Raw genomic sequence first — 57,469 nt, 5'->3', positions numbered from 1 at the left:
TCAGCTCCGTCACGCGGTGCACATCCTCGTGGCCCATGCCCTGCGTGGGCTCGTCCAGCAGCATCAGTTCCGGTTCCATCCCCAGCGTGGTGGCGATCTCCAGTGCGCGCTTGCGGCCATAGGGCATGTCCGCCGTGATCGTGTCCGCGAAGTGCGTGAGATCGACCTCGGCCAGCAGTGCCATGGCACGGTCGTTCAGCTGATCCAGCGTGCGTTCGCTGCGCCAGAAATGAAACGTGGTGCCGAGCTGGCGCTGCAGGCCGATGCGCACGTTCTGCAGCACGGTGAGGTGAGGGAATACAGCCGAGATCTGGAACGAACGGATCACGCCCATGCGGGCGATTCCGGCTGGCTTGGCGGAAGTAATGTCCTTGCCGTTGAAAAAAATCTGGCCGGAGGTTGGCACCAGAAATTTCGTCAGCAGGTTGAAGCAGGTAGTCTTGCCGGCACCGTTCGGGCCGATCAAGGCGTGAATATGGCCACGTTGGACGCGCAGACTCACGTCATTAACAGCAGTGAAACCCTTGAACTCCTTGGTCAAATTCCTTGTTTCCAAGATGAAGTTTGACATCGCGTCTCCCTGAGGATTCTTTACATACTGCTAAAATTTTCGTCGATCATACCCAGAACAAATTTGCCTAACAATACCGTATAACTACCATAAACTTTTGTTGATCTGCTACTGAACCGAAGTAGATTTGTGCTTTGCGCAACAACACTAACATCTTTGAATTGCATTCTGAATGCATCATTTATATATTAAATATTAATATCACCGGGCAACTTGCAAACATGTATCGGCTGAATTATTGCAACGCAACATTACAGTGCAAATGGATTTGAAAATACAAAAAAGGCAATTTTCTACGGTTGCGCCATTTCGGCGACCAGCGCCTCGACCAAGCGTGCCGCACTGATCCGGCGTACCTTGGCCACGCCCGTGCCGCACCATAAAGACATCAATTCCGTATCGCCCCGTTTTCCCGCCTCGAAACGAATCGGGCCAGTCAGCGCGTTTTGTATCGGGTATGGCGGCAGCTGGTCTTCGACCGCTTCCATTTGCTGCATGAAGCGATTGACGAGACCCCGTGCGTAGCGGCCGGAGAATGCCCGCGTCAGGCGCGTCGGCGAAGTGCCGGCAAGGTGCAGCCGCTGCTTGTATGCCGGATGAATACCCGATTCGTCGGTCGCCAGGAACGCCGTTCCCATCTGGACTGCCGCGGCGCCGCGTTCCAGGCGCGCGCGGATATCCGCTCCCGTCATCACGTTGCCGGCCGAAATCACGGGAATCGTTACCTCGGCCACCACTGCCTGCAACAATGCGACCGCATCGAGGGTGGCGTCGCGCTGGTCGCCGATGAACGTGCCGCGGTGGCCCCCCGCCTCCGTTCCCGAAGCAATGACCGCGTCCGCGCCGACACCTTGCCAGGCCAGGGCTTCATCCACGCGGGTGACCGTCCCGATCACGAAGATGCCCGCGTCGTGCAGAGCCTGCACCTGCTCTGCGGAAAGAATACCGAACGTGAAACTGGCGGCGGCGGGCTTCAATTCCAGCAACGCTTCGAACTGGGCCGAGAAGTCCTCGCACCATTTGAACGGCAGCGCCAGCTCGGACCAGCCCAGCGATGACCATACGGGTTTCAGCAATTCCACTGCCCGCGCAACCTCGTCCGCACTGGGCTGCGGCGGGTCCTGGACGAAAAAGTTGAGAAGAAAAGGCTTGTCCGTCAGTTGCCGGATCTCCGCGACCTGGCGGCGGATCGCATCCGGCGCCAGCAGCGAACAGGCCAACGAGCCGAGCGCCCCGGCATTCGATACGGCAGCCACCAGCGCCGCGGTATTGCATCCGCCGGCCATCGGGCCCTGGATGATGGGATAGGTAAACAGGGACTGAAACGCCATGATCTCTCCTCAATCGCTTGTGGATAAGCTTATGGATATCCACAGGCATCGTTTGTGCGTAAACCGCGCGGCTGTGCGACCTCCCATTTTTGTCCAAAAACCGTTCCTCGGCCATACAAGGTTTACGCGTGTGGTTGTGCAGTCGGTAAACCCTTGATTTTGCTGAGCGACCGCTACTTATCCACAGAAACTGCAATCTGTTAACAACTACCACTAGCTTGTATACGTACTTATTCTTTATAAACCCGACGACGCTTCGCGCCTTCGGACCGGCTATGCAACAGGAAAAAATACTCTTCGGCAATGCAGAGCAAAGACAGTGCACTGCCAGGCAAAAACGCGAACGCGGGTTCACCGCGATGCAATGGCCGACCAGGGAAACCGGTTCGCTTCCTGCATGGCAGTTTCGATGGATGACTGGGCGCTGGTTTTTGCTGCTGGACGCCTTGCCGGCAGGTCTTCGAGGTGCGAAAACGAGGGGAAATCAGGGCTTCTGTGGATAAAGTGATGCATATCCACAGGATCGGATGTGCGTAAACTGCCTTGAAAGGTGCAGGCGGCTTTTTTGTTCAGAACTCATCCGGCTCGGATACAATCCTTATCCGAGCGGTTGCGGGACACGTAAACAGCTGATTTTGTGGATGTTAACAGCCTTATCCACAGAAGATTCCCGGTTTACTATCTACTACCAGCTTTTATATTTATTCTTGGTCTTGTAAACCAGTAGCTCAAAAGCAGGGAAAAGCGCTGTCCAGTATCCTGGAATCCATGTCGACAAACAAAACCAACAGTCAAATTCCAGGCAAGCACATTCGCCTGGGCATCATTTCCGCTTTGGCAGAAGAGCAGGAAGGCCTGATCCAGGCCATGGAAAACACTGAGCGGACCGTTCACGGCATGCGCGAATACACGGTGGGCAGCTTGTGGAACGTGGAAACCGTGGCCGTGCTGTCGCGCATCGGCAAGGTGGCCGCGGCCATGACGGCCACAATGCTTGTGGAAAGGTTCGGAGTTACCCACATCCTGTTCACCGGCGTGGCAGGCAGCGCCGATTTCAATGTGCGGGTTGGCGACGTCGTGATCGCGGAATCGCTGGTTCAGCACGACATGGATGCCGCGCCGCTGTTTCCCCGCTTCGAGGTGCCGCTGACAGGTCTTTCGCACTTGCCGAGCGACCTGGCCTTGAGTGGACGGCTCGCCGTCGCCGCGGGCAGCTTCCTGGAAGGCGAGAACGGCGCCACGCTGCACTGCGGCCTCATCGGTAGTGGCGACCAGTTCATCAACGACGGCGTGCGCCTGGCGGCCCTTAAAAACGCCTTGCCGGGGCTGTTGGCGGTGGAGATGGAAGGCGCCGCGGTGGCGCAGGTGTGTTTCGAGCTGGGCATTCCCTTCGCGGTCATCCGCACGATCTCGGACAATGCCAACGAAAATGCCGCGACCGACTTCATGGCCTTCGTGAAAAACGTCGCGTCACGTTATGCATTCGGCATCATTGAAAACTTCTGCCGGAGTCATGCCGGCTAGGCAAGCATCCGGGAACGCTTCAGGCGGCCCTGCAGGCAACGCGAGGCCGGTAACCGTCCAGGGCACGAACTGCGCCTGGCAACGCCGTCACGGGCCTTTAGAATCGTTTCTGGAGGCATTCGGAAGAGCGCTGAACAGGCACGACGAAAAAAATGGCGCCGAAGGCGCCATTCCTGTTTGCAAACCATGCAATGAACGCCGTTATGCGCCCAGGGTCATCAGGCTGGCATTGCCACCTGCCGCCGTCGTATTGACGCACAAGGCCCGTTCGGCAATCAGCCGCCACAGCGGGATCGCATTTTCCGGTGTCGTGTCGATGACGCCGACCACCGCGCCATCGCGCCCGGCCAGCGGCACCCTCACCTGCGCCGTCAGCGACGATTCCACCAGGGCGATCTGGAAGCTGTCCTTCAGCGCCTCCAGGTTGCCGACGACGTGCACCCGGTCCTGCACCGCGGGCGGCAGGTCGGCCGGCACCAGCGACGTCGCATGGGCCACGACCACGGCACGGTTGCCCGTCGCCAGCGTCGCGGCCAGCTGGTTGAGCAAGGCATCCTGGGTATCGGCAAAGCAGGCGATCGTGCCGCGCGCTTCGTAACGCAGCGTATTACGTTCTCCGGTCGGCCCCGGCAGGAGGATTTCCGTGCCCAGCGGCGTCGAGCGCACGTATTGTTCGGCCAGCGTGGCCAGTGCGTCCTTGCCCTTGGCCCGCAGCCACACGAGCAGCGCATCCACGCTCGGCGTCGATTGCCGCGCATGGGTCTGCACCGGCGCCGCGGCCCGCTGCAGCCGCTTCAGGTACAGCGGACCGCCCGCTTTCGGCCCGGTACCCGATTTCCCTTCGCCACCGAACGGCTGCACGCCGACGACGGCACCGACGATGTTGCGATTCACATAAATATTGCCGACATGTGCACGCGACGCGATGTAATCGATCGTCTCGTCGATACGGGAATGCACGCCCAGCGTCAGGCCGAAACCGCTGGCGTTGATCTGGTCGACCACCTTCGGCAAGTCGGCACGGCTGTAGCGGATCACGTGCATCACCGGCCCGAACACTTCTTTCGTCAGTTCGGCCAGCGAACGGATTTCCAGCACCGTCGGCGGCACGAAGGTGCCCTGCTCGCCTTCCGGCAATCCCAGCGAGAAATGCGCGACGCAGGTGCGCTTGGTCTGCTCGATGTGTGCCAGCAGGTTCTGCCGGGCTTCGGCATCGATGACGGGGCCGATATCGGTCACCAGCCGGTCCGGACTGCCGATCCTGAGTTCGCTCATGGCGCCCTTCAGCATGCGGATCGTCTTGTCGGCGATATCGTCCTGCAGGAACAGCACGCGCAGCGCGGAACAGCGCTGGCCGGCGCTGTCGAACGCGGACGAGATGGCATCCTGCACCACCTGCTCCGGCAGCGACGACGAATCGACGATCATCGCATTCTGCCCGCCGGTCTCGGCGATCAGCGGAATGTCGCAGTGTTCCACGACGGCGCGCTGCGCCAGCACGCGGTTGATCAGCTGCGCCACTTCCGTGGACCCGGTGAAGATCACGCCCTTGACACGGGCATCGCTGCACAGCGCGGCACCGACCACGTCGCCGCGGCCCGGCAGGAACTGCAGCGCGGCGCGGGGAATGCCGGCTTCGTGCAGCAGTTCGACGGCGCGGTGCGCGATCAGCGGCGTCTGCTCGGCCGGCTTGGCCAGCACCACGTTGCCGGCAGCCAGCGCGGCCGCCACCTGCCCGGTGAAGATCGCCAGCGGGAAGTTCCAGGGGCTGATGCAGGTGACCGGCCCCAGCGCCAGCGCATTGTGTTCGTGCCGGACCTGCTGCGCGTAGTAGCGCAGGAAATCGACCGCCTCGCGCACCTCGGCAATGGCGTTCGGCAGCGATTTGCCCGCTTCGCGGATCGCCAGCGCCATCAGTTCGAGCTTGTGGGTTTCATACAGGTCCGCCGCGCGCATCAGCGCGTCGGCGCGTGCCGACGGTTCCACCGTCTGCCAGTCCATTGCGGCACTGCTGGCGCTGGCCAGTGCCTGTTGCACGTCGGCCGCGGTCGCTTCGGTCACGTGGCCGACGATATCGCCGTGCTGCGCCGGGTTGCATACCGGCTGGGCCGGCTGATCCGCCTGCGCCGGGCCGGCCAGCAGCGGTGCCGCCATCCACGCACGCGGCTGGGCCAGCGCCTGCGACACGTCGCGCAGCACATCCTCGTTCGACAGGTCGATGCCTTCGGAATTGCTGCGCTCGGTCCCAAACATGTCGCGCGGCAGCGCGATGGCCGGATGCGGCGCACCGCCCTGCCGGCGCGCGCTCTCGAGCGGATCCTGGATCAGCGCATCGACGGGAATGCTCTCGTCGACGATCTGGCTGACGAACGACGAATTGGCGCCGTTTTCCAGCAGCCTGCGCACCAGGTAGGCCAGCAGTGTTTCATGGGTGCCGACCGGCGCATAGATGCGGCAGGCCTTGCCGAGCTTGTCCTTGCCCACGACCTGGTCGTACAGCGTCTCGCCCATGCCGTGCAGGCACTGGAATTCGTAGTCGTCGATGCCGTCGCGCTTTGCCCACGTGTAGATGGTCGACAGCGTCTGCGCATTGTGGGTGGCGAACTGCGGATAGATCACGTCGGTGGCGGCCAGCAGGCGCTGCGCGCAGGCCAGGTACGACACGTCCGTGTACACCTTGCGCGTGTACACCGGGTAGCCCGGCATGCCTTCCACCTGGGCACGCTTGACTTCGGCATCCCAGTACGCTCCCTTCACCAGCCGGACCATGAACTTGCGGCCGCTGCGGCGCGCCAGGTCGGCCAGGAAATCGATGACGAACGGGCAGCGCTTCTGGTACGCCTGGACGACGAAGCCGATGCCTTCGAAGCCGGCCAGGTCCGGGTCGTGCGCCAGCGCTTCCATCAGGTCCAGCGACAGTTCCAGGCGATCGGCCTCTTCCGCATCGATGTTCAGGCCGATGTCGTAGCCTTTGGCAAGCAGTACCAGTGCGCGCAGGCGCGGCAGCAGTTCCGCCATCACGCGCTCGCGCTGTGCCCGGCTGTAGCGCGGATGCAGCGCCGACAGCTTGACCGAGATGCCCGGGCCGTTGCGGATGCCGCGGCCATTCGCGGCACGGCCGATGGCATGGATCGCCTGCTCATAGCTGGCATAGTAATTCGCCGCATCGGCCTCCGTCAGCGCCGCCTCGCCCAGCATGTCGTACGAGTAGCGATAACCGCGCGCTTCGTTGTCGCGGCCATTGCGGATCGCCTCGTCGATCGTCTGCCCGGTCACGAACTGGTTGCCCAGCATGCGCATCGCCAGGTCGACGCCCTTGCGGATCAGCGGTTCGCCGCCCTTGGCGACCAGGCGCGTGATGGCCGAACCGAGCTTTTCCTCGCTCGACGAATTGACCAGCTTGCCCGTGACGAGCAGGCCCCAGGTCGCCGCGTTGACGAACAGCGACGGCGATTCGCCCAGGTGCTTGCGCCAGTCGCCCTTGCTGATCTTGTCCGCGATCAGGCGGTCGGCCGTGGCCCGGTCGGGAATGCGCAGCAGCGCCTCGGCCAGACACATCAGCGCCACTCCTTCGTCGGACGATAGCGAAAACTGGTGCATCAGCGCGTCCACGCCCGAGGCACGGGTACGCTTTTCACGTACCGCCGTCACCAGGCGGCGCGCCAGGGCCTGGGACTCCTGCGTGACATCGGCGCCACGGTCGCGCACCTGTGCCAGCAGCCAATGCACGGCGGTGCGCTCGTCGCGCCGGTAAGCCGCGGTGATCGCGGCGCGCAGCGGAGTCGGGTCGCGCAGGATTTCGGCCTGCAGGGCGCTGAAAGGAACTGGGGCATTCATGGGAAGCATCTTTATCGAAGGTTGAGGGGCCAGCGCCGACCTGTTAGCAAAACACGCCCGGCAAACGAGGTCTGCGGAGCGTGTTCTGGCGGCGCTTTTGGCCGGATCGGGTGGCTGTTGCCAATGATTCGATTGTATGCGGGATTCTTCTGGATTAATTCTGGTAATGCTGGGGGCTAGCCATACAACATTTTTGATGAGAGAATTTAACCAAATAAAATTAAAGGTGGGGATATACGATGCTGGACAAGATCAGTAAAAAAATCCTGATGGAATTGCAAAGTGACGGCCGTATCAGCAACGTGGAGCTGGCGGCACGCGTCAACCTGTCGCCGGCGGCCTGCCTGGAACGGGTGCGCAAGCTGCACGATTCAGGCTACATCCTGGGCTATACCGCCCAGCTGAACCCGCAATTGCTCGACGTCTCGCTGCTGGTGTTCATCGAAGTGGTGCTGGACCGCACGACGCCGGAAGTCTTCGATGCCTTCAAGCATAGCGTACAACTGATTCCCGAGGTGCTCGAATGCCATATGGTGGCCGGTGGTTTTGATTACCTGGTCAAGGCGCGGGTCAAAGACATGGCCGCGTACCGGGAGTTCCTGGGGAAAACATTGTTGCAAAAAGGCGTGCGCGAGACCCATACTTATGCGGTAATGGAAGAAGTCAAGAACACCAGCAAGTTGCCCATCAAATGAGCACGGCCCGTCTCCACGGCGCCGCGCCGGAGGAGACGAAATGCAGCGTGCAGCATTGCAACAAGCGGGATGGACCGTTGGCGCCGTCGCGGCTGGAGTCATACCCGCCTGGCTGATGTTCGGCACGGCGGGGCTGGGGCCGGCATTGATGGCGGCACTGATTGCCGCCATTGCCCTGCGGATTGCCCGCGTTGCCGCGGCCGGCGGCCGGGATGACGGCCCGCGCCGTTTTGCCGCCACCGTCGGCAACGAGATCGATGCCCTGATGATCGGTGCCGCCGAAACCTCCTATTTTGTCGATTCGATCAAGAAAAAGATCGGTGACGACGTCGACACCGCCGGCAGCATCGCTGCCGCCACTCGCCAGAACGCCGCCACGACCGGGCAGATCGCCGCCAATGCCGAGCGCGCCTCAGCGGTGGCGCACCGCGTGCGCGAGGAAACCGTGGCTGGCCGTGCCGAGGCGGACGATGGCCTGGCGCGCATTTCCGGCGCCAGCACGGCCGCGCGGACGGCGGCGGACACGATGGCCGCGCTGCGCGAGAAAGCCGGCCGCATCGCCGGTTTCACGGACGCGATTTCCGAGATATCCGCCCGCACCAACCTGCTGGCGCTGAATGCCGCGATCGAGGCGGCGCGCGCGGGCGAACAGGGGCGCGGCTTTGCCGTCGTGGCCGGCGAAGTGCGCCAGCTGGCCCAGCGCACCAAGGCGGCGACCGACGAGATCAGCCAGATGGTGCGGGCCATCAACGACGAGGCGCAAAGGGCCAGCACCGGCATGACATCGCTGGCCGAGGCCGTCACCGCGGCGGCCGGCAACGTGCGCACCGTGCACGGCCTGCTGGCGACGATCGAGCAATCGTCCGGCAGCGCGGAACAGGAAATCGATGAAATCGCCCGTGCCTCGCGCGAACAGGTGGCGACCGCCCAGGTGGTTGCCGATGCGATCGCGCGCATTCGCGACGGCATGCTGGCTACCGACCATGAACTGCCGCGCGTGGCGGCGTCGGCGATGGCGCTGGCCGACCGCGCGGAAATCATCGCCGGCGCGCTGGCCGAGGCGGACGTGCCTACTTCGCACGACGCGGTGCGCGCCGCGGCGCAGCGTGCCGCGGCCGAAGTGGGACGGATCTTCGAGGAAGCCATCGCCAAGGGCCAGATCACGCGCGAGGCCTTGTTCGACCGCCGCTACCAGCCGATCCCCGGCACCAATCCGGCCAAGTTCACGACGCGCTTCGACGCCTTTACCGACCGCGTGCTGCCGCCGCTGCAGGAAGGCTTGCTGGCCGCGATGCCGCACCTGGCGTACGCCGGCGCCGTCGACGCCGGCGGCTATTTCCCGACACACAACAAGAAATATTCGCAGCCGCTGACCGGCAATTACGACGTGGACATCGTCAACAACCGCACCAAACGCATCTTCACCGACCGCACGGGCCAGCGCTGCGGCAGCAATACGCGGCCGTTCCTGCTGCAGACGTACAAGCGCGATACCGGGGAAGTGATGCACGACCTGTCCGCGCCGATCCAGGTGCACGGCAGGCACTGGGGTGGTTTCCGGATCGGCTACAGGTCGGCGGAAGGGAAATGAAGCGTTTCCTCAAAAACAGGGACGGATCCTGTTTTTGAGGAAATAAATTGAGGGAGGTCGAACGATCAGTGCGTATCGGCCTTCGGCAAGGTGCCCGGCGCAATGCGCTGCGCCACCTGCTGCATGCTTTCCAGCTGCGCGCGCAGCCACTTGTGGGCGGGGCTGCGGGCATCGCGTTCGTGCCACAGCATGTCCAGGTGCACGGCGGGCAGCGTGAACGGCAATTCCTTGTACACCAGCGCGTCGGTCATGCCGGTCGAGGCGATCAGGTGCTTCGGCAGCACGGTGATCAGGTCCGAGTTGGCCACCACGCGGCCGGCCGTGAAGAACTGGTTCACCGTCAGCAGGATGCGGCGTTCGCGCTGCAGCTGCGCCAGCGCCTCGTCCACCAGGCCATGCGCGCGGCCGGAGAAACTCACCAGCAGGTGGTTGGCCTCGCAGTAGTTGTCCAGCGTCAGCTCTTCCTTGGCCAGCGGGTGGTTACGCCGCATCACGCACACGTAGATACCGGAATACAGCCGTTCGTGGCGGATCGGCGATGCCGTTTCATAGGAGAGCTGTGCCGCCACGCCGGGGAAGAAGCCGACGGCCAGGTCGATGTCGCCACGCAGCAGCATCGGGCGCGGTTCGCGGGTGGTCAGCGGGACCATGCGCACATTGATGCCGGGCGCTTCCGCTTCGATCGAGCGCATCAGCGATGGCAGGAAGAAGGCCGCGGTGGCGTCGGCCATGGCCAGGCGGAACGTGGCATGGGCTTTCGACACATCGAACGAGCCCGGCGCCACCGCCGCTTCCAGCGATGCCAGCGCGCTGCGCACCGAAGGCCACAGCGCTTCCGCCCGCGGCGTGGGTTTGACGCCATACGCGGTGCGGATCAGCAATTCGTCTCCCAGGCTTTCGCGCAGGCGCTTGATGGCGTTCGAGACTGCCGGCTGCGTCATCGCCAGGTGGCCGGCGGCCCGGGTCAGGTTTTGCTCCGTCATCACGGCATCGAAAACACGCAGCAGGTTCAAATCGAGTGTCAGGAAGCTCATGATTCAGTCATTCAGAAAAGTGATGATTTATATTGGGAAACGAAATTGGATTGATATGTTGCGCTGCACTATAGTTACGATAGATTCTATACGTAAACCGAGAAAAACATGTTCAATTTCGTTTCCGCAACCCAATTCTTGCCGCTGAGTGTAGGCGATGCGCTGCAGGTACTGCTGGCCTGCGCGCTGGCGGTGGGTTTCCTGGTGCTGTTCAAGCCGCTGCTGCGCGGGCTGGCGCTGGCTGCCGTGCTGGTCGTGAAACCGAAACTGACGAAGGAACAACGCCTGCAACGCCGCCAGATGCGCGATGCCGCCATGCTCAAGCGGATGATGAATTCGCACAAAGCCTCCCCCAGCGAAGCGGCCGAGCTGCAAGCCCTGGCCTCGCGTGCCTGAGGTTTCAAGTTTCAATAATGTTGAATTAAAACCCGGGTCTGTCCCGGGTTTTTGTTTTTAGACCCACCGCGGCATAAACACGCCGTCAACCGCCCAGCAGTTTCGGCTTCAGGTCCGTATCGGCCGGTTCATTGCCGATCCAGATACGCAGGATCGCGTTATAAAACGCCACGTCCGGCACGGTTTCGCCGATTTTCCGGCCGTTCAGCGTGCAGACGGTGCCGGTACCGGGAATCCAGTCCACCAGCAGCACGTCGCCCTTCTTCAGGCCCGGAATGGCGGCGAACATTTCACCGAACGTCTTGGTTTGCGGCAGCAGGCGCGCGCGTTCGGCGGCGTCCGTGTTCGCGTTCAGGCCCTTCATGAACGCATCGCCGAAGTCCTGCGACGTCAGGTCGCGCAGGCTGACGATCTGGATGCGGCGCGGCCCCTGCGCCGCCAGGATATCGGCGACCGATGTCTTCTTTTCCGGCAGGTACAGGCCCAGCGCGTAGACCTTGAAGATGACTTTCGTGCGCAGCCCGGCACCGTTCAGCTTCAATGGCTGGCCGTGGACGGTGGCGGTGTCGTCGAACTTCACGCCAGCCACGTCGGTCGCAGCAGAGGCGGCAAATGCGGCGGGCAGGGAGGGCAAGGCGGCGGCCAGCAGAAGCGCGCAGGCGCCGTGCAGGACCAGTCTGCGGGAAGGGTTCATGGTGTCTCCGGATGGGTGTTGTGGAAGTGCCGTTGCACTATACCACTGCCCTGCCAGGTTCACGCACGATCATGCTTTTTCGTGGCGAGGCTGCTTCAAGCGTCGTTCTAGGCGGCCTTGGCCGCTTCCAGGCGTTCATATTTCGCCCGCAGCTGGTCTTCCGATTCGCGCCATTCCGGGTTGAAGGGAATGCACGCCACCGGGCACACCTGCTGGCACTGCGGTTCCGAAAAGTGGCCGACGCATTCGGTGCACTTGTCCGGGTCGATTTCGTAAATTTCCGGACCCATGTAGATCGCTTCGTTCGGGCACTCGGGCTCGCAAACGTCGCAATTGATGCAGTCGTCGGTGATCATCAAAGCCATGGTAGAACCTCTATGCGGCCTCGTTTGCCGCGATTTTCTTGCGCAGCCAGCGGTCGACGGACGGGAACACGAACTTCGACACGTCGCCGCCCAGCTGGGCGATCTCGCGCACGATCGTGCCCGAGATGAATTGATACTGGTCCGACGGCGTCAGGAACAGCGTCTCGACATCCGGCAGCAGGTAGCGGTTCATGCCCGCCATTTGAAATTCGTACTCGAAGTCGGACACGGCGCGCAGGCCGCGCACGATCACGCGCGCATCGTGCTGGCGCACGAAATCCTTCAGCAGGCCGGAAAAGCTCTCCACTTTCACGTTCGGATAATGGCCAAGCACTTCGTTGGCGATTTCCAGGCGCTCCTCGACCGTGAAGAACGGGTGCTTGTTCTTGCTGTCGGCCACGCCGACCACCAGCGTGTCGAACAGGCCCGATGCGCGGCGCACCAGGTCTTCGTGACCACGGGTCAGCGGATCGAACGTTCCCGGATAAACGGCTACAACCATTGTGGGTCCCTGTTTTTTGCACGAATCAGACGCGCATTATGCCTGAAACAGGGGCCGCCTTCAGCGCCGGGGCCTGTTGCAGGCTTATACCGCCCGGCGTTGCAACAGGTAAAAGTGCACCATGCCGGCCTTATCCTGGCGCACCACTTCCCAGTTGTCCAGCCAGTCCGGCGCGTCGCCGTCGTCGGACACCAGGGGCAGGCCGGATTCGGCATAGACGAGGCCGCCTTCCACGACCAGCTTGTCGCACAGCGGCAACCCGCGCGACAGGAAATCCTGCTGGTAGGGCGGATCGAGGAAGATCACGTCGAATTTCTGGCCGCGCTGCGCCAGCGATTGCGCCAGCGCCAGCGCATCGGCACGCTGCACCACGATATTGGTCGCGTTCAGCTTCTCCTGGATCGCCTGCAGCTGCCGCACGATGGCCGCGTTCGCGTCCACCATCGTCACCTGCTGCGCCCCGCGGCTGGCCGCTTCAAAGCCCAGCGCGCCACTGCCCGCGAACAGGTCCAGCACGCGCAGGTTGCCCCAGTCGCCCTTCAGGTGATTCAACCAGTTGAACACCGTCTCGCGCACCCGGTCCGGCGTCGGCCGCAACCCCAGCGCCTCGAGCACCGGCAACGGCGTGCGCTTCCAGCTCCCGCCAATGATGCGCACCTGTTTCGCATGCTGCGGACCGTGAACGGGAACTTTGGCGGCGGGCTTTTTCTTTTGCATGGCAAACGTGACGCGAAAATGAGGCGGGCACTATATCACGTCAAATAGTTGCCCAAAACCGGGGTCTGACCCCAGTCCCGGGAAATATTTCCAACCTTCGGGGTCAGACCCCGGTTTTGGGCAATGTTTCAGTCGCACAAGGTCGGCAAGTCCGGGTTTTCTGCGAAGGCAAACAGCGTTTCCAGCTGCGACAGCGTGACGCGGTCGACCGAGATGGCCAGCCCAGGCAGCTCGTGTCGCGCTACCCAGCGCACTTCGGTTGTCTCAGGAGTGTCCGCCAGCAGCGCGCCGCCGGTGGGGCGACACAGCACGAACGCCTTGTACACGTACCATGCCTGCGGCGGATGGGGGTGGACGCGCTTGTCCCACAGGGCCAGCAGCCGTACCGCTTCGGTGTCCAGGCCGGTTTCTTCGCGCACTTCCTTGACGGCCACTTCGAATGGCGTGCAGCCGACGTCCGCCCAGCCGCCCGGCAGCGACCAGCGCCCGCCGTCGTGCTTCTCGCGCGCCATCAGCACCTGGTCGGTGCCGTTGAACAGCACGGCGCGGATGTCGACCTTCGGTGTCGGGTAGCCGCGCTCGAGGGCGATGGCATCCCGCAGCTGTGCCACGGGCTGGTCCGTCAGGTGACTCAGCATCTGCTGGCTCAGCGCCAGCACTTCCTGGTAGCGCTCGGCGTCGAACACATGCGGATCGTAGGCCAGCCCCGCCTGCGCTAGGGCCTGCAGGCGCTGCGCGATGCCGAGCCACATGCCGCCTTGCGCCGCACCGGTGGCGGTGGCTGTAGCGGGATCGGAAGGCGTCAGCGACAGGTCGGCATTCATGGTCGGCTCCAGAGAAAGAATAGCGTTAGCCTATCTTTTATTGCAGATTATTGCAATAAGTCGCAAAATACCGCATACCTTCTGATGTCTCAACCATGCTCAAGCACGAACGTTTCCGCCGCATCCTCGATAAGCTGCAACGCCACGGCCAGGTGCAACTGGGCGAACTCAGCGCGGCACTCGATGTTTCCGAAGACACGATCCGCCGCGATATCGACGAGCTGGCCCGCCAGGGCGCCCTGACGCGGATCCGCGGTGGCGCCCTGCTGCCCTCGCCGATCCCGAACGCCTACCAGGCGCGCGAACAGCACGATGCGCCAGCCAAGCAGGAAATCGCGCAGAAAGCGCTGGCGCTGGTGGCCGAGGGCCAGCTGGTCATCCTCGACGGCGGCACCACGGCGGGCTGGCTGGCGCGCCAGTTGCCCGCCATCGGCAAGCTGACGGTGGCCACCCACAGCCTGCCGGCCGCGCTGGCGCTGCTCGAACACCCGGCCATCGACGTGCGCATGGCGGGCGGACGCGTGCACGCGGCGTACCGCGTCAACCTGGGCGTGGAGACGGTGGATTTCTTTCGCCAGCTGCTGGCCGATGTCTGCTTCATCGGCACGTATGGCTTGCACCCGACAGCCGGCCTGACCGTGGCCGATGCGGAGGAAGCAGCTGTCAAGCGCGCGATCGTCAACGCATCGAAGCATGTGGTGGCGCTGGTCACGCCGGAAAAACTGGGCACGGCCGCTTCGTACGTGGTGTGCGAGGCGAGCCGCATCGATACGCTGATCACGGCCGGTGCGGTACCGGAAGCCGAGCTGGCGGCCTACCGCGACCTGGGTATTCGGGTCCTGTAGACGCCTGGCGCTACTTCGTTTCGGCCGCCAGCGTATTGAAATCGTTGATCCAGCCCTGCATGCGTTTTTGCGCGTGGGCCTTCTGCTCTGGCGTGGCGATGCCGATCACGGTATGCACCAGGCCGATCGAGGCATTGGTGTTGGCTTCATAAAACGCCTTGCGCTCCGAGTTGTCCAGGCGCGCGAAGCTTTCCCGGATCAGGGCCTGGATTTGCGCCGTCGCCTGGTCGCGCGAAGGCTTTTCCTGCATCAGCCGCCGCGCCAGCGCCAGCACGTTGCGCTGGCGGCGCATCCGCTCGTCGAGCCAGATCGCGTTATCGAGCGGCCGCGCATCGGAAGCCTTGCGGATGATGTCCTTCTGCTCGCGCGAAAAACTGCCGAACCACAGTTCGAACTGCTCCATCGATTTCTTGTAGCGGAATTCGTTCTGGTCTTCGCGGTCGCCCTTCATGTTCTCGCGGCGGAACTTGTCGTTATTCTTGGCGAATTTCTTTTCCATCTGCGCCAGCTGCTCGGGTTTCAGCGACAGCGCCAGGTCGGCGATATCCGGCGCCGCTTTCAGCAGCAGCGCCTGGGTGCGGGCGCGGATATCGTCGTAGTCGGCGCGCAGATCGGCGGGCGTGGGGTTGCCGCGCAGCTGCTGCTGGGCGCGCTGCAGCACGTGCACGTAATCCTGCAGCTGCGTCTTGCGATGCCAGCGGAACAGGTCGTCGATATCCTTCTTGACCTGGCCGCTTTGTTCGTCGTCGAAGTCCACATAGTTGTCCAGCCACCAGTACAGCAGCGTGTCGCCATTGTTATAGGCCAGTTTCAGTGAACTGCACGCCGTGACAAGCGCGAGCAAGGCGACCAGGAACCATGTACGGAAAGACGATGTCTGCATGTTAAACTTTTGCCTATTATTAACTGAAAGAATTCCAGCTTATGAACGTAGTCATTCTCGCTGCCGGCATGGGCAAGCGCATGCAATCGGCCCTTCCCAAGGTGCTGCACCCGCTGGCAGGCAAGCCGCTGCTGTCGCACGTGATCGATACCGCGCGTGGCCTTGCCCCGGCTAAATTATGTGTGATTTATGGGCATGGCGGCGCCACGGTGCTGTCCGCCCTCGAGGCGCAGAAGGCGCGTGGCGGCGTCGAGATCTCCGCTGCGCTGCAGGAACCGCAACTGGGTACCGGCCATGCGGTGATGCAGGCGCTGCCCGTGCTGGACGAAGCGGCGCCCACGCTGGTGCTGTATGGCGACGTGCCGCTGACCACCACCGCTTCGCTGCAACGCCTGGTCGACGCGGCCGGTGCCGGCAAGCTGGGAATCCTCACGGTGGTGCAGGACGATCCGTTCGGCCTGGGCCGCATCGTTCGTGAAGATGGCCGTATCGTGCGCATCGTCGAAGAAAAGGACGCAACGCCAGAAGAGCGCGCGATCAAGGAAATCAATTCCGGCATCATGTGCATCCCCACCGGCCACCTGAAGAAGTGGCTGGCATCGCTGGAAAACAAGAATGCCCAGGGCGAGTACTACCTGACCGATATCGTGGCCCGCGCCGTGGCCGATGGCGTCGAAGTCGTCTCCGCGCATCCCGCCGCGGAATGGGAAGTGCTGGGCGTGAACAGCAAGGTGCAACTGGCGCAGCTGGAACGCATCCACCAGAACAACCTGGCGCAGGCACTGCTGGAAAAAGGCGTGACGGTGCTGGACCCGGCCCGCATCGATATCCGCGGCGAACTGGCCTGCGGGCGCGACGTGACGATCGACGTCGGTTGCGTCTTCGAAGGAAAGGTCACGCTAGCCGATGGCGTGACGGTGGGCGCGCACAGCGTGATCGTCAACGCGTCGATCGAAGCGGGCGCGCAGATCAAGCCGTTCTGCCATATCGAGGGAGCGGTCGTCGGACCCAAGTCGCTGATCGGCCCCTACGCGCGCCTGCGCCCGGGCACCACGCTGGGCGAGGATGTCCACGTCGGCAACTTCGTCGAGGTCAAGAACAGCAACGTGGCCGCGCACAGCAAGGCCAACCACCTGGCCTACGTGGGCGATACGGACGTGGGCTCGCGCGTCAACATCGGCGCCGGCGTCATCACCTGCAATTACGACGGCGCCAACAAGTTCCGCACCACGATCGAGGACGACGCCTTCATCGGCAGCGACAGCCAGCTGGTGGCACCGGTCACCGTGGGCGCAGGCGCCACGCTCGGCGCCGGCACCACGCTGACGAAGAACGCGCCAGCCGGCAAGCTGACGATTTCCCGCGCGAAGCAAGTGACGATCGAAGGCTGGCAGCGCCCGGTCAAGACGAAGAAGTAAGCGAAGAACCAAGCGAAGAAGCAAGCAGCAATTCTCCCCTGCGCTCTTCCGCGAACCGCACCAGGTCGGGGAAGAAGCGCTCGAAGCCTTCGGCGATGGCGTCGCGGTGCCGCACCAGGTCCTGCACGCCATCGCGCAGCAATTCCCCATTGCGGCTCAGGCGGCGCGATACCCGCGCAATCGTCCCTTCCACGCCCTCGAACGTCGCATATCCCCCCAGCCAGTCCTGCCGCACGAGATACGGCAGCATGTCGCGCAGCCGCGGCGGCAGCATCGGCTCGTGGGCGGCCAATGCGTCGTAAAAGCGGGCGATCAGGGCTTCGCGCGGCTCGTCGCACCATTGCTGCCAGTGGCGGCTCAATTCGTGGTCATAGAACACGTCCAGCACGATGCCCGCGTAGCGCCGCCGGCCCTCGCCGAACAGTTCCTTCGACGCCAGCACGGCCGGGTGGCTGTCCGTATAGCTGTCGATATGACGGTGCAGCGCGATCTCGCGCGCGATGTCGGCCGGATAGCCGGCGTGATCGTTCGCCTTGACGAAGTCGCCCAGCATCGCGCCGACCATTGCCGCGCCGGAGTGCCGGGCCAGGTACACGTGGGCCAGGTAATTCATGCGTCATTCTAGCCGCTGCGGCAATGCCCTGCTGTGGACAAGCATGTGAACAAGCCAGGGTAAAACCGGTGGGCCGCCGGTGAGTAATCCCGGGAGAGCACCGGGATCGATACCCGGGACAGTGGTTTACCCCGATTGGGGATAACACTGTGGGCAAGCAGGTGCAAAAGGCCGGGATAAGCCGTGTATAGCCCTGTATAGCCGCAAAAGCGGTGCTTTTGTTGCCGATACGGCACTGGATAACTTTGTGGAAAAGCGGCGGTAAAACCTGTTGACAGCTGTCTGGCCGATGCTTTGGCATGCGGGGCCGCCCACTGTTTCGGCAATACAGATCCCGCGTGGTCGGATCTCGGTGTGATGACGGCCGATGGGCTGGCATGCCGGTGGACAAGCACCCGGATTACCCACAGGCCGAAAAGCGTCACCGGTTTCCCGGGGCCGGCTGCGCTCGGTGTTGGAGCAGCCCCCGGCGCCACGGCTATCCGGCGTGATACGGCACCAGGATGCTGTGGGCAACTTTGTGGAAAAGCCTGTGCCCAAGCCGGTATAAGCCGCGTATAAGCTGGAGATAAGTCGGTCTTTTCCAGTGGATAAACCCGTGGACAAGCACATGCAAATCCGGTGCACAGCCTGTGAAAAGCTGGGGACAAGTGCGGGGTTTACACGGCGATCCGCGTCTCGAACTTGCTGCGGAAGGTGGAGAAATACGCTTTTACATTGCGCACATTCGCATGGCTCGTGAACAGGCGGTGCGCCAGCGCGTGATAGGCCGGCATGTCTTCCACTTGCACCACCAGCACGAAATCCGGCCCGGGCGCCACCCGGTAGCACTGCAGTACCGCGGGCTCCTGCGCCACCAGCGCCTCGAACCCGGCCATCCTGTCGGCCGCCTGCACGTCCAGCGTGATTTCAACGATGGCGGTCAGCCGCGATCCCACCTTGTCCGGCGCCACGATCGCCACCTGGCGCTCGATGATGGCGGCATCGCGCAATGCCTTCACCCGCCGCAGGCAGGTAGGCGCGGAAACATGCACGAGCTGCGCCAGCTCTGCATTGGTGATGGCGGCATTCTCCTGCAGCGCGTTCAGGATGCGCCGGTCCAGTTCATCCAGCGAATTGTCCATTTGACTCCTTTAAATCTCGATCCATATCAACCAAACAGCTTGTACAGTCCCAACAGTGAAATTTAATTCATTTTCCACGCACATGTTGAATTTAAATTTCATGACATAGCGATGACGAAATATTATTTCAGAAAGACGGTGAATAAGTAAGCATATTTCCATGCTCGTGCACTACGATGTCGGCATATCAACATTCACTGTAGAGGTCACCATGTGCGGCATCGTCGGCGCGGTAGCGCAACGTAACATCACCCCGATCCTGATCGAAGGCCTGAAGCGCCTGGAATACCGTGGCTACGATTCCTGTGGCGTCGCGCTGCACACGGATGGCCGCCTGCAGCGTTCGCGCAGCACCTCGCGCGTGGCGGAACTGGAAAAGCAGATGCAGGAAGTCGGTCTGCAAGGCTTTACCGGCATCGCCCACACCCGCTGGGCTACGCACGGCGCGCCTGCATCGCACAATGCCCACCCGCACTTCTCGCCGAATTCGGATAACGCCCGCATCGCGCTGGTGCACAACGGCATCATCGAAAACCACGACGAACTGCGTGCCGAACTGACCGCCCTGGGTTACGTGTTCCAGAGCCAGACCGACACCGAAGTGATCGCCCACCTGGTCGACCACCTGTACACCGGCGACCTGTTCGAGACCGTGCAGCAGGCCGTCAAGCGCCTGCATGGCGCCTACGCGATCGCCGTGTTTTCCCGCGAAGAGCCGCACCGCGTGGTGGCCGCGCGCCAGGGCTCGCCGCTGATCGTCGGCCTGGGCAAAGGCGAGAATTTCGTGGCATCGGATGCGATGGCGCTGGCCGGCACCACCGACCAGATCATCTACCTGGAAGAAGGCGACGTGGTCGACCTGCAACTGGGCCGCGCCTGGATCGTCGACGTGGACGGCAAGCAGGTGGAGCGCGAAGTGAAAACCGTGCACGCGCACACCGGCGCCGCCGAACTGGGCCCGTACCGCCACTACATGCAGAAGGAAATCTTCGAGCAGCCGCGCGTCGTCGGCGACACGCTGGAAGGCGTGACCGGCATCATGCCCGAGCTGTTCGGCGACGAAGCCTACAAGGTCTTCAAGGAAATCGATCGCGTGCTGATCCTGGCCTGCGGCACCAGCTACTACTCGGGCCTGACGGCCAAGTACTGGATCGAATCGATCGCCAAGGTGCCGGTCAGCGTGGAAATCGCCAGCGAATACCGCTACCGCGACAGCGTGCCGAATCCGTCCACGCTGGTGGTGACGATTTCCCAGTCCGGCGAAACGGCCGACACGATCGCCGCGCTGAAGCACGCCCGCTCGCTGGGCATGGAAAACACGCTGACGATCTGCAACGTGGCCACCAGCGCGATGGTGCGCGAATGCAAGCTGGCGTACATCACCCGCGCCGGCGTCGAAGTGGGCGTGGCGTCCACCAAAGCCTTCACCACGCAGCTGTCGGCGCTGTTCCTGCTGACGCTGTCGCTGGCGCAGGTCAACGGCCGCCTGACGGAAGAAGAAGAAGCCGCGCACCTGAAAGACATGCGCCACCTGCCATCCGCGATCTCCGCCGTGCTGGCGCTGGAACCGCAGATCATTGCCTGGGCCGAGGATTTCGCCCGCAAGGAAAACGCGCTGTTCCTGGGCCGCGGCATGCACTACCCGATCGCCCTGGAAGGCGCGCTGAAGCTGAAGGAAATCTCGTACATCCACGCCGAAGCCTACCCGGCCGGCGAACTGAAGCACGGCCCGCTGGCGCTGGTGACGGAAGAAATGCCGGTCGTCACGATCGCCCCGAACGATGCGCTGATCGAGAAGCTGAAGTCGAACATGCAGGAAGTGCGCGCCCGCGGCGGCCAGCTGTATGTGTTCGCCGACGTCGACTCGCGCATCACCTCCGGCGAAGGCGTGCACGTGATCCGCATGCCGGAACACTACGGCTGCCTGTCGCCGATCCTGCACGTGGTGTCGCTGCAGTTGCTGGCGTATCACACGGCGCTGGCGCGCGGGACGGATGTGGACAAGCCGAGGAATCTGGCGAAGTCGGTGACGGTGGAGTAAGGGCGGTCTGGTGACACGCGGCGCTTCGCCAGCAGTTCGAGCAAACGCCGCTGCTCCACCGCCAGCGCCTCACATCGAGGCGCCTTCACTTCCACGGCATCCACCGATGCCATCCCCCTCGGCACGTACGCCACCTGATCTGCCAACCGTATCAACTGGCCTGGCGGCCATCCATCAAAAAGCGCTATCGCGGCCATAGTTATATATCTCTTGCTATTAAATAGCGCGCGATGTAAAGTGCATTCACTGGTCTTCACCAAGCCCGGCAGGCAGCAAATAAGTAGCTCGCTATATATTTGCTGTCTACCTAAATGGTCGAAGACGAACCTGTGCCAACCATTCAAGGAGCCTCACCATGAAAACCATCGCCACCATCATCGCTATCGCCGCCTTGTCCGCTTCCGCCGCCGTGTCGGCCCACGAAGGCGCGAGCATCACCCGTGTGCAGGTTGTCGCCGAGCGTAATGCGGCGGCGGGCAACGCGCCGTACGGCGAACTGTACGCAGGCACCCAGTTCGATACCATCTCGACCAGGACGCGCGAGCAGGTGAAGGCGGAAGTGCTGATCGCCCGCCAACGTGGTGAACTGGTCCATGGGGAACAATATCCGCCGCAAGTCGTCGACTCCGGCGAACCAGGCAAGACCCGCGCTGAGGTGCGTGCGGAGCTCGCTGCTTTCCGCCTCGCCAACCCCGATTCCTACGCTGAAATCAACTGAGCGACTGCTGCAAACGCGGACCAGAGCAGTACCGGTACGACAGATTGCCACTCTGAACGGCACTACTCCCTGATCTCGGCCTCGACGAGTTTCGCCAGCAGTTCCAGCGATTCCTGCCAGCCGAGATAACAGGCTTCGGCAGGAATGACGGCAGGAATGCCTTCCTGCCGGATATGGATCTCGACGCCGCAAAACACTTCGCGCAGCGTCACGGTGCTCTGCATGTGCCCGGGCAGGTTGGGATCGTCGAACTCGGCCGTATAGCGCAGCCGCTTGCCTGGCTCCAGCTCCAGGTATTCGCCGCCGAATGAATGGCTGTGCCCTGTGGTGAGATTGGTGAACGACATGCTGTAGCGGCCGCCCGGTCGGGCATCCATTTCATGTACCGTGCCAAAGAATCCATGGGGTGGCAGCCACTTTGCCAGGGCGCCCGGCGTCACGAAGGCGCGGTAGACCCGATCGGACGTGGACTTGAAGACGCGGTGCAGTTCAACGGTATTGGTGGACATGATCGGTTTCCTTGGCTGTGGCAGAGGACGGCCCTCTTCCAGTACGACGAACCAGCTTCCCCGAAATCGACATCCTAAGAAAAAACAGAGCCTGCAATGCCGGGCGAAGCGCCCGTCCTCAGGCCGAGCAAGGATGCATCAGGTCTTCCAGCGTGCAATGCGCAGTCAGATAAGCGTGCATGCCGGCCGAGATCTTGCCCAGATCGACCGCTGCCTGCCTGGTGGCCTGGGCCAGCGCCTGTTGTCCTGCGGGCGTGCCCATGTCGAAGGATTGGCGGCGCAGCATGATATCGGCAGTGCCGTGGTCGATGCGCTCATAGGGCGGATCGGCCAGCACGGGCAGTACCGTGCGGACCAGCGTGGTGCCGTCGGCCGATAGCGTACCCGCCTCGTAGCGGGCGAAAAACTCCTGGTACCACCCGCTTTTCGGATGAACGTGGGCATCGAGGCGCTTGCGCAGGTCCATGCTTTCCGGGCCGGGCTGGATACGTCGGCACATCGGCCACAACCACCTGACGATGGCCTTTTGGTGCTTTTCCAGCTCGCGCAGGATCGCGTTCGCGGAGCTGACGCATTGTTCCGTCGTTGGCTGTTCGAAAATCCCGCTGAACGGCGACTGGAAAAAGAACTCGGCCCTCGTCAGGGTGTGCGCAAGCCGGTCGACATCGACATACAGCAGGTAGAACGACGGCCAGTGCCAGTCGTTTCTTTTCGGGCACGCCAGTATGTCGGTGATGAAGCCGTTGATTTCCCGGATTTCGGAAAGGAATTCCTCGGGAGGCGTCGGAGTCGTCATGCCTGCTCTTTCGGTTGTGGAAGGATGTTCAAGGCCGGCAATGCAACGCGCCGGCCCGCCGCCGCCGTGTGCGGCTTTCAGGAAAAGCGCAGCCGGACAGGTGTTCCCGGAAGGCGTTTCGCCAGGCCTTCTTCCACCAGGATCGCCGCGAGGGCCGATGCGTACTTGCGCGGCTTGGCCGGGTAGTGTTCGCCGATCCAGAATCCCAGGGTATCCGGCTTGACGTCGCCGTCCACGCTGGCGCCCAGGCCGGCTTCTGATCCTGCGAATTCGGCCAGCAGCTCCTGCAGGAATTCGCTGTCGAAGGCAAACGGCGTCTTTCCCCATATCCCCGAGATGCCGGAATCCGTGTTGCCGGCATAGGTGAGGTTGTTATTGTCCCTGGCGAGCGTGCTGATCGTCTTGTGCGGCAGGCCCGCGTGTTCCTGCCTGAGCCGCTGTCGGCCCGCAGCTTGCAGCAGGTTGTGCTGGCCAATGCCGGGTTCGGCGGCAGCGGCAAGGGCGCGCTGCTTGTTCTCTGCAAGGCAGTCAACGCTGGAGCCGATCATGAACAGGCTCGCTTCGAACGCACGCATGCGGTCCTGTGGCGCCAGCGTGGCGAACAGGCCGGGAGCCCTGTCGAGCACGCCCGCCATCAGCCAGCCGAGGCGGATCTTGGCGCTGCTCCAGCGGGCAGCGGTCTCGCTCGCTTTGGCTGCCGCATACGACATGACACCGGGATCCTGCGCATCGCCGAACAGATACAGCACGGAGCGGTCCGACGCCGTCGCCGGGAATGCCAGTTCCCCGGGCAGTTCTTCGTGTTCCAGGCGCGCTTCGCGACGCCACAATTCGACCAGCGCGGCAATCGCCGCGGCAACCCGCGAGTCGTAGATCGGCAGGCCGTCGACCGAGGCAAGTGCATGCACCTTGGTCAGCATCGAATTCATCTTGCGGACCGGCGGCCTGTCCAGGGCGATGACGGCACTGTCCAGGGCGAAGGCCTTGCGCGCTTCACGCAGGTAATGCGTCAGTTCTCCGTTGCCGTGCAGTCCGGTGAGGAAGGGCATGGCGCCAACCCGCATATTGCGGTCGCCACCCCAGGCCAGGATGTCGCGGCATGCCGCCAGTCCGGCATCCTCGTTCCCGCCATCGATTGCCTGCCTGAGCCTGTCGCCGAGTTCGCGCAAGGATTGCTGGGTCTCCTGTAAATCGCCCGGCTTGTCGATGTCCGTACGCCACCGGTAATGTTGCAGGACGGCGTCCAATCCTGCCAGGTCGGCCCGGATCCCTCCGGGCACGAAGCGCGAAGACTTGATATCCAGCTTGACCGACAGGGTCGAATGGCAGAGAGCCAGCCACTCCATGAACTTGGCGACGTGCGACGACGTCGTAAAAGCGCGCTTATCCATGACCAAACTCTTTTAGTTTCAGGGAAAAATTCATATTGCATTCTATCAACAAAATCCAGCAATTGCTGCAGTGACAGAAATGCGGTCATCCGTTGCTCCTTGCAGCGGCTTCGGCCACAACCATTCGATAAGCTTTGAAATGTCGGGCCGGTTTTTGTATGATGTTTCAATAATTGTCGAATTATCGAATGGATTCAAGCATGCAGACCAAGGAAGTACTGACGGCATTGGCCGCCCTGGCCCAGGAAAGCCGCCTGGCCGTGTTCCGCCTGCTGGTACAGGCCGGGCCGGAGGGCTTGGCCGCCAGCAAGATCGCCGCGCAACTCGATATCGCGCCGTCGTCGCTGTCGTTCCATTTGAAGGAACTCACGCATGCGAAACTGCTGACCTCGAAGCAGGAAGGCCGCTTCGTGATCTACGCCGCCGATATCGCGGCGATGAACGGCCTGGTCGGCTTCCTCACCGAGAACTGCTGCGGCGGCATTCCATGCGGCGAGGATGCCCCTCGCTGCTGCGGGTGAATCCGTGCTGACCGCTTTCCTGATCTTCCTCGCCACTCTCGTCTTCGTCATCTGGCAACCGCGCGGCCTCGGCATCGGCTGGAGCGCTTCCATCGGCGCCGTGGTTGCGCTGCTGGCCGGCGTGATCCACGTCGCCGACATTCCCGTCGTCTGGCACATCGTCTGGAACGCGACCGGTGCCTTCGTTGCCGTCATCGTCATCAGCCTGCTGCTGGACAAGGCCGGCTTCTTCGAATGGGCCGCGCTGCACGTGGCACGCTGGGGCAAGGGCAATGGCCGGCGGCTGTTCGCGATGCTGGTGCTGCTCGGCGCGGCCGTCGCGGCGGTGTTCGCCAACGACGGCGCGGCCCTGATCCTCACGCCCATCGTGATCGCCATGCTGCGCGCACTGCGCTTCGACGCCCGCGCCACGCTGGCCTTCGTGATGGCCGCCGGTTTCATCGCTGACATGGCCAGCCTGCCCTTGGTGGTATCGAACCTCGTCAACATCGTCTCGGCCGATTATTTCGACATCGGCTTTGCCCGCTACGCCGCCGTGATGGTGCCGGTGAATGCCGTCTCCGTCGCCGCCACGCTGTGCGGCCTGCTGCTGTTCTTCCGCAAGGACATTCCCGCCGACTACGACCTGGCGCAGCTGAAGCGCCCCGATGAAGCGATTTACGACCGGGCCACCTTCGTCACCGGCTGGTGGGTGCTGGGCCTGCTGCTGATCGGCTTCTTCTGGCTCGAAGCGCTGGGCGTGCCGATCAGCGCCGTCGCTGCGGCGGGAGCGGTCCTGCTGCTGATCGTGGCGGCCCGTGGCCACCGTATATCCACCCGCGAGGTGCTGCGCGGTGCGCCGTGGCAGGTCGTCATCTTCTCGCTCGGCATGTATCTCGTCGTGTACGGCTTGCGCAATGCCGGCCTCACCGATTACCTGGCGGCGCTGCTGGATCGTTGCGGCGAGTACGGCGTGTGGGGAGCGGCGCTTGGCACCGGGTTCATCACCGCCATCCTGTCGTCGGTGATGAACAATATGCCCACCGTATTGATCGGCGCGCTGTCGATCGATGCGACGAGCGCCCAGGGTGCCGTACGCGAAGCGATGGTCTATGCCAACGTGATCGGCAGCGACCTGGGCCCGAAGATCACCCCCATCGGCAGCCTGGCCACGCTGCTGTGGCTGCACGTACTGGACAGCAAGGGCATTCATGTTTCATGGGGCTACTACTTCCGCACCGGCATCGTGCTCACATTGCCCGTACTGCTGCTTACCCTGGCCGCGCTGGCCATCCGTCTAGCCTGAGGAGACATCATGAGCGTCACCATTTACCATAACCCCGCCTGCGGCACGTCGCGCAACACGCTTGGCCTGATCCGCAACGCCGGTATCGAGCCGGTCGTCGTCGACTACCTGCAGAACCCGCCGGACCGCGCCACCCTGGCCGGCCTGATTGCGCGGGCCGGACTCACCGTGCGTGCGGCAATCCGCGAGAAAGGCACGCCGTACCTGGAGCTGGGCCTGGACGACCCGGCCGTCAGCGACGACCAGCTGCTCGACGCCATGCTGGCCCACCCTATCCTGATCAACCGCCCGTTCGTCGTCGCGCCGGCCGGCGTGCGGCTGTGCCGCCCTTCCGAACTGGTGCTCGACATTCTCGGCACGCCGCAACGCGGCGCGTTCGCGAAGGAAGACGGCGAACCCGTCATCGACGAGCAGGGGCAGCGCATCCATGGATAAGATCGCGAACCTGCCCAATATCCGTGCCGATCAGCTGGACGTGCCAAGCATGGCGAAGCTCGAACCTGCCGGCGCAATCGACCATCCGCCGCGCTTCCTGCTGCTGTATGGATCGCTGCGCGAGCGCTCGTTCAGCCGCTTCCTGACCGAAGAGGCGGCGCGCATCCTCGAACACTTCGGCGGCGAAGTGCGAATCTTCGATCCGACCGAGTTGCCGATGGCCGGCAGCGTGCCGGAAGACCATCCGAAAGTGGTGGAGCTGCGCGAGCTGTGCCTGTGGTCCGAAGGCCATGTGTGGTGCAGCCCGGAGCGGCACGGCGCCATCACGGCCGTCATGAAAAACCAGATCGACTGGATTCCGCTGGAACAGGGCGCGCTGCGCCTCAGCCAGGGGAGAACTCTGGCCGTCATGCAGGTGTGCGGCGGTTCCCAGTCGTTCAACGTCGTCAACACGCTGCGCCTGCTGGGGCGCTGGATGCGCATGTTCACGATCCCGAACCAGTCGTCCGTGCCGATGGCGTACAAGGAGTTCGATGACGAAGGCCGCATGCGCCCTTCCGCCTATTACGACCGCGTGGTGGACGTGATGGAAGAGCTGTTCAAGATGACCCTGCTGATGCGCGGCCGCACCGATTACCTGACGGACCGGTACAGCGAACGCAGCGAGCGGGCAATGAAGGCGATCGACCGGCAGCTCGGCAAGATCTGAACAGCCAGGCGAAAAGCATCGCGGAGGTCACGTTCCGCGCGGTAGTCCTGCATTGACCCCATCGCGTGCGATAAAAAAAGCCGGCAAGCGCCGGCTTTTGTTCTTCACGCCGAAAGGCGATCAGGTACCGATACGGCCACCGTCGTTTTTCGTGATGACGATGGTTGCCGAACGCGGCCGCTTGCCCGCGCCGTAGCCGGCGTTGGCTGGCCACTGGCTGGTGTACTTGGTCGGGTCGGCGATGTTGGCCAGCGAGGTGCTTTCGCCCGGGTGCTGGATGTTGACGAACAGCGCCTTGCCGTCCGGCGTTTCCGTGATGCCGGTGATTTCCGAACCCACCGGGCCGACCAGGAAGCGCTTCAGCGTGTCGGCGCTGGCCTTCTTGCCGACGAAGGTGTCCACGGCCAGCTTGCTGCCGTCGGCCTTGTCGTAGGTCAGCGTCGTCTTGGCGCCGTCGCCCACCTGGCCCGGCAGGGCGGCCAGCATCATGCAGTTCGTCACGTCGGTGTAAGCGCCGTCGTCGGTCTGGATCCAGCAGATGCCGGTGCTCTTCAGGAAGGCCAGGCCGTCCGGGCTGGAGAAGTCCTGGTCGGCGGTCAGCGAGGACAGGTTGATCTTCGTCGCATCCGCACCGCTCTCGGCGCCGAACAGGTACACGTCCCACGTGAAGGTCGTGGCGGCGCCGGCGCCGGTACCTTCCTTGAAGCGGATGATGTGGCCGTTCGGGTTGCCGTTCTGCGCGCTGGTGCCTTTCATGTCGGTGTAGGCGCGCGGGTTGGCCGAATCCGGCACCAGCTGCGACGAGCCGGTGGCGTTGACGTTACGGTTCGAATTGTTCGTCAGCGTGTAGTAGATCTCGCCGTTGGCCGGGTTGACCGAGCACCATTCCGGGCGGTCCATCTTGGTCGCGCCGACGGCATCGGCCGCCAGGCGCGCGTTGACCACCACGTCCGCCAGGTCGGCGAACTTGTACGCGGTGTAGGCCTGGATCTGCGGATTGCTCATCGACAGTTCGATCCACTGGCCAGTGCCGTCCGACGCCAGCTTGGCGACATACAGCTTGCCCGAATCGAGGTACTTGTCGCCGGTGGCCATGCGATCGGCCGGCGTGGCGTCGGCGGCCACCCAGGCGGCGGCGGAGACGAACTTGTAGATGTATTCGTTGCGCGAATCGTCGCCCATGTACACGGCCAGCGGCTGGCCGGCGGTGGCGATGCCGAAGGCTGCGCTTTCGTGGGCGAAGCGGCCCAGCGCGCTGCGCTTCTTGGCCAGTTTCGTCTTGTCGTAGGCGTCGACTTCGATGATGTAGCCCTGGCCGTTCATCTCGTTGCGGTAGTCGTCGGTGCCGTCCGCCGAGGCGCCCTTCTTGCTGATGTCCCAGCGCTGGTACTTGTCGTCCGCACCGCCGGTTTCCCAGCCGTGGCGCGACGTCGAACCCTGGTTGCGGCCATAGCGGCGCAGCGATACCACGCTCTTGTCGTTGCCGCGTGCCGCGTCGTCGGTGGCCGAGCGCGCGAAGTAGCCGGACCAGTTTTCTTCGCCCGACAGGTAGGTGCCCCACGGCGTACGGCCGTTGCCGCAGTTGTTCAGCGTGCCGCGGGTGCGGGTGCCGTTCGGCGAGTACTTGGTGAACAGCAGCGAGTTGCCGCGTGCCGGGCCGCCGATTTCCACGTCGGTCAGCGGCGTGATGCGGTAGTTGAACGTGGAATCGTTGACCGTGGCCCAGGTGGTGCCGGTCTTCTTCACTTCGATGACGCTGATGCCGTGCACGGCGACTTCCTTGTCGACTTCGACGGCCGGGCGCGGCAGCGACGTGGTGCCGCCATTGGCGTGCAGGAAGTGCGACGACAGTTTTTCATCGGTGGTCGCCTCGTGGTTCATGGCGAGCACGCCGCGATCCGACGCGGTGGTGGACGGCGTACCGGTGGCGGACAGCGCAAAGAATTCCATGCCGTCGTGGTGGTCGCCGGCGCGGTTGTCGAAATCGGTGTCGGTACCGTCGTTCTTGTAGGCCGCGGTGCCGGCACGCAGCGGATCGCCCAGCGCGTAAAGCACGGTGGCGGTGTAGCCGGCCGGTACGCTGACGCTGTCCGCCAGGCTCTTCGGCACGGCGGCGAACGCCAGCAGCTTTTCAGCCGGGGCAGGTGCCGGCGGCGTCGGGCTCGTCGTGGGTGGCGCGACCGGATCGTCGTCCGAACCGCCGCAGCCGGCCAGGCCCATGCCACCGAGGACCGCGGTGGCTGCCGTGGCAAACCCGCCGCGCAGCATGTTGCGGCGGCTCAGGCGTGCGCTGAGCACGGCGTTGAAGTGATTCGACGAGCTGTCGTCGGTATCGGCGGCCTCGAGGGGCAGGTGCGTCAAGTCGTTCGGCTTGTTCATTGCTGGGTCCTATGCCTGGTGGGTTGCAAAACGACAAGATTTTAAATTTAATACATGACGTGGCTGTGACCGGTTGATGACCGGATGATGACAAAGCGCTGCCAATGGCGCATGCCTGGAAATACCCGCCCACAAACTGAGCGGATTTCACCGCGAGTTCACCACCGGCTTCGTATCCTGCGCGCCTGTTCCCTCACCAGGCATTCCGAGCATCCATTGAAAACCCTGACCGGCCTGCTGGCCCTGCTGCTTGTCGCGCTGCCGCTGCGCGCCGCGCCGAACCTGGCACCGCCAGGCCTGATGCCGCGGATGGCGGCCCTGCTGCACGCAGAGCGCCTCGAAGGCGCCGTGTGGACCACCCTCGACACGCACGGCGCCGCCGGTGTCAGCGATGCCCGCAGCCGCGCGCCGATGCGCCCGGACCATCGCGTGCAGGTCGGATCCATCGCCAAGACCGTGCTGGCGGCCGGCATCCTGCGCCTGGCCAGCGCGGGGCGCCTGTCGCTGGAGACGCCCGTTGCGACGCTGCTGCCGGCCCTGGCGTTCGACAATCCGTGGCACGCCAGCGACCCGGTGCGCATCCGGCACCTGCTCGATCACACCTCCGGCCTGGACGACATTCATTTCTGGCAGGTGTTTTCCACGACGGCGCGGGCCGATACACCGCTCGCCGCGGCCTTCCCGGCCGGCAGCGGCCTGCTGCGCGTGCGCCACCGGCCCGGCACGCGCCATTCCTATTCGAACATGGGCTACACGCTGCTCGGCATGGTGATCGAAGCGGTGGTGCGGCAGCGCTACGAGCGCTACCTGGACGCGGCCCTGCTGGCGCCACTGGGCATGCGCGACAGCACCTTCGGCTTTGTCGAACAGGCCGGCGATCCGCGGCTGGCCATGGGACATTTCGAAGACGGCGCCACGCACCCTGCGATGCCGTCCTACGTGCGCCCGGCCGGCCAGTTCACGACCACCGCGGCGGACATGGCCCGCTTCGCGCGTTTCCTGATGAGCGACGGCAGCGTTGGCGGGCGGCCCTTCATCGACCCGGCGCTGCTGCGCCGGATGGGCGAACCCGCGGGCACCGAAGCCGCCCGCGCCGGATTGCAGGTGGGCTACGGCCTGGGCCTGCGCCGGCTCGATCGCCATGGCGTGGTGGCCAAATGCCATGGCGGCAGCACCGTCGGCTTCAAGGCCATGCTGTGCCTGTTTCCCGAGGCGCAAAAAGCGTTTTTCGTTGCCATCAACACCGACAGCGAGACGGCCGATTACCAGCGCTTCGATGCGCTGCTGGCACAGGCCCTCAGTCCGGCCATGCCGGCGCCGGCGCTGGCATCCGTGTCGCTAGCATCCGTGGCGGCGCCGCAACCGGTACCCGCCTTCGATCCCGCATCCTGGGCCGGCTTCTACGTGCCGGCACCGAACCGTTTCGATACCGTGCGCTTCATCGATACCGTGTTCGGCTTCATGCAGGTGCGCAGCGATGGCGCGGCGTTGTCGCTGCATCCTTTCCAGGGCCCGGCGGTGCCGCTTACCCATGCGGGGCATGGGCTGTTCCGGGCGCCCGGCAAGGTCTTCCCATCGCACGCGCTGCTGGTCTCGGCCGACGGCAAGCGCGTCGTTACCAATGGCACGCAGAGCCATGAACTGGTATCGCCGGTGTTCCTGGCCTCGCTGTGGCTCAGCGTGGGCTCGGGTCTGCTGGGGCTGGCCTGGATTGCGATGAAAGGACTGGCACGGCTGGCCACGCGGCGGATGTCGCTGCGCGATCCGCTGGCGGCGCCGCTGGCCGGCACGCTGGCGCTGCTGGCCCCGTTGCCGCTGTTCTACCGGCAGTCTTTCCTCCAGCTGGGCGACCTGACACCGGCCAGCGGCCTGCTTGCCGCCGTCACCGCCGCGTTGCCGGTGGCGATGCTGATCGGACTGGCGATGACCTTGCGGCGAACGCGCGGCAACCGGGCCGATGCGGCGGCCATGGCAGCCGTGCTGCAGCTGGCGATCGTGCTGGCGGCGTGGGGCTTGCTGCCGCTGCGGCTGTGGGCATGAATCGAGGCCAGCTCCGCTACGCGAAGATCGCCCGCAGTTCTTCTACCCCAAGCGCCGGCGCCAATCCACCCTCGGCATCCAGCACGGCATTGGCCAGTTCGCCCTTGCGGCGCTGCATCTCCTGGATTTTTCCTCCACCGTGCCGCGCGCGATGAGCTTGTAGACGAACACCGGCCGTTCCTGGCCGATGCGCCAGGCGCGGTCGGTGGCCTGGTTTTCGCTGGCGGGGTTCCACCATGGGTCGTAGTGGATCACCGTATCGGCAGCGGTGAGATTCAGCCCGACACCGCCCGCTTTCAGGCTGATCAGGAACACGCCGGCATTGCCTTCCTGGAAGGCTGAGATCGGTGCCGCGCGGTCGACCGTGTCGCCCGTCAGCAGAGCAAAATCGACAGCGCGGGCCTGCAGGGCTTCCGCGACCAGCGCCAGCATGCTGGTGAACTGCGAGAACACCAGCACCTTGCGGCCTTCGCTCAGCAGCGTGTCCAGCAGTTCCAACAGTGCGTCGAACTTGGCCGAGCCGGCGCCGGCGTGCCCCTTGAGCAGGCGCGGATCGCAGCATGTCTGGCGCAGCTTGAGCAGCGCGTCCAGGATCACGATCTGGCTGCGCGCCAGGCCCTTGCGGTCGATCTCGTCGCTCACCTTGCGGTTCATCGCCACGCGTACCGTTTCATACAGGTCGCGCTGGGTGCTGCCCAGTTCCACGGGCAGCACGATCTCCGTCTTCGGCGGCAGCTCGGTGGCCACCCGGTCCTTGGTCCGCCGCAGCATGAACGGTTTCACGCGCCGGGCCAGCAGGTCCTTGCGCAGGGTGTCGCCCTGCTGCTCGATCGGCTTGCGGAAATGGGCATTGAAGGCCTTCTCGTCGCCCAGCAGGCCCGGCATCAGGAAATGGAATTGCGACCACAGTTCACCCAGGTGGTTCTGCACCGGGGTGCCCGTCAGGCACAGGCGATGCCGCGCATCGAGCAGGCGCGCCACCTGGGCGGCCCGTGAACGGCTGTTCTTGATGTACTGCGCTTCGTCCAGGATCAGCAGGTGATAGCGCCGCTGGCGCAGCGCATCCTCGTCGCGGCCGAGCAGTGCGTAGGTGGTCAGCACCAGGTCGGCCTGGCCGATCTCGTCGAACAGTGCCGCCCGGTCCTTGCCATGCAGGAGCAGCACGCGCAGGTCCGGCGCGAAGCGCGCGGCCTCGGCCTGCCAGTTGCCCATCAGGCTGGTCGGCGCTACCACCAGCGCCGGCGCATCGAGCCGGCCTGCTTCCTTTTCGGCCAGGATGTGGGCCAGCGTCTGGATCGTCTTGCCGAGCCCCATGTCGTCGGCCAGGATGCCGGCGAAATCGTAATCGCGCAGGAACTGCATCCAGGCCAGGCCATCGTGCTGGTAGGCGCGCAGCGTGGCCCGCAGGCCGGCCGGGGCGGGTACCGGCACGATGCCGGTAAAGCCATCGAGCTTCCTGCCCAGTTCGCGCAGGCGCTCGCCGCCCAGCCAGCGCAGCTGCGCAGCCCGTTCCAGTTCCGCCAGCCGGGCAGCGTCGGCCACCGGCAGGCGCAGCGTGCGGCCCAGGCGCTCGGTGAAATACAGCTCGCCCAGCGTGGCCAGGATCGGCCGTATCCGGCTCCACGGCAGTGCGGCGCGCCGGCCATCGGGCAGGTTGACGAGGACCTCGCTGCCGTCCGGGCGCGCTGCCAGCGCCGCGGGGGTGAAGTCGTGCGGTGCGTCGCGGATCATTTGCAGCAGCAGCGGCAGCAGCGCATGGCGATGGCCGTCGATGACGAAGCCGAGTTCGAGGGCGAACCAGGCATTGACGCCCTCGCCTTCCTCGTCCAGCTCGGCATACCAGTCTTGCGGATCGTGGATGTCGAAGTGAAGGCCCGCGTCCGACGCGACCTGCCAGCCGGCGGCGCGCAGGCGCGGCACGCCGTGGCGCATGAAGCCGATCCAGTCTTCCGCCGAGGGCAGCCGCATTGCTCCGGGCGGGTCGTCCAGCGTCGACCCGTTCGGCCTGGTGGAAAAACCCAGGCCGGCGAGGATACCGGCTGCCGCCCGTTCGGCCTCCAGGTCGCGCTCGACCAGCTCGATCGTATCGCCCGCCATCCGGCGCAATACCGGCGCGGTCACGCCGACGGTGGACATGCTGTCGTAATCGAAGGACAGCGTCGCGTAATCGTCCCACGCCAGTTCGCCGTCAATCTCGGTCGGTACGGTGTCGAGCAACAGGCAAGGCACCGGCACGATATCGCAGCGCTGGCGCGTTGCCATTTCCAGGGGCGGTGGCAGCACCCGGTCCAGGCCTTGCGCGGCAAGGCGTGCCGCCATGCCGGCACGCTGTTGCGGTGCCAGTTGCGGTGCCTTCGCTACCAGGTCCAGCAGGCCGGCAAGCGGAACCGTGGAAACTTCCTTCGGCAGCGCCAGCTCCCCCAGCATGCCGCCGTCCACGTAGTGCGCCGGCTCGGTGGCCAGCACATGGCCGACCGGCGTGCCATCGTCGAAGCGCCAGCCCAGCCGGACTTGCTCGCTGCCGCTGCCGTCCGCGTGCCAGCCGAGCGCAGCATGGCGCGGCGGTCCATGGCGCACCGGCACCATGGCACCACCTTTCAGCTCGGCAGCCGAATGCGCGAACAGCAGGCGGCCTTCCGCGCACAGCTGGGCCAGAAGGCGGGTGCCGATCCGGCCGGTGGGCCGGGTATCGCCGGCATACATGCTGCCGGTGCGCAGCGCGGACAGCAGGCGCACCGGTTCTTCGTCGTCCGGCCGAAGATATGCCGGCCTAATCGACAGCACGCTGTAGAAATCGTTGTGGATGGTGGCGCTGGCGATGCCGCCATCCTTGCGCAGGCGTGCCTTGCACAGGTTCAGGCGCAGCGCGCCGTCGCCGCTGTCCGGCATCAGCACATAGGCGAGGCGGTACTCCGCGCCGCGCACCGGTGCCGGCACCGCACCAGCCTGCGCGACGGTCCGCGCCAGCTGTTCCAGCCAGCGTTCGGCACTGGCCGGCAAAGCCGACGCGGGCACCGCCGGTGCCGCCACGCCATGTCCCATGCTGGCCAGCAGAACCGCGACCACGTGCTTGCAGTTGTGGATCATCGGACAGGTGCAGGAACCCTCCACCTTCATGCCGCGCGGCCCTTCGTCCAGAAGAATGCGCTGCTCATAGATGTTCCGGCCGCTGCCCTCGACTTCGCCATTCAGAAAGTTGTCATCCTCCCACTCAATGCTGACGACCTTGCGCCGGCGTACGTAGTCTTCACCGCGTGCAAAGGTGGTGATATTGAACTGGCGCGCGATCTGGTCGATGGACAAAAGCATGGCATGAGGACCGACAGTAGGGAAATGCAAATTATCTTCGATCTCGCTTGGGTTCCATCTCGGTGTCCATCTCGGTGTCCAACTCACGTCCCCGGCTGCACGTAAGGCACCTTGGCAAAGATCCTGCGCTCGGCACCGCGCGGGTCATCCTCCAGCCGCGGCGGCACGTCGAAGATCATCGTTTGACGCCGCGCCAGGTCGTACGGTTCCCAATGCGGGATGAACCTGCTGTCGGGATTGCCGCCGCGCGCGAAGGCGATGAACGCTTCGCTCATCATGTCGGCCATCGCCTGCGCCTGCGGGCCGATGGCCGTGGCGCCCGGCTTGGCGATATTGTCGAACACCAGCTGGATGTCGGAGGCGTGCGGCGCGCCGAACCTGCCGCCGTCCTTCGGAGTGGCCCAGTCGAGCTGGTACACGAAGGCCGGGCTGCCGGACTTCGCCCGCTCCTCGGCTTCGATGATCGCGCCGCGCCAGGAACGCGACGCGGTGGTGATCTTGAACAGCAGGTCGCCGGGCGACAGCGCGGGGTAGAGCTTGCGGTAGGCGGCGATCACCGCTTCCGGCTGGATGTCCACGCGCATGTTCGGCACCAGTTTCGCGGGAAGCTGGTCCCAGCCCAGCTTGAAATTGGCCGGATCGCCGCCCAGGAAGGCGCGCGTCTCGTCGTGCGTGTTACCGATCATCATTGGAATGCGCGCCGACTGCGCGGGCGCGTCCGGATAGAACGGATGGCGCAGCAGGTTGCGCTCGTCCAGCACCGGGGCGAACGATACGCCGCCAAAGGGCAGCACCGGGTCGCGCGTGCCCAGCACCTCGACGATGCGCTGGTAGGGCAGCGTGCGGATCGCGTCGATCCGGCCGGCCGGCAGTTTCAGCGCGTCCAGTACCGCCTGGGCGCGCAGCGTGGCGTTCAGCGGGCCGCTGGCGGTCACCTGCTGGCCGCTCATGGTGGCGGCGCGGTGGAACAGGCCGGCCGCGGCGGGCATGGCCATCAGCGTGGCGATCTTGGCGCCGCCGCCGGACTGGCCGAACACGGTCACGTTGCCGGGATCGCCGCCGAACGCGGCGATATTGTCGCGCACCCATTGCAGCGCCAGGATCAGGTCGAGCTGGCCGGCATTGCCGGAATCGGCATACCGTTCATCGCCATGGCGCGCCAGGTACAGGTAGCCGAAGGCGTTCAGGCGGTGGTTGACGGTGACCACCACCACATCGCCGCGCCGGCACAGCCGTACGCCGTCGTACAGCGGGCTGGAACCGGAACCGTTGTTGTACGCGCCGCCATGGATGTAGAACATCACCGGGCGCCTGGCGCGCTCCTGCAGGCCCGGCGTGTACACGTTCAGGAACAGGCAGTCTTCGCCCGTCGCCTCGTCGCGGCTGCCTTGCGGCGCGGACGCGCCATGCTCGAGCGCATCGCGGATGCCGCTCCAGGGCTGCGGCGGCAGCGGCGCCATGAAACGCCGGGCGGCGGTGTCGGCGCCATAGCGTACGCCCTTGAACACGAGAATGCCGTTGTCGCGATAGCCGCGCACCCGGCCGTGGCCGGTGGTGGCGACGGGCGATTCGCCGGTTGGGGCGGCGGCATGGGCTGTCAGCCCGGAGAGGCTGGTTGCGGCAACGATGGATTGCTTCAGGAAGGCGCGGCGTGTCGGTTCGGTCATGGCGGGAGCGGTTGTCCGGTGGGTCCGGGCACAAGCTTAGCCCAACAGTACCGCGCGCGGCCGGATCATCACCCTCCAAAATAAAAAACGCCACGTCGGGTGGCGTTTTTCATTGCGTGCGGGGGGAAGCCGCTTCAGAAAATCAGGTAGATCAGCACCAGTACCACGGCAGGAACGCCCAGCAGCCAGGCCAGCAGATATTTACCCATGATTCTTCTCCTCTCGATGTGGTAACGATATGGCTCCATGATGCCGGCGCGCGGCTGCGCCGTCGGTTCGCTGGTGCACGGTATACGAAAGAAACTGCCGCGCTGGCTTCCTGCTTGCCGGGTGGCCTCATCCGGTTGCCTGCATCAATGGACAATTCCCCTGATCCATACGTCTTCTTTCACCAACTGTCACAATTACGCCACCATTTTTCCGTATCTGCGTGGAATAGTTGCCGCGGCTTGCATTTGGAAACCGCTGTGCTAACGTGAGATGGCTTGTGCCCCGCCATCCCATCCCCTTCTCTTCCTCAAGGAGCTCGCCATGAATGGTTTGCGTTGCCTGTTCGGATGTGCATTGCTGGTTTCACTGGCCGCGAGTGCGGCGCCGCAAGTGGATGTGATCGCGAAAGGCCTCAGCAATCCGCGCGGCCTGGCCTTTGCACCGGATGGCGCGCTGTACGTGACCGAGGCGGGCAAGGGCGGCAATGGCGCATGTGCCGTGCTGGGCGACGGGCAAACGGCGTGTTATGGCGAAACGGGCGCCGTGCTGCGCATCGACGTCAGCGGTGTGAAGCAACCCGTGCGGGTGCTGCGCAACCTGCCGTCGCTGGCGCCGGAGGGCGGCTTCGGCGCGAACGGACCGCAGGCCGTGGCGTTTTCCGCGGACGGCGCAGGCAGGGTGGCGATGGGCCTGGGTTCCCGGCAGGCCACCCGCGAAGGACTGGGCCGCTACTCCCACCTGTTCGGGCAGCTGGTCGCGCTGCCGAAAGCAAAGGGCGCGGTACCGTTCGGGCCTGGCGACAAGACGCCGGGTTCCACTGCGCCATTCCCGGGCGCCGCGGCCGATGGCAAGGCAGCGGTCGACCTTGCCGCCTACGAGGACCAGCACGATCCGGCCGGCGACGGTTCCGACAGCAACCCGGTCGGCCTGCTGGCACTGCCCGGGCAGTGGCTGGCCGTGGATGCCGGCGCCAATGCCCTGTTCCGCTTCGGCAGCGACCGGCAGATATCGACGCTCGCCACGTTCGCCCCGCGCGACGTGCCCGCGCCGCCGTTCCTCGGCCTGCCGCCGGGTGCCACGATCCCGATGCAGGCCGTGCCCACCTCGGTGGCCCAGGGGCCGGACGGTGCGCTGTACGTGGGCCAGCTGACCGGCTTTCCGTTCCCGGCCGGCGCCGCCAATGTGTACCGCGTGCCCGTCGAAGGCGGCGAGCCGGAGGTCCATGCCAGCGGCCTGACGAACATCACCGGCGTGGCCTTCGATGCCGCCGGCCGGCTGTACGTGCTGCAGATCGGCGACGGCTTCGCCGGTCCCGGCGGGCCGCCGCTGCTGTCGCCGGGCCGGCTGATCCGCGTGGAAGCGGACGGCACCCGCACCGTCATCTACGAGAACCTGTACTACCCTTACGGGCTGGCGATCGGGCCGGACGGCGCGGCCTACGTGACCAACAACGGCATCGTGCCGGGCCCGGTGCCGGGGGCGTTTCCCGATGGCGGGCAGGTGCTGCGGATTTCGCTCGACTGACCGAAGCCGGGCCCGGCCAGTACAGCGGTCCGGCGCGGAACGCTGTACTGGCGTGACTGCCGATACAACATTGATGGTCTGGCAAGGGGCTGATATCCTGAAGGATCCCCCTTTGAACGGAGCCAGTCATGAATGAAGCCGTCAGCGTTCCCCATATCGTTCCGCTGAACGAGATCCTCCCCGACGAACCCCTGCTGATGATGGGCGCCGGCCCGGTGCCGATCCCGCAAAGCGTGGCGTCGGCGAACTCGATCGTCATCAACCACCTGGGCGAGACGATGAACCGGGTGATTGCCCAGGTCAAGGAGATGGGCCGCTACGTGTTCCAGACCAATTCGCGCTACGTGCTCGGCGTCGGCGGCCCGGGGTCCGCGGCGATGGAAATGGCGGTGGCGAACCTGGTGCATCCGGGCGACAAGGTGCTGTGCATCTGCAACGGCTACTTCAGCCGCCGCCTGGCCGAAATGGTCGCCCGCGTCAGGGGCGAGGCCACGCTGCTCGAAGTGAATGCCAACGAAGGCGTCAGTGTGGAAGCCGTCGAGCGGGAGCTGCGCAGCAAGCGCTATGACGCGGTCACGCTGGTGCAGGGGGAAACGTCGAACACGGTCTGCAACGGCAACCTGGCCGCCATCGGCCACCTGGCCCGCGAGCATGGCGCCCTCGTCATCGTCGACGCGGTCTGCACGCTCAGCACGATGCCGCTGGAAATGGACAACTGGCAGATCGACGCCGTCATCACCGGCGGCCAGAAAGGCCTGTCGTCGATCCCGGGCGTGTCGCTGCTGGCGTTTTCCGAACGGGCATGGGCGAAGAAGATCGCCACGCGCACCGAGCTGCCGTTCCACTGGGTGCTGGATGCGGGCCTGGCGGACAAGTTCTGGAACCAGAAGTCGTATCACTACACGGCCCCGGTATCCGGCATCCTCGCCCTGCACGAAGCGTTGCGGCTGATCTGCGGGGAGACGCTGCCGAAGCGTTTCGAGCGCCACCTGCATTGCTCGGAGGCGCTGCAGGCGGGCATCGAAGGCATGGGCCTGCAATTGCTGGTGGCCAGGGAACACCGGCTCAACTCGGTCGTCGGCATCGTGGTGCCGGACAGCGTGGCAGCGCCGGACGTGCTGGCGCACATGTCGCGCGTGCACCGCGTGGAAATTTCCGGTGCGTTCGGCCTGAACATCGTGCGCATCGGCCAGATGGGCGAGCAAAGCCGCGAACACCATCTGTTCCGCACGCTGCACGCACTGGGATCGAGCATGAAAGCGCTGGGTGCCAGTCTCGACCTGCCGGCCGGCATGGCTGAGCTGGAGCGTTCGCTGTCGCATTGAGCGCGGGGGCAGCCGCCCTTGCCAGGGGCGGCATCAGGCTCCTTGCCACGGGGACATCAGTCCCCTTTAAGTTTTTGCCCCCATTAAGCCTTATGATTGACCCATCGACATCAGCGAGGACGATGGGAAGTGACGTCACTGTACAAATTCGCCGCAGCCAGCCTGCTGCTTGCCTTCCTGCCCCTGGCGCAGGCCGCCGGCCCCGTCGTCGTGACCGATCACGTGCGCAGCGAACTGCTCGTGCATGCGCCGGACGGCGTGCAGCCCGGCAAGACGCTGTGGCTGGGCCTGGCCATCGACCACCAGCCGCACTGGCACACCTACTGGAAGAACCCCGGCGATTCCGGCCTCGCCACCACGCTGGCCTGGAAGCTGCCTGCCGGATTCAAGGCGGGTGACATCGCCTGGCCCACGCCGAAGAAACTGCCGCTCGGCCCGCTGACCAACTACGGTTACGAAAACAAGGTGTTGCTGCCGGTACCGGTGCAGGTGCCGGCCGGCTTCTCCGGCGGTGAACTGAAGATCGGCCTGCATGCCGAATGGCTGGTCTGCAAGGAGATCTGCCTGCCCGAATCGGGCGATTTCGAACTGAGCGTTCCCGCCAACGCAACGGTTGCAAGCCACGGCGCCCTGTTCGATGCCACGCGTGCCGCCACGCCGGCCGCGCTGGAAGGTACCAGCGCCACCGCGCGCGTGGAGGGCAACGCGCTGGCGATCGACGTGCGCGGCCTGCCGGCGGCGCCGCCGGGCGAGTTGCAGTATTTTGCCGAAGACATCGGCGTCATCGATTACGCCGCCAAGGTCGAGCAGCAGTGGGCGGATGGCACCTTGCGCCTGAAAGTGCCGCTGTCGCCGCAACGCAGCGAAAGCCCGGCGGTATTGAACGCCGTCCTGGTGGCGCCGGGGCAGCCGGCCGGCTGGACCTTGTCGATTCCCGTCGAAGGGCCATGGCCGGCGCTCGGCAGTGCCACTCTGGCGCCGGCCGCGGCGTCCGTTCCTGCCGCGCCAATCGCGCCCGTTGTCCCTGCGGCCGCGGACACGTCGTTCATGCTGTCGCTGCTGTTCGCCTTCCTCGGCGGTGCCCTGCTGAACCTGATGCCGTGCGTATTTCCCGTACTGTCGCTGAAGATCTTCAGCCTGGTGCAGCACCGGGAAGAGCGGGCAAAAGCGGTGGCCGGCGGCGTCGCCTACACGGCCGGCGTGGTGCTGTCGTTCGTTGCGCTGGCGGGGCTGCTGCTGGCGCTGCGTGCCGGCGGGGCCGAGCTGGGCTGGGGCTTCCAGTTGCAGTCGCCGCTGTTCGTTGCGGGGCTGGCGGCGCTGTTTACGCTGATCGGCCTGAACCTGGCCGGCGTGTTCGAGTTCGGCGGCGTGCTGCCCGGCGCGCTGGCCGGTTACCGGGCAAGGAATCCGCTGGTCGACGATGCCCTCAGCGGTGCGCTGGCCGTGGCCGTCGCATCGCCGTGCACCGCGCCGTTCATGGGCGCCGCGCTGGGCGTGGCATTGACGGAACCGGCGCCGCAGGCACTGGCCATCTTCGCCGTGCTCGGGCTCGGCATGGCCGCGCCCTACCTGGCCGTGGCGCTGGTGCCGGCGCTGGGCCGGCTGCTGCCCCGCCCTGGCGCATGGATGGTGCGCTTCAAGGTGCTGATGGCCTTCCCGATGTTTGCCACCGTCGTGTGGCTGCTGTGGGTGCTGGGCCAGCAGACCAGCATCGACGCGATGGCCGGCGTGGCCGGCGTGCTCGTCGCGCTGGCGTTCGCCTGCTGGGCGTTCGCCACGCCGGCGCAGTCGCGCCGCGCGCGCGCTGCCTTCGCGGCGGCGGGTCTGGTGGTGCTGGCCGGGGCGGTGCACCTCGCATGGCCGCTGCTGAAGGCGGAACCGGCGCAGGCGCAGGCAGCCGCTTCGGAGCAGTGGGCGCCGTGGTCAGTGGAGGCAGTCGGCCAGGCACGCGCCGCCGGCAAGCCCGTGTTCATCGATTTCACGGCCGCCTGGTGCATCACCTGCCAGTTCAACAAGCGCACCGTGCTGAGCGATGCGCAATTGCTGAAGGATTTCGGCGCGAAGGACGTGGTGCTGCTGCGCGCCGACTGGACACGCCGCGACCCCGCCATTACGCAGCAACTGGCGCAACTGGGGCGCAGCGGCGTGCCCGTGTATGTGTTGTTTGGACCGAACGACAGCCAGCCGCCGCAAGTGCTGTCCGAGGTGCTGACCGTGGAGCAGGTGCGGACGGCCCTGGGCAAGATCTGACCTGCGTTTTGATGTGATCGACCTGAACGAGGAAAACTCCGATGAAGAAGATGACGACAGCAGCACTCCTGGTCGCCGGCCTGGTGGCCAGCGGCCTTGCCGCGGCGCAGGCCACCGTCGGCCAGGCGGCGCCCGCCTTTGCCGGCGTCGATACGGCCGGCAAGCCGGTCTCGCTGGACAGCTACAAGGGCAAGTACGTGGTGCTGGAATGGGTCAATCCCGATTGCCCGTTCGTGAAGAAGCACTATGACAGCGGCAACATGCCGGCCACGCAGAAGCACGCGGCATCGAAGGATGTGGTGTGGCTGTCGGTCAGCACGAGCGGCGACGCGACGAAGGATCCGAAGGTGGCCAGCTCGCTGAACAGCTGGACGAAGGAAAAGAAAGCCACGCCGACCGCGCTGGTGCTCGACGACGGCAAGATCGGCCATGCCTACGGCGCCAGGACCACTCCGCACATGTACCTGATCGACCCGGCCGGCAAGATCGTCTACGCCGGCGCCATCGACAGCAAGCCCAGCTCCAACGCCGCCGACATCGCCAGCTCCACCAACTATGTGATCCAGGCCATCGACGAGGTCAAAGCCGGCAAGGCCGTCAGCAAGCCGGTCACGCAGCCGTATGGCTGCTCGGTGAAGTACGCCAGCTGAGTTTTTTCCCGCTGAGTCCGTTTCCCGGCACACGGGCTCAGCCATTGCGTCAAGGGCAAAAACTGGCATCCCACCCCAAGCTCGTGCATAATACCGACCTGTCCTATATCTTATATAAGACTTGATTGAAGGCAAGCCTGCCTGCCCCGTCTTCCGGCATAGCGAAACAGCGATCATCCGGACCCCTGCCCCGGGGCGACTGGGTTATGATTTGGCGCTGTCCGTAGCGCCGCCGGTGCGTCTCGGTGATGAAGGATGTTGCGTTGACGCGCGACCAGGCAGGCGATTTTCAGTATCAGGAACCCCACGAATTCCGAGGAATATGCGCATGAGCAATGATCCGACCATTATCTACACGTTGACCGACGAGGCGCCGCTGCTGGCGACCCACGCATTCCTGCCGGTCGTCAGGACTTTCACCAAGCCCGCCGGCATCCGCGTCGACGAGGCCGATATTTCCGTGGCCGCGCGTATTCTCGCGAACTTCCCGGAATACCTGACCGAAGAGCAGCGCGTGCCCGACGTGCTTTCCGAGCTGGGCAAGAAAACCCTGGAGCCGGACGCCAACATCATCAAGCTGCCGAACATCAGCGCCTCCGTGGCGCAGCTGCAGGCGGCCATCAAGGAACTGCAGGGCAAGGGCTACAAGCTGCCCGACTACCCGTCCGATCCGAAGACCGACGAAGAAAAGGCGCTGAAGGCCCGCTACGGCAAGTGCATCGGCTCCGCCGTGAACCCGGTGCTGCGCGAAGGTAACTCCGACCGCCGCGCGCCGCGCGCCGTGAAGGAATACGCGCGCAAGAACCCGCACTCGATGGCCGAGTGGTCGCAGGCATCGCGCACCCACGTGTCGCACATGACGCACGGCGACTTCTACCACGGCGAAAAGTCGATGACGCTGGACCGCGCCCGCGACGTCAAGATGGAACTGATCACCAAGTCCGGCCAGACCATCGTGCTGAAGCCGAAGGTCGCGCTGCAGGAAGGCGAGATCATCGATTCGATGTTCATGAGCCGCAAGGCCCTGCTGGACTTCTACGAAAAGCAGATCGAGGATGCCAAGAACACCGGCGTGATGTTCTCGCTGCACGTGAAAGCCACGATGATGAAGGTGTCGCACCCGATCGTGTTCGGCCATTGCGTACGCATGTTCTACAAGGAAGCGTTCGAGAAGCACGGCGCGCTGTTCGACAGCCTGGGCATCAACGTCAACAACGGCATGGCCGACCTGTACAACAAGATCGCCACGCTGCCGGCCTCGCAGCGCGAAGAAGTCGAGCGCGACCTGCACGCCTGCCAGGAAAACCGCCCGGCGCTGGCCATGGTCGACTCGGCCAAGGGCATCACCAACTTCCACTCGCCGAACGACGTGATCGTCGATGCATCGATGCCGGCAATGATCCGCGCCGGCGGCAAGATGTACGGCGCCGACGGCCGCCTGAAGGAAGTCAAGGCCGTGATCCCGGAATCGACCTTCGCCCGCATCTACCAGGAGATCATCAACTTCTGCAAATGGCATGGCGCCTTCGATCCGCGCACGATGGGCACGGTGCCCAACGTGGGCCTGATGGCCCAGCAGGCCGAGGAATACGGTTCGCACGACAAGACGTTCGAAGTGCCGGAAGCCGGCGTGGCGAACATCACCGACCTGGCCACCGGCGAAGTGCTGCTGACCCAGAACGTCGAGCAGGGCGACATCTGGCGCATGTGCCAGGTGAAGGATGCGCCGATCCGCGACTGGGTCAAGCTGGCCGTCACCCGCGCGCGCAATTCCGGCATGCCGGCCGTGTTCTGGCTGGATCCGTACCGTCCGCACGAAAATGAACTGATCAAGAAGGTCACCACGTACCTGAAGGATCACGACACCAGCGGCCTGCACATCGAAATCATGTCGCAGGTGCGCGCGATGCGCTACACGCTGGAACGCGTGATCCGCGGCCTGGACACGATCTCCGTCACCGGCAACATCCTGCGCGACTACCTGACCGACCTGTTCCCGATCATGGAACTGGGCACGTCGGCGAAGATGCTGTCGATCGTGCCGCTGATGGCCGGCGGCGGCATGTACGAAACGGGCGCCGGCGGTTCGGCACCGAAGCACGTGCAGCAGCTGACCGAGGAAAACCACCTGCGCTGGGATTCGCTGGGCGAGTTCCTGGCACTGGCGGTGAGCCTGGAAGACCTGGGTATCAAGACCGGCAGCCCCCAGGCGAAACTGCTGGCCAAGACGCTGGACGCGGCCACCGGCAAGCTGCTGGACAACCGCAAGTCGCCGTCGCCGAAGACCGGTGAGCTGGACAACCGCGGCTCGCAGTTCTACCTGTCGCTGTACTGGGCACAGGAACTGGCTGCGCAAACGGAAGACGCGGAACTGGCCGCCAAGTTCGCACCGCTGGCCAAGTCGCTGGCCGAGAACGAGCAGAAGATCGTCACCGAACTGCTGGAAGTGCAGGGCAAGCCGGCCGACATCGGCGGCTACTACCAGCCGGACAGCGCCAAGGTGAAAGCCGTGATGCGCCCGAGCGCCACGTTCAACGCGGCACTGGAAACGCTGAACGCCTGATAGCCTTCATCTGGAAGTGAAAACGGCCGGTTGCGCGAGCAGCCGGCCGTTTTTTATGAGTCCTCCGAAAAAATAGGGACGAACCCCAAAAATAGGGACGGACCCTGTTTCTGAGGAAATTTCCTTAAAAACAGGCGTTCCTGCGTTCCGGTCCGTCCCTGATTTTTCAGCTGTATTTTTTCGAGCGCCACCGCGCCAGTCCCAGCACGCCCAGCCCGCCCAGCAGCAGCATGCCGGTGGCCGGTTCCGGTACCGGGCTGACGCCGACGGCCACGTCGGTCATGCCCGGCAGGTAGCCGTCGCCCAGCGTGTCGATCCGGAAGCCGGTGATGTACTCGCCTGCGCCCGTTGCCTGGAAGCCCTGGAACGTCAGCCCGCTCACGCCGTCCGCCAGCTCGACGTCATTGAAGGTGTACGTAGCCTGGTTGGTGGCGATCGTGATGTCGACCGGCCCCCCGGAGACCGCGGCATCGAAGCCGAACAGCGTGTAGCCGGCCGCGATGGTGCCTGTCAGGCCCGTGAAGTAATCGTTCGAGATCAGCGTGCGCAGCGAGCCGATGCCGAAGTCGGTCCCGGCGCCTACGGTGAGGTTCTCGTCGGATGTGTAGGTCACGTCGCCACGCGTGAATGGATTGCCGGGAAAGTTGAAGCCGGCACCGAAGTCGTCGAAATTGCTGTTGTAGGCAATCGTGCCGAGCGCATTGAACGCGTCGCGCTCGGCGACGAACACGACGTCCGCGGAAGCCGTGGTCGTGGCGGCGGCCAGCAGCGCGGCAGCTGCCAGGTGAACCAGTCTGGTATTCATGAATGCAATCCTCCTCGGTTATTTGCGTACCAGCGACCATTGCTGGCTGGCGCCGCCGTGCAGCGGGTATTGCAGCACCGGCGCGTTGTTTGCCGTGCTGCCGCCGCTCACCTCGGCCATCAGGCCATTGATCTTGTTCTGGATCGTGTGGTTGCCGTTGGCCGCATCGGCGAAACGCCACTTCTGGCCATCTCCGCCCCAGTAGGACCATTGCGCCACCTTGGCGCCGGGCGACATCGACACTTCCCAGTCGTCCATGGCCAGCAGGCTGTTCTCGTTGATCACGCTGTAGTCGCCATTGCCGTGGCCGACCACGTACCAGTGCTGGTTTTTCTGGCCTTCGAAGGTCTTCTGCTGCACCATCGCGCCCGGCTGGGTGGCGCGCAGCGATGCCCTGTCCGCCACCGTCATCGCCTTGCCGCTCGCGCCGTTAAGGAAGGCGTAGCGGCCGTCGCTGACGCCGTCGCAGCCATCGGTGAAGCTGTCGAAATCGCGCGTCAGGACCGGCCAGTCGATATCGGTGCCGCGCGTCGCGTACTCCATCTTCATGATCTGCAGCTTGGCAAAGCCGTTGTCGGCCGTGTCGTAGTAATGCGTGGAGACGAAGTTGCAGCCGCCCTGCTTCAGCACGCCGATATGGCCCGGTCCCTTGTGCCGGCCATCGACGTTCTGCAGGATCGTGCGCGGCTCCGAGTAAGGGCCGTCCACGCTGGTGGCGCGCTGCACTTCCACGTAGTACGTGCTGTCGCTGCCGCGGCAGCAGGAACCGCGGTTCGTGAACAGGTAGTAGTAGTCGCCGTTGCGCGTGATGTACGGCGCCTCGATGTCGCGCCGGGCATTGGTGCCGCCGGCGATCTTGGTCACGTAGTTGGCCAGCTTGCCGCTGGCCTGGTCGATCTCGGCCACGCCGATGCCGCCGAAGAAGGAACCGAAGCTCATGAAGACGCGGCCGTCATGGTCGCGGAACAGCGCCGGGTCGATCGCGTTGATCTCGGCATTGCCGCGGCCGAACGATTGCACCACGATGCCGAGGTCCGTCCACACGGGATTCTTCAGCGACGGGCTGCGCGCCACGCCGATCGCCGAATTGGTGGTGCCCCACTGGGATACCGAGTAATAGATGTAGTACGCGCCGTTCATCTGGATCACGTCCGGCGCCCAGTACGACGAACCGGTGGCCTTGAAGTTGGGGATCTTCTGCTCCACCCAGGCCGGATTCGTGGCGAACACCGGGGCCGGTCCGCCCTGCCAGTTCTGCAGGTCGGTCGAGGTCGAATACCAGATGCCGGTACCCGTCGTGAAGTTGAAGTACGTGTCGCCGTCCTTCGTGATCGTGCCCGGGTCGTGCGCGTTCTGCAGGCCGGCCAGCTCGATGGCTCCGGCCGATGCGGCACCGCATGCGAGCAGTACGCCCGCCACCATTTTTTTCAGCATTGTCATCTCCGTGTCGTTATTACAGTCGTTGTGAATCGGGTCGAAAGCGGGTGGGGCGGGCGCACGAAAGCCTTCGCCGCCGCGGGGCGAAGCGGCGGGATTTGCGGGCCTGTTCGGGCGTCCGGCGTCGGGCGGAGGTATTCAGCCCGGCATCGTCACCGGGTCATGGGAAAAGACGTGGCGCAGCGCGGCGGCTACGCAATGGGCGATGCGGTGCATGGGAATCTCCGATGTTTTATTGTGTCTGCCGCCTTGGTGGCGGTGCATTATTGAAAACATCGTACTCACATCGCCAGGGGTGCACCAATGACTAATTTACAAGTGCCGATATTCGTTTGGATATCGGCACCGGGCAGCGCTACACTGATCCGGCGAACTCCTGACAACGCGAGGTAACCACGACATGGCAATCCGGCTCATCATCGAAGGAACCGTCCAGGGCGTCGGCTTTCGCCACGCGCTGGCCACCGAGGCAACGGCGCTGGGGCTCGACGGCTGGGTATGCAACCGGCGCGACGGCACGGTGGAGGCCTGCCTGCGCGGCCCGCAAGACCAGGTGGAAGCGCTGGCGGCATGGTCGCGGCATGGCCCTCCCGGCGCGCGCGTGACCGGTATCACGCGCAGCGATGCCGACGATGGGGAAATCGCCGGCACGGGTTTCCAGATTGCCGCCACCCGCTAGTCCCGGTCCGTGACCGCCCTGTCCTGCGCGCCCGACGCGGCGCGCCGGATCACGATCGGGATCGATTTGTACGATGGCGTGCCGCTGCGCTCGTCGAAGTTCGACAGGGCGACCAGGCCGTTCGCTTCCGGGTAATACGCCGCCGCCGAGCCGCGCGCGATGTCGAATGCCACCGCCACCAGGTTGCGCAGGATGCGCGGCTCGCCCGGGTGGTCGCACTCCGCCACCGCCTCGATATCGACCATGTCGCCGTGTTCCAGGCCGCGCGCGGCCAGGTCGTCCTCGTGCACGAAGACCACGTCGCGCCGGCCCGTCACGCCCCGGTAGCGGTCGTTCTTGCCATAGATCGTGGTGTTGTACTGGTCGTGGCTGCGGATCGTGGCCAGCACCAGCGGATCGCCTTCACCCGGCCGGGCCAGCGGGCGCTGGCGCTTGCTGTCGAACACCAGGAAGTTGGCCTTGCCGGTGGCCGTGCGCCATTCGCGCCGCATGGCCGGGCTTTCGAGGCGGAAGCCGCGCGGCTGGGCCACGCGCTCGTTGTAGTTGTCGAAATCGGGGAACACCGCTTCGATCTTGTCGCGGATGCGGCTGTAGTCGGCGATCAGCCCGTCCCAGTCGACCTTCGACCGTGGCAGCGTGGCCTTGGCGATGCCGGCCACGATGGCCGGTTCGGAGCGCAGGTGTTCCGAGGCCGGCGGCAGCGAGCCGTGCGACGAGTGCACCATCGACATCGAATCCTCGACCGTGACCGCCTGCGGGCCGGTGGCCTGCACGTCGCGCTCGGTGCGGCCCAGGCACGGCAGGATGAATGTGTTCTTGCCGACCAGCAGGTGCGAACGGTTCAGCTTCGTGGCGATGTTTACCGTCAGGTCGAGGCCGCGCACCGCATCGAAGCAGGCTTCCGGATCGGGCATCGCCACCGGCAGGTTGCCGCCGAGGCAGATCAGGGCCTTCGACCGGCCATCGCGCATCGCCTCCAGCGCCGCCACCGCGCCGTGGCCGTGCTTGCGCGGCGCCGTGATGCCGAACACCCGCTCCAGCGAGTCCAGGAAGCCCTGGCTGGGGATCTCGGTGATGCCCACCGTGCGGTCGCCCTGCACGTTCGAATGGCCGCGCAGCGGGCAGATGCCGGCGCCTTCCCGGCCGATATGCCCACCCAGCAGCAGCAGGTTGGCCAGCTGCTGCACGTTCGACGTGCCGTGCCGGTGCTGCGTGATGCCCATGCCGTAGCAGATGATGACCCGTTTCGCTTTCGCATACACGCCGGCCGCGGTTTCGATATCGGCACGCGGCAGGCCGGAGACCTGCTCGATCTCGTCCCACGACGTGTCGTCGAGGTCCGCCACCAGCGTCTCGAAGCCACTGGTATGGTCGCGGATGAATTCCCGGTCCAGCAGGCTTTCGCCCCCGGCGGCCATTTGCGCGGCGTCCATCGCCAGCAGCGCTTTCATCATGCCCTTCAGGACCGCGCAGTCGCCGCCGATGCGTACCTGGTAGTAGTGCGAGGCGATCGGCACGGCTTTGCCGACCGTCATCTCGACCGGGCTTTGCGGCGACTTGAAGCGTTCCAGGCTGCGTTCCTTCAGCGGATTGAACACCACGATCGGCGCGTGCCGCAGTGCCGCGGCACGCAGCGTGGCCAGCATGCGCGGGTGGTTCGTCCCGGGGTTGTGGCCGAACGAGAAGATCGCGTCGCAATGGTCGAAATCCTCCAGCGACACGGTGCCCTTGCCCACGCCGATCGATTCGGGCAAGCCCACGCTGGTGGCCTCGTGGCACATGTTCGAACAGTCGGGGAAGTTGTTGGTGCCGTACTCGCGCGCGAACAGCTGGTACAGGAACGCGGCTTCGTTCGATGCGCGGCCCGAGGCATAGAACTCGGCCATGTCCGGGTCGGGCAAATTGCGCAGCACCGCGCCGATGCGGGCGAAGGCATCGTCCCACGAGATCGGCACGTAATGATCGGTGGCGGGGTCGTACACCATCGGGTGTGTCAGCCGCCCTTCGAATTCCAGGTTGAAATCGTCGCGCTGCCACAGTTCGCTCACGCTGTGCTGCGCAAAGAACTCGGGCGTGACGCGCTTGTTGGTGGCTTCCCACGACACGGCCTTGGCGCCGTTCTCGCAGAACTCGAACGACGAGCCGTGGCGCGGATCGGGCCACGCGCAGCCGGGGCAATCGAACCCTGTCGGCTGGTTCACCTGCAGCATGATCGCCGTGCTGTGGGCGGTCATTTCGCCCCTCAGTGCCTTCGCTACCGCCTGCAGCGCACCCCAGCCGCCGGCCGGTCCGCCGTATTCGCCGATCCCCGGAACATCCTTCCTGCCCATAACGCCTCCTGAAAGCTTGACATGTCAGTGGCGGATAATTTTAGGGGGATCGGCGAGAAGGGGAAATTCAATACCGGAAGGTAATCATCTACCGCTCATCTTCTCCTGCCGGCGCAACGTGTACAGCGCCGGCAGGATCAGCAAGGTCAGCGCCGTCGACGACAGGATGCCCCCGATCACCACCGTGGCCAGGGGCCGCTGCACCTCGGCCCCCGTGCTGGTGGCCAGCGCCATCGGCAGGAAGCCCAGCGAGGCGACGAGTGCCGTCATCAGCACCGCCCGCAGCCGGCCCTGCGCGCCCTCGCGGATCGCCTGCTCCGGCGTATGGCCCTGTTCCCGCAGCGTGCGCACGAACGACAGCATGACAAGGCCGTTCAGCACCGCCACGCCGGACAGCGCGATAAAGCCGACCGCCGCCGAGATCGACAGCGGCATGCCGCGCAGCCACAGCGCCAGCACGCCGCCCGTCATCGCGAACGGGATGCCGGTAAAGACGAGCAGGCCGTCGCGCAGGCTGTTGAACATCAGGTACAGCAGCGCGAAGACGATCGCCAGCGCCAGCGGCACCACGATGGCCAGCCGCTGCGACGCCTTTTCCAGGTTCTCGAACTGCCCGCCCAGGGTCAGCCAGGTGCCGGCCGGCAGTTTCACGCTCTTCAGCTCACCCTTCAGGTCCGCCACGAACGAGCCAAGGTCGCGGCCGCGCACATTGGCCGTGACGACCACGCGGCGCTTGCCGTTCTCGCGGCTGATCTGGTTCGCTTCCGGCACGAACGCCAGCGTGGCGATTTCCGACAGCGGGATGCTGGTCGAATGCCCATCCCTGGCCGGCAGCGCGATCGGCAATTGCCGCAGCGTGTCGACGTCGTTGCGCAGTCCTTCCGGCAGGCGCACCGTGATGGCGAAGCGGCGGTCGCCCTCGAACACCAGGCCCACATCTCGGCCGCCGACCAGCGTGCCGAAGGCTTCCTGCACATCCGCCACGTTCAGGCCATAGCGCGCGGCCTTAATGCGGTCGACCTGCAGCGTCAATGCCGGCAAGCCTTCGGTCTGCTCGACTTTTACTTCGGCCGCGCCGGGCACCTTCTGCAGGCGCTGCGCCACCTGCCGGGCCGCGGCCTGCATCGCTTCCGGATCGTCGCCGAACACCTTCACGGCCACGTCGCTGCGCACGCCGGAAATGAGCTCGTTGAAGCGCAGCTGGATCGGCTGCGAAAACTCGTAGTTGTTGCCGGGAATCCGGTTGGCCGCCGCCGTGATCGCCGCTACCAGCTCGGCATGCGACTTGCGCGGCTGCGGCCATTCTTTCTCGGGGCGCAGCATGATGTAGCTGTCCGCCGCGTTCGGCGGCATCGGATCGGTCGCCACTTCGGAGGTGCCGATACGGGCGAACATGCGCTCGATCTCCGGGAACTGCTGCAGCAGCGCCTGTTCCAGCCGCTGCTGCATGCGCACCGACTGCTGCAGGCTGGTGCCGGGAATGCGCATCGTCAGCACGGCAAGGTCGCCCTCGTCCAGGTTCGGTGCGAATTCCGTTCCCAGGCGCGTGGCCAGCAAACCCGACAGCAGCACGGCCAGCACGGCGAACGTCAAGGCCACCGGGCGGTTGCGCAGCACCCAGTCGAGCGCCGGCGCATACAGCTTGCCAGCCTTGAGCATGATGCGGCTGTCGCGTTCGGCCACCGGCTTTGTCACGAACAACGCCACGGCGGCCGGCACGAACGTTACCGACAGCACCATCGCCGCCACCAGCGCCATCACCACCGTCACGGCCATCGGGTGAAACATGCGCCCTTCGATGCCGGTCAGCGCGAAGATCGGCAGGTACACGGTCATGATGATCAGCTGGCCGAACAGCAGCGGGCGGCGCGCCTCGGCGGCGGCGGCCGCCACTTCGGCGAAGCGTTCCTGGCGTGTCAGCGGCCGGCCCGCCGCGCCCTGCGCATGGGCCAGCCGGCGGATGCAGTTCTCCACGATCACTACCGCGCCATCGATGATGATGCCGAAGTCCAGCGCGCCAAGGCTCATCAGGTTGGCGCTGACGCCCGCCTGCACCATGCCGGTAAACACCAGCAGCATCGTCAGCGGGATCACCATGGCCGTGATCAGTGCCGCGCGCAGGTTGCCGAGGAAGACGAACAGGATCGCAATCACCAGCAGCGCGCCTTCGGCCAGGTTGTTGCGCACCGTGCCGATCGCCTTGTTGACGAGCACCGAGCGGTCGTACACGGGCAAGGCCTGCACGCCGGCCGGCAGCGAGCGGTTGATGTCTTCCAGCCGGTGGCGTGCGGCATCGGCCACGCTGCGGCTGTTCTCGCCGATCAGCATGAACACCGCGCCCAGCACCACTTCCCGGCCGTTCTCGGTGGCGGCGCCGGTGCGCAGCTCGCGGCCCAGTTCCACGTCGGCGACGTCGCGCACGCGCACCGGCGCGCCCTGCACCACGTCGAGCACGATGTTGCGGATTTCTTCCAGCGTGCGCAGCTGGCCCGGCGTGCGCACCACGAACTGTTCGCCGCCCCGCTCGATGTAGCCGGCGCCGGCGTTGCCGTTGTTGCGCTCGAGCGCCGTCATCAGCTGCGGAAGGCCCAGGCCGTGCGCGGCCAGCCGGTCCATGTCGGGCGCCACCTGGAATTCCTTCTCGTAGCCGCCGATGGTATTGACTTCGGTAACACCCGGCACGCCGCGCAGTTGCGGCGCCACCACCCAGTCCTGGATCTCGCGCAGGTCGGTCGGCGTGTACGGTGTGCCGTCCGGCTTGCGGGCGCCATCCTTGGCTTCCACCGTCCAGTAGAAGATCTCGCCGAGTCCCGTGGCGATCGGCCCCAGCGACGGTTCCACCCCTGGCGGCAACCCCGAACGGGCCTGCTGCAGCCGTTCATTGACGAGCTGGCGGGCGAAATAGATGTCGGTGCCGTCGCGGAACACCACCGTCACCTGCGACAGGCCGTATTTCGACAGCGACCGGGTCTGCTCCAGTCCCGGCAAGCCGTTCATCACGGTCTCGATCGGGAACGTGATGCGCTGCTCCACTTCCAGCGGCGAATAGCCGTGCGCCGGCGCGTTGATCTGCACCTGCACGTTGGTGATGTCCGGCACCGCGTCGATCGGCAGCTTCTGGTAGCTGTACAGCCCCAGCGCGGCCAGGCACAGCACCGTGCACATGACGAGCCAGCGCCGCGCGATGACCGCGGCAATCAGTTTTTCATACATGGCGGCCCCTTAGTGATCGTGCTCGGCTTCGGCCTTGCCCAGGTCGGCCTTCAGCAGGAAGCTGCCGGCCGCCGCATGGCGCGTGCCGGCGGCCAGGCCCTTGACGATTTCCGTGCGCCGGCCATCCGAGCGCCCGATGGTGACGGTGCGCGCTTCGAAGCCGCCCGGCGTGCGCACGAACACCACGCTGCGTTCGTGGATGGTCTGCACCGCATCGGCAGCCACGGTCACGGCGGCATCGCCCTTCGGCCCGAGCAGGTCGACGGTGGCCAGCATGCCGGGCCGCAGCCGCAGGCCGGGATTCGGCAGCGTGACGCGGGCGGTCGCCATGCGCGTGGCTTCGCCCAGCACCGGGCCGACGAACGACACCGTGCCTTGCACCGCTTCGGCCAGCGCGGTGGCGGTGATGGTGGCCGGCATGCCGGTTTCCACTTGCGCCAGGCTGCCGGACGGCACCGCCGCCTCGATCCATACCCGGCCCAGGTCCGCAATGGTCAGCAGCGGCTGCGTGCCGTCCGATGCCATGCCGGCCACGGCGGGCCGGTCGGTCACCACGCCGGACAAGGGTGCGCGGACGGTGACAGTGGCACCGCCCGTCGCGGCAATGCCGAACGCGGCCAGGCGCTGGCGCGCCGCATCGGCCTGCACCCGCGCCTCGCCCAGCGCGGCCTGCGCAATGTCCAGATCCTGCCGCGCCGAGATGCGTTCGTCCCACAATCTGCGCTCGCGTTCGGCCACCGTGCGGGCCAGTTGCAGGCGCTGCGCGGCGGCGGCGGCTTCCGCGCGCCACTGCGCCACGTCCGGGCTTTGCAGCGTCACCAGGCTGTCGCCCTTGCGCACCACGCTGCCGGGCGATACGTGCACCGTCTGCACCATGCCGCGCGCCGGTGCCGCGATGGCGACGGTACGCTCCGCATCGGCCCGCACCTGCGCCGGCAGGTGCAGCGTTTCGCGAAGGGCGGCCGCCTGCGCGGCATCGATGGCGATGCCGTTGGCCTTGATTTGCGCGTCGGTCATCGCGATCGCATCGGTCGCGGCGGCCGGCGGGGCGTTCTCGGCGTGGCGGTCGTCGTGGCCATGCGAATCCTCGTGTTCCTCGTGCTTGCCATGCTGTTCCTGCCGTTCATGGTCGTCATGGCCGTCATGCCCGTGCGGGTCGCCAGCGGCCGGTTGGCGCCACAGCATCAGGGCGGCCAGCAGGGCGGCGGCCACGCACATCAGCGCGATCGCCAGCTTCTGTTTTTTCGTCATGTTCGTCTCTTCAATCGGGTTGGGCGGGGCCGGCCAGGCGTTCGATGTCGGCGTGGGCGCGCCACGCGTCGAGCATGGCCTGCCACTGGCGGGCGCGGGCCTGGAAATACGTGCGCTGGGCATCGAGCACGTCGAGGTAGGCGAACTTGCCGTACTCGAAGCCCTTCAGGGTCAGTTCGTGCACGGAACGGGCTTCCGGCACCACGTCGTGCGCCAGCAGCATGGCTTCGGCGCGTGCCTGGCCATAGCGCAGGTGGGCAGCCACGAGGCCGGTGCGCGCCGCCAGTTCGGCCGCCTCCAGTTCGGCCCGCGCGCCGTCCGACCGGGCGATGGCCGCGGCCAGGTTGCCGCCGTTGCGGTCGAACAGCGGCAGCGGGATGGCCAGCCCGAACACGGCCTGGCGGTGTGCCAGCTGGTCGTCGCGCTGCCTGCCGATGGTGAGTGTGACGTCCGGTACGCGCGCCGCGCGTTCCGCGTCCGCCTGCGCCTGCCGGTACGTCAACTGCTGGCGTGCACGGCGTACGGACAGCGCACCGGCCGCACGCTGCAGCAGTACCGGCAGCGGTTCGACCGGCGGCAGCGCGTCGACCGTGCCGCCGGCCAGCGTGCGCGCATCGAGCGGTTCTCCGACCAGGCCGCCAAGGTCGTTGCGGGCAATCGCCAGGTCCGCCGTTGCGCGGTCGAGCTCCGCGCGGGCATCGGCCTGCGCCACCCGCGCCTTGCTGGCTTCTACCGGTGAGACCTTGCCGGCGGCGACCCGGCCATCGACGGCTTTCAGGCTCGTGCCGGCCAGTGCCACCGTGGCCTGGGCAAGCTGCACGCGCTCCTGCGCGATCAGCGTGGTGTAGAAGGCATCGACGACGTCGGCACGCAATGCCTGCCCGCGCAGCGCGTGGTCGCTGGTGGCAAGCGCGAGCGCGCCTTGCGCAACGGCGATGCGGGCCTTTCTCTTGCCGCCCAGTTCGAGCGGCTGGTTGACCTGCACGGTCGTGGTCCTGGCGCCGGCGCGGTGGCCTTCGCGCAGCCAGGCCAGCTCGGGATTGGGCAGGCGGCCGGCCTGCTCGACGGCCGCCGCGCTGGCGCTGGCCTCGTGCGCCGCGGCCCGCAGGGAAGGATGACGCTCGGCGGCCAGCGCGATGGCGGCCGGCAGGTCGAGCGGAATGGCCGTGGCCGGCTCCTGCGCCGCGGCAATGCCGCAGGCGAGGGCCAGCATCACGGCCGGGACGAATCGTCGTCCGGACTGGATGAACATGGATGCTCCTGATGTTTGGATCGGATCAGGCGTGCCGAATGCCTGCGCTACTGGATGGCGGCGGCAGGCTGCCACTGCGGCCGTTCGGGGCGGCCGGGGCTGTGCGACGCCAGCCGGTGGCTGGTGTCGGAGAAGGCGGGCACGGAATCGTGCATGGCGGGGAACAGGGTGATGGACGGCGGAAAACTGATCGTATGCACGAACACGCAGGCCGCGCAATGCGGATCGCTGGCGCTGCCGTGGTCGTCCGCCGCGGCAGCGAGCGGTTGGGCCGTGGGCTGCGTTGCCGCCGCATGGTGCGTCACGCCTTGCGGTGTCGTCAGGCAGCAGCGGTCCGCCATCGCCAGGGCGGCCTGGAACGGGTAGATCAGCAGCAGCATGATGAGGATCCAGCGGCGCATGCGGGGTCGGCAACGAGTGGCCGGTTGACGGTATCGTCCGGAAGTATAGTCTATGATGCCCGTCATCGCCCATCCGCCGACAGGAGCCGCCGCATGATCGCGCCACCCCGTGTTTTCCTGCATTACCTGGAACGCCTGGACAAGCTGCTGCAACGCATTGCCGACACCGACCCGGCCGTTGCCGCCAACCGGCTGCAGCCCGACATGGCGCCGCTGCTGCAGCAGGCGCGCATTGCCATCGGCTTCACGCTGCGCGTCAGCTGCCCGCTGGCCGGCCGCGAAATTGCCTCGTTCGAAGGCGACGATTTCACGCTGGAAGGCGTGCGCGGCGAGCTGGCGCGCACGGCTGCCTACCTGGCCGCGCTGCCCGCCGGATCATTCGCTGATCTTCCCGCACGGCAGGTGGACACGGTGGCCGGTTTCGCGGCACTGCAGTTCACCGGACCGGACTACTTCCTGCTGTACGGCCTGCCCAACTTCTTTTTCCACTACAGCATGGTGTACGCGATTGCGCGGCAGGCCGGCGTGCCAGTGGGGAAAAGCGATTTCGACGGCTTCCACGCCTATCCTGCGGGATTTTCCTTCCCGGCATAAAGCAGGCGGCGGCGCGGCAGCAGCAACCATGCCGCGGCGCCCGTGCACAGCCAGCCGAACCAGTCGCCGGTACGCGCATACAGCGTGTCGACACGCTCGACGGGCACGTCCGCCAGCAGGATCGTGCCGGGCAGCGCTGCCGACCCGGTTTCGGCGATGACGCGGCCGTAGGCATCGGTGACCGTCAGCAGGCCGTCCCGCGCGACGCGCACCATGGAGAA

General features: G+C 65.2%; 46 protein-coding genes (2 of these 46 running past the window's edge). 20 read left to right on the top strand and 26 right to left on the bottom strand.

The genetic code is table 11. The features are described 5' to 3' along the window. Both ACY34H_RS00490 and ACY34H_RS00485 read right to left on the bottom strand, forming a co-directional pair. A protein-coding gene (locus ACY34H_RS00490; protein WP_464975523.1) for an ABC transporter ATP-binding protein crosses the window boundary here: on the bottom strand, nt 1–571 show its 5' portion. Its footprint begins 203 nt before the window's first position; the window shows 571 of its 774 coding nt (coding positions 1–571); its start codon is at nt 569–571; the stop codon falls past the left edge of the window. A gap of 293 nt (nt 572–864) precedes the next feature. Then, nucleotides 865–1,902 (bottom strand): NAD(P)H-dependent flavin oxidoreductase, encoded by a 1,038-nt coding sequence (locus tag ACY34H_RS00485; protein ID WP_464975522.1) that lies wholly within the window; start codon nt 1,900–1,902, stop codon nt 865–867. A gap of 768 nt (nt 1,903–2,670) precedes the next feature. On the opposite strand from ACY34H_RS00485, the gene ACY34H_RS00480 reads away from it, so the two are divergent. Continuing rightward, nucleotides 2,671–3,426: a 5'-methylthioadenosine/adenosylhomocysteine nucleosidase gene (locus tag ACY34H_RS00480; RefSeq protein WP_464975521.1), complete on the top strand. Its 756-nt coding sequence runs from the start codon at nt 2,671–2,673 to the stop codon at nt 3,424–3,426. A gap of 201 nt (nt 3,427–3,627) precedes the next feature. Here ACY34H_RS00480 and putA read toward each other — a convergent pair whose 3' ends face one another. Further along, a complete protein-coding gene (gene putA, locus ACY34H_RS00475) occupies nt 3,628–7,263 on the bottom strand; it encodes a trifunctional transcriptional regulator/proline dehydrogenase/L-glutamate gamma-semialdehyde dehydrogenase (protein ID WP_464975520.1) in 3,636 nt (1,211 codons plus the stop codon). 239 nt (nt 7,264–7,502) lie between these two features. Here putA and ACY34H_RS00470 point away from each other — a divergent pair, with 239 nt between their 5' ends. Next, nucleotides 7,503–7,958: an Lrp/AsnC ligand binding domain-containing protein gene (locus ACY34H_RS00470; protein WP_130186877.1), complete on the top strand. Its 456-nt coding sequence runs from the start codon at nt 7,503–7,505 to the stop codon at nt 7,956–7,958. A 40-nt stretch (nt 7,959–7,998) separates the two neighbouring features. Continuing rightward, nucleotides 7,999–9,549 carry a methyl-accepting chemotaxis protein gene (locus tag ACY34H_RS00465; protein ID WP_464975519.1) on the top strand — a complete coding sequence of 517 codons (1,551 nt, stop codon included), beginning with the start codon at nt 7,999–8,001 and terminating at the stop codon, nt 9,547–9,549. A gap of 65 nt (nt 9,550–9,614) precedes the next feature. On the opposite strand, the gene ACY34H_RS00460 is transcribed toward ACY34H_RS00465, so the two are convergent. After that, on the bottom strand, nt 9,615–10,583 hold the full coding sequence (locus tag ACY34H_RS00460) for a LysR family transcriptional regulator (RefSeq protein ID WP_137315453.1): 969 nt from the start codon (nt 10,581–10,583) through the stop codon (nt 9,615–9,617). Between the two features lie 138 nt (nt 10,584–10,721). Here ACY34H_RS00460 and ACY34H_RS00455 point away from each other — a divergent pair, with 138 nt between their 5' ends. Further along, nucleotides 10,722–10,979, top strand: coding sequence for a hypothetical protein (locus ACY34H_RS00455; protein WP_464975518.1), 258 nt, complete (start codon nt 10,722–10,724; stop codon nt 10,977–10,979). A gap of 85 nt (nt 10,980–11,064) precedes the next feature. Here the strand turns inward: ACY34H_RS00455 and ACY34H_RS00450 are convergent, their stop codons facing one another. The 5 genes from ACY34H_RS00450 to ACY34H_RS00430 all read right to left on the bottom strand — a co-directional run bounded on the left by ACY34H_RS00450 (nt 11,065) and on the right by ACY34H_RS00430 (nt 14,081). Continuing rightward, nucleotides 11,065–11,673 (bottom strand): chalcone isomerase family protein, encoded by a 609-nt coding sequence (locus ACY34H_RS00450; protein ID WP_464975517.1) that lies wholly within the window; start codon nt 11,671–11,673, stop codon nt 11,065–11,067. Nucleotides 11,674–11,780: 107 nt separating this feature from the next. Further along, nucleotides 11,781–12,038 (bottom strand): YfhL family 4Fe-4S dicluster ferredoxin, encoded by a 258-nt coding sequence (locus ACY34H_RS00445; RefSeq protein ID WP_130186882.1) that lies wholly within the window; start codon nt 12,036–12,038, stop codon nt 11,781–11,783. A 10-nt stretch (nt 12,039–12,048) separates the two neighbouring features. Next, entirely contained in the window at nt 12,049–12,540 is a 492-nt protein-coding gene (gene coaD / locus ACY34H_RS00440; protein ID WP_130186883.1) for a pantetheine-phosphate adenylyltransferase, read from the bottom strand. An 84-nt stretch (nt 12,541–12,624) separates the two neighbouring features. Next, a complete protein-coding gene (gene rsmD / locus ACY34H_RS00435) occupies nt 12,625–13,257 on the bottom strand; it encodes a 16S rRNA (guanine(966)-N(2))-methyltransferase RsmD (RefSeq protein WP_464975516.1) in 633 nt (210 codons plus the stop codon). 128 nt (nt 13,258–13,385) lie between these two features. Next, nucleotides 13,386–14,081 (bottom strand): NUDIX hydrolase, encoded by a 696-nt coding sequence (locus ACY34H_RS00430; RefSeq protein WP_464975515.1) that lies wholly within the window; start codon nt 14,079–14,081, stop codon nt 13,386–13,388. A gap of 95 nt (nt 14,082–14,176) precedes the next feature. Here ACY34H_RS00430 and ACY34H_RS00425 point away from each other — a divergent pair, with 95 nt between their 5' ends. Then, a complete protein-coding gene (locus ACY34H_RS00425) occupies nt 14,177–14,926 on the top strand; it encodes a DeoR/GlpR family DNA-binding transcription regulator (RefSeq protein ID WP_464975514.1) in 750 nt (249 codons plus the stop codon). Between the two features lie 10 nt (nt 14,927–14,936). Here the strand turns inward: ACY34H_RS00425 and ACY34H_RS00420 are convergent, their stop codons facing one another. Next, complete coding sequence (locus tag ACY34H_RS00420) at nt 14,937–15,809, bottom strand: DUF6279 family lipoprotein (RefSeq protein WP_464975513.1); 873 nt, start codon at nt 15,807–15,809, stop codon at nt 14,937–14,939. A 41-nt stretch (nt 15,810–15,850) separates the two neighbouring features. On the opposite strand from ACY34H_RS00420, the gene glmU reads away from it, so the two are divergent. After that, entirely contained in the window at nt 15,851–17,227 is a 1,377-nt protein-coding gene (gene glmU / locus ACY34H_RS00415) for a bifunctional UDP-N-acetylglucosamine diphosphorylase/glucosamine-1-phosphate N-acetyltransferase GlmU (protein ID WP_464975512.1), read from the top strand. Here the strand turns inward: glmU and ACY34H_RS00410 are convergent. Further along, on the bottom strand, nt 17,211–17,840 hold the full coding sequence (locus tag ACY34H_RS00410) for an acyl carrier protein phosphodiesterase (protein ID WP_464975511.1): 630 nt from the start codon (nt 17,838–17,840) through the stop codon (nt 17,211–17,213). The genes glmU and ACY34H_RS00410 overlap by 17 nt on opposite strands. Before the next feature lie 659 nt (nt 17,841–18,499). Continuing rightward, a complete protein-coding gene (locus tag ACY34H_RS00405; protein WP_464975510.1) occupies nt 18,500–18,964 on the bottom strand; it encodes an Lrp/AsnC family transcriptional regulator in 465 nt (154 codons plus the stop codon). A 211-nt stretch (nt 18,965–19,175) separates the two neighbouring features. Here ACY34H_RS00405 and glmS point away from each other — a divergent pair, with 211 nt between their 5' ends. Next, a complete protein-coding gene (gene glmS, locus ACY34H_RS00400) occupies nt 19,176–21,005 on the top strand; it encodes a glutamine--fructose-6-phosphate transaminase (isomerizing) (protein ID WP_464975773.1) in 1,830 nt (609 codons plus the stop codon). A 355-nt stretch (nt 21,006–21,360) separates the two neighbouring features. After that, the gene (locus ACY34H_RS00395; RefSeq protein WP_464975509.1) at nt 21,361–21,723 is read left to right on the top strand and encodes a DUF4148 domain-containing protein; all 363 of its coding nucleotides are present in this window, start codon (nt 21,361–21,363) and stop codon (nt 21,721–21,723) included. A 62-nt stretch (nt 21,724–21,785) separates the two neighbouring features. Here the strand turns inward: ACY34H_RS00395 and ACY34H_RS00390 are convergent, their stop codons facing one another. The 3 genes from ACY34H_RS00390 to ACY34H_RS00380 all read right to left on the bottom strand — a co-directional run bounded on the left by ACY34H_RS00390 (nt 21,786) and on the right by ACY34H_RS00380 (nt 24,419). Next, entirely contained in the window at nt 21,786–22,232 is a 447-nt protein-coding gene (locus ACY34H_RS00390) for an SRPBCC family protein (protein WP_464975508.1), read from the bottom strand. A gap of 118 nt (nt 22,233–22,350) precedes the next feature. Further along, nucleotides 22,351–23,028 (bottom strand): hypothetical protein, encoded by a 678-nt coding sequence (locus tag ACY34H_RS00385; RefSeq protein ID WP_464975507.1) that lies wholly within the window; start codon nt 23,026–23,028, stop codon nt 22,351–22,353. 77 nt (nt 23,029–23,105) lie between these two features. Then, complete coding sequence (locus ACY34H_RS00380; RefSeq protein WP_464975506.1) at nt 23,106–24,419, bottom strand: hypothetical protein; 1,314 nt, start codon at nt 24,417–24,419, stop codon at nt 23,106–23,108. Between the two features lie 200 nt (nt 24,420–24,619). On the opposite strand from ACY34H_RS00380, the gene ACY34H_RS00375 reads away from it, so the two are divergent. From ACY34H_RS00375 to arsH, 4 genes are read left to right on the top strand one after another with little or no spacing between them, the layout of a single operon-like run. Then, a complete protein-coding gene (locus ACY34H_RS00375; RefSeq protein ID WP_464975505.1) occupies nt 24,620–24,940 on the top strand; it encodes an ArsR/SmtB family transcription factor in 321 nt (106 codons plus the stop codon). A 4-nt stretch (nt 24,941–24,944) separates the two neighbouring features. Next, nucleotides 24,945–26,225 carry an arsenic transporter gene (locus ACY34H_RS00370; RefSeq protein ID WP_464975504.1) on the top strand — a complete coding sequence of 427 codons (1,281 nt, stop codon included), beginning with the start codon at nt 24,945–24,947 and terminating at the stop codon, nt 26,223–26,225. Nucleotides 26,226–26,234: 9 nt separating this feature from the next. After that, nucleotides 26,235–26,660 (top strand): arsenate reductase (glutaredoxin), encoded by a 426-nt coding sequence (arsC, locus tag ACY34H_RS00365; protein WP_464975503.1) that lies wholly within the window; start codon nt 26,235–26,237, stop codon nt 26,658–26,660. Beyond that, nucleotides 26,653–27,369, top strand: a complete 717-nt coding sequence (gene arsH / locus ACY34H_RS00360) for an arsenical resistance protein ArsH (RefSeq protein WP_464975502.1) — start codon at nt 26,653–26,655, stop codon at nt 27,367–27,369. Before arsC ends, arsH begins: the two co-directional genes overlap by 8 nt. 120 nt (nt 27,370–27,489) lie before the next feature. Here arsH and ACY34H_RS00355 read toward each other — a convergent pair whose 3' ends face one another. Next, nucleotides 27,490–29,748 (bottom strand): PhoX family protein, encoded by a 2,259-nt coding sequence (locus ACY34H_RS00355; protein WP_464975501.1) that lies wholly within the window; start codon nt 29,746–29,748, stop codon nt 27,490–27,492. 216 nt (nt 29,749–29,964) lie between these two features. Here ACY34H_RS00355 and ACY34H_RS00350 point away from each other — a divergent pair, with 216 nt between their 5' ends. Beyond that, a complete protein-coding gene (locus tag ACY34H_RS00350) occupies nt 29,965–31,788 on the top strand; it encodes a serine hydrolase domain-containing protein (RefSeq protein ID WP_464975500.1) in 1,824 nt (607 codons plus the stop codon). Between the two features lie 42 nt (nt 31,789–31,830). Here the strand turns inward: ACY34H_RS00350 and ACY34H_RS00345 are convergent, their stop codons facing one another. Together ACY34H_RS00345 and ACY34H_RS00340 are read right to left on the bottom strand one after the other, a co-directional pair. Beyond that, on the bottom strand, nt 31,831–35,097 hold the full coding sequence (locus ACY34H_RS00345; protein ID WP_464975499.1) for a DEAD/DEAH box helicase: 3,267 nt from the start codon (nt 35,095–35,097) through the stop codon (nt 31,831–31,833). Between the two features lie 83 nt (nt 35,098–35,180). Beyond that, on the bottom strand, nt 35,181–36,764 hold the full coding sequence (locus ACY34H_RS00340; RefSeq protein ID WP_464975498.1) for a carboxylesterase/lipase family protein: 1,584 nt from the start codon (nt 36,762–36,764) through the stop codon (nt 35,181–35,183). A 600-nt stretch (nt 36,765–37,364) separates the two neighbouring features. On the opposite strand from ACY34H_RS00340, the gene ACY34H_RS00335 reads away from it, so the two are divergent. The 5 genes from ACY34H_RS00335 to ACY34H_RS00315 all read left to right on the top strand — a co-directional run bounded on the left by ACY34H_RS00335 (nt 37,365) and on the right by ACY34H_RS00315 (nt 45,286). Beyond that, on the top strand, nt 37,365–38,498 hold the full coding sequence (locus ACY34H_RS00335; protein ID WP_464975772.1) for a ScyD/ScyE family protein: 1,134 nt from the start codon (nt 37,365–37,367) through the stop codon (nt 38,496–38,498). A gap of 128 nt (nt 38,499–38,626) precedes the next feature. Next, complete coding sequence (locus tag ACY34H_RS00330) at nt 38,627–39,823, top strand: pyridoxal-phosphate-dependent aminotransferase family protein (RefSeq protein ID WP_464975497.1); 1,197 nt, start codon at nt 38,627–38,629, stop codon at nt 39,821–39,823. A gap of 129 nt (nt 39,824–39,952) precedes the next feature. Continuing rightward, nucleotides 39,953–42,073 carry a protein-disulfide reductase DsbD family protein gene (locus tag ACY34H_RS00325; RefSeq protein WP_464975496.1) on the top strand — a complete coding sequence of 707 codons (2,121 nt, stop codon included), beginning with the start codon at nt 39,953–39,955 and terminating at the stop codon, nt 42,071–42,073. 41 nt (nt 42,074–42,114) lie between these two features. Further along, complete coding sequence (locus ACY34H_RS00320) at nt 42,115–42,723, top strand: redoxin domain-containing protein (RefSeq protein ID WP_464975495.1); 609 nt, start codon at nt 42,115–42,117, stop codon at nt 42,721–42,723. Between the two features lie 328 nt (nt 42,724–43,051). Continuing rightward, nucleotides 43,052–45,286, top strand: coding sequence for an NADP-dependent isocitrate dehydrogenase (locus ACY34H_RS00315; protein ID WP_464975494.1), 2,235 nt, complete (start codon nt 43,052–43,054; stop codon nt 45,284–45,286). 166 nt (nt 45,287–45,452) lie between these two features. Here ACY34H_RS00315 and ACY34H_RS00310 read toward each other — a convergent pair whose 3' ends face one another. Further along, nucleotides 45,453–46,091 carry a PEP-CTERM sorting domain-containing protein gene (locus ACY34H_RS00310; RefSeq protein ID WP_464975493.1) on the bottom strand — a complete coding sequence of 213 codons (639 nt, stop codon included), beginning with the start codon at nt 46,089–46,091 and terminating at the stop codon, nt 45,453–45,455. An 18-nt stretch (nt 46,092–46,109) separates the two neighbouring features. Continuing rightward, entirely contained in the window at nt 46,110–47,525 is a 1,416-nt protein-coding gene (locus tag ACY34H_RS00305; protein WP_464975492.1) for a family 43 glycosylhydrolase, read from the bottom strand. Nucleotides 47,526–47,928: 403 nt separating this feature from the next. Between ACY34H_RS00305 and ACY34H_RS00300 the strand changes: the two genes are divergently transcribed. Next, nucleotides 47,929–48,207 (top strand): acylphosphatase, encoded by a 279-nt coding sequence (locus tag ACY34H_RS00300; protein WP_464975491.1) that lies wholly within the window; start codon nt 47,929–47,931, stop codon nt 48,205–48,207. On the opposite strand, the gene ACY34H_RS00295 is transcribed toward ACY34H_RS00300, so the two are convergent. The 5 genes from ACY34H_RS00295 to ACY34H_RS00275 form a co-directional block, all read right to left on the bottom strand. Beyond that, the gene (locus tag ACY34H_RS00295; protein WP_464975490.1) at nt 48,204–50,537 is read right to left on the bottom strand and encodes an FdhF/YdeP family oxidoreductase; all 2,334 of its coding nucleotides are present in this window, start codon (nt 50,535–50,537) and stop codon (nt 48,204–48,206) included. The two genes, ACY34H_RS00300 and ACY34H_RS00295, sit on opposite strands and share 4 nt — an antisense overlap. A gap of 84 nt (nt 50,538–50,621) precedes the next feature. Continuing rightward, nucleotides 50,622–53,750: an efflux RND transporter permease subunit gene (locus ACY34H_RS00290; protein ID WP_464975489.1), complete on the bottom strand. Its 3,129-nt coding sequence runs from the start codon at nt 53,748–53,750 to the stop codon at nt 50,622–50,624. 9 nt (nt 53,751–53,759) lie between these two features. After that, nucleotides 53,760–55,001, bottom strand: coding sequence for an efflux RND transporter periplasmic adaptor subunit (locus tag ACY34H_RS00285; protein WP_464975488.1), 1,242 nt, complete (start codon nt 54,999–55,001; stop codon nt 53,760–53,762). Nucleotides 55,002–55,011: 10 nt separating this feature from the next. Next, on the bottom strand, nt 55,012–56,253 hold the full coding sequence (locus ACY34H_RS00280) for a TolC family protein (RefSeq protein ID WP_464975487.1): 1,242 nt from the start codon (nt 56,251–56,253) through the stop codon (nt 55,012–55,014). Between the two features lie 47 nt (nt 56,254–56,300). Beyond that, nucleotides 56,301–56,654, bottom strand: coding sequence for a hypothetical protein (locus ACY34H_RS00275; protein ID WP_464975486.1), 354 nt, complete (start codon nt 56,652–56,654; stop codon nt 56,301–56,303). 93 nt (nt 56,655–56,747) lie between these two features. On the opposite strand from ACY34H_RS00275, the gene ACY34H_RS00270 reads away from it, so the two are divergent. After that, nucleotides 56,748–57,248 carry a DUF1993 family protein gene (locus tag ACY34H_RS00270; RefSeq protein ID WP_464975485.1) on the top strand — a complete coding sequence of 167 codons (501 nt, stop codon included), beginning with the start codon at nt 56,748–56,750 and terminating at the stop codon, nt 57,246–57,248. Here ACY34H_RS00270 and ACY34H_RS00265 read toward each other — a convergent pair. Next, on the bottom strand, nt 57,218–57,469 hold the final stretch of the coding sequence (locus ACY34H_RS00265) for a nitrilase-related carbon-nitrogen hydrolase (RefSeq protein WP_464975484.1). 1,224 nt of this gene lie beyond the right edge of the window; 252 of the gene's 1,476 nt are visible here — the last part of the coding sequence; the start codon falls outside the window, past its right edge — the gene reads right to left on this strand; it ends in the stop codon at nt 57,218–57,220. The genes ACY34H_RS00270 and ACY34H_RS00265 overlap by 31 nt on opposite strands.

It is taken from the genome of Pseudoduganella sp. jia 9 (genome assembly GCF_055502615.1).
The sequence above is the reverse complement of the archived record's forward strand: the minus strand, read 5'-3'. Positions and strand labels throughout refer to the sequence as shown.

What these genes read in the sequence shown, in the direction of transcription:
- ACY34H_RS00280 (WP_464975487.1), bottom strand. Translation starts at nt 56,253, where the DNA reads ATGTTCATCCAGTCCGGACGACGATTCGTCCCGGCCGTGATGCTGGCC.
- ACY34H_RS00460 (WP_137315453.1), bottom strand. Translation starts at nt 10,583, where the DNA reads ATGAGCTTCCTGACACTCGATTTGAACCTGCTGCGTGTTTTCGATGCC.
- ACY34H_RS00355 (WP_464975501.1), bottom strand. Translation starts at nt 29,748, where the DNA reads ATGAACAAGCCGAACGACTTGACGCACCTGCCCCTCGAGGCCGCCGAT.
- arsH (WP_464975502.1), top strand. Translation starts at nt 26,653, where the DNA reads ATGGATAAGATCGCGAACCTGCCCAATATCCGTGCCGATCAGCTGGAC.
- ACY34H_RS00405 (WP_464975510.1), bottom strand. Translation starts at nt 18,964, where the DNA reads ATGGACAATTCGCTGGATGAACTGGACCGGCGCATCCTGAACGCGCTG.
- ACY34H_RS00300 (WP_464975491.1), top strand. Translation starts at nt 47,929, where the DNA reads ATGGCAATCCGGCTCATCATCGAAGGAACCGTCCAGGGCGTCGGCTTT.
- ACY34H_RS00395 (WP_464975509.1), top strand. Translation starts at nt 21,361, where the DNA reads ATGAAAACCATCGCCACCATCATCGCTATCGCCGCCTTGTCCGCTTCC.
- ACY34H_RS00380 (WP_464975506.1), bottom strand. Translation starts at nt 24,419, where the DNA reads ATGGATAAGCGCGCTTTTACGACGTCGTCGCACGTCGCCAAGTTCATG.
- glmS (WP_464975773.1), top strand. Translation starts at nt 19,176, where the DNA reads ATGTGCGGCATCGTCGGCGCGGTAGCGCAACGTAACATCACCCCGATC.
- coaD (WP_130186883.1), bottom strand. Translation starts at nt 12,540, where the DNA reads ATGGTTGTAGCCGTTTATCCGGGAACGTTCGATCCGCTGACCCGTGGT.
- ACY34H_RS00375 (WP_464975505.1), top strand. Translation starts at nt 24,620, where the DNA reads ATGCAGACCAAGGAAGTACTGACGGCATTGGCCGCCCTGGCCCAGGAA.
- arsC (WP_464975503.1), top strand. Translation starts at nt 26,235, where the DNA reads ATGAGCGTCACCATTTACCATAACCCCGCCTGCGGCACGTCGCGCAAC.
- ACY34H_RS00390 (WP_464975508.1), bottom strand. Translation starts at nt 22,232, where the DNA reads ATGTCCACCAATACCGTTGAACTGCACCGCGTCTTCAAGTCCACGTCC.
- ACY34H_RS00485 (WP_464975522.1), bottom strand. Translation starts at nt 1,902, where the DNA reads ATGGCGTTTCAGTCCCTGTTTACCTATCCCATCATCCAGGGCCCGATG.
- glmU (WP_464975512.1), top strand. Translation starts at nt 15,851, where the DNA reads ATGAACGTAGTCATTCTCGCTGCCGGCATGGGCAAGCGCATGCAATCG.
- ACY34H_RS00305 (WP_464975492.1), bottom strand. Translation starts at nt 47,525, where the DNA reads ATGCTGAAAAAAATGGTGGCGGGCGTACTGCTCGCATGCGGTGCCGCA.
- ACY34H_RS00290 (WP_464975489.1), bottom strand. Translation starts at nt 53,750, where the DNA reads ATGTATGAAAAACTGATTGCCGCGGTCATCGCGCGGCGCTGGCTCGTC.
- ACY34H_RS00320 (WP_464975495.1), top strand. Translation starts at nt 42,115, where the DNA reads ATGAAGAAGATGACGACAGCAGCACTCCTGGTCGCCGGCCTGGTGGCC.
- ACY34H_RS00385 (WP_464975507.1), bottom strand. Translation starts at nt 23,028, where the DNA reads ATGACGACTCCGACGCCTCCCGAGGAATTCCTTTCCGAAATCCGGGAA.
- ACY34H_RS00420 (WP_464975513.1), bottom strand. Translation starts at nt 15,809, where the DNA reads ATGCAGACATCGTCTTTCCGTACATGGTTCCTGGTCGCCTTGCTCGCG.
- ACY34H_RS00445 (WP_130186882.1), bottom strand. Translation starts at nt 12,038, where the DNA reads ATGGCTTTGATGATCACCGACGACTGCATCAATTGCGACGTTTGCGAG.
- ACY34H_RS00410 (WP_464975511.1), bottom strand. Translation starts at nt 17,840, where the DNA reads ATGAATTACCTGGCCCACGTGTACCTGGCCCGGCACTCCGGCGCGGCA.
- rsmD (WP_464975516.1), bottom strand. Translation starts at nt 13,257, where the DNA reads ATGCAAAAGAAAAAGCCCGCCGCCAAAGTTCCCGTTCACGGTCCGCAG.
- ACY34H_RS00430 (WP_464975515.1), bottom strand. Translation starts at nt 14,081, where the DNA reads ATGAATGCCGACCTGTCGCTGACGCCTTCCGATCCCGCTACAGCCACC.
- ACY34H_RS00330 (WP_464975497.1), top strand. Translation starts at nt 38,627, where the DNA reads ATGAATGAAGCCGTCAGCGTTCCCCATATCGTTCCGCTGAACGAGATC.
- ACY34H_RS00465 (WP_464975519.1), top strand. Translation starts at nt 7,999, where the DNA reads ATGCAGCGTGCAGCATTGCAACAAGCGGGATGGACCGTTGGCGCCGTC.
- ACY34H_RS00345 (WP_464975499.1), bottom strand. Translation starts at nt 35,097, where the DNA reads ATGCTTTTGTCCATCGACCAGATCGCGCGCCAGTTCAATATCACCACC.
- putA (WP_464975520.1), bottom strand. Translation starts at nt 7,263, where the DNA reads ATGAATGCCCCAGTTCCTTTCAGCGCCCTGCAGGCCGAAATCCTGCGC.
- ACY34H_RS00340 (WP_464975498.1), bottom strand. Translation starts at nt 36,764, where the DNA reads ATGACCGAACCGACACGCCGCGCCTTCCTGAAGCAATCCATCGTTGCC.
- ACY34H_RS00310 (WP_464975493.1), bottom strand. Translation starts at nt 46,091, where the DNA reads ATGAATACCAGACTGGTTCACCTGGCAGCTGCCGCGCTGCTGGCCGCC.
- ACY34H_RS00450 (WP_464975517.1), bottom strand. Translation starts at nt 11,673, where the DNA reads ATGAACCCTTCCCGCAGACTGGTCCTGCACGGCGCCTGCGCGCTTCTG.
- ACY34H_RS00480 (WP_464975521.1), top strand. Translation starts at nt 2,671, where the DNA reads ATGTCGACAAACAAAACCAACAGTCAAATTCCAGGCAAGCACATTCGC.
- ACY34H_RS00315 (WP_464975494.1), top strand. Translation starts at nt 43,052, where the DNA reads ATGAGCAATGATCCGACCATTATCTACACGTTGACCGACGAGGCGCCG.
- ACY34H_RS00285 (WP_464975488.1), bottom strand. Translation starts at nt 55,001, where the DNA reads ATGACGAAAAAACAGAAGCTGGCGATCGCGCTGATGTGCGTGGCCGCC.
- ACY34H_RS00275 (WP_464975486.1), bottom strand. Translation starts at nt 56,654, where the DNA reads ATGCGCCGCTGGATCCTCATCATGCTGCTGCTGATCTACCCGTTCCAG.
- ACY34H_RS00470 (WP_130186877.1), top strand. Translation starts at nt 7,503, where the DNA reads ATGCTGGACAAGATCAGTAAAAAAATCCTGATGGAATTGCAAAGTGAC.
- ACY34H_RS00295 (WP_464975490.1), bottom strand. Translation starts at nt 50,537, where the DNA reads ATGGGCAGGAAGGATGTTCCGGGGATCGGCGAATACGGCGGACCGGCC.
- ACY34H_RS00270 (WP_464975485.1), top strand. Translation starts at nt 56,748, where the DNA reads ATGATCGCGCCACCCCGTGTTTTCCTGCATTACCTGGAACGCCTGGAC.
- ACY34H_RS00425 (WP_464975514.1), top strand. Translation starts at nt 14,177, where the DNA reads ATGCTCAAGCACGAACGTTTCCGCCGCATCCTCGATAAGCTGCAACGC.